This is a genomic window from Chitinophagales bacterium, from assembly GCA_016787225.1.
GTDB lineage: Bacteria > Bacteroidota > Bacteroidia > Chitinophagales > JADJOU01 > CHPMRC01.
The window spans coordinates 115,343-173,013 of sequence record JAEUUY010000021.1 but is presented as its reverse complement, the minus strand read 5'-3'; the positions used below and the strand labels follow the sequence as shown (position 1 = coordinate 173,013).

59 protein-coding genes and 1 tRNA gene (2 of these 60 running past the window's edge) are annotated in these 57,671 nt (G+C 35.9%); 30 read left to right on the top strand and 30 right to left on the bottom strand.

Annotated features, from left to right (window positions below):
• From JNL75_07880 to JNL75_07865, 4 genes are all read right to left on the bottom strand, one after another.
• Positions 1–320, bottom strand: the 5' portion of a protein-coding gene (locus JNL75_07880) for an RDD family protein (GenBank protein ID MBL7789726.1). It extends 181 nt beyond the left edge of the window; only the first 320 of its 501 coding nucleotides appear in the window; the start codon lies at positions 318–320; its stop codon lies beyond the left edge, outside the window.
• 71 nt (positions 321–391) lie between these two features.
• Positions 392–1,645, bottom strand: coding sequence for an isocitrate dehydrogenase (NADP(+)) (locus JNL75_07875; GenBank protein MBL7789725.1), 1,254 nt, complete (start codon positions 1,643–1,645; stop codon positions 392–394).
• Positions 1,646–1,720: 75 nt separating this feature from the next.
• A complete protein-coding gene (locus JNL75_07870) occupies positions 1,721–2,176 on the bottom strand; it encodes a GNAT family N-acetyltransferase (GenBank protein ID MBL7789724.1) in 456 nt (151 codons plus the stop codon).
• Positions 2,177–2,188: 12 nt separating this feature from the next.
• Positions 2,189–2,842, bottom strand: coding sequence for a YggS family pyridoxal phosphate-dependent enzyme (locus JNL75_07865; GenBank protein MBL7789723.1), 654 nt, complete (start codon positions 2,840–2,842; stop codon positions 2,189–2,191).
• A 71-nt stretch (positions 2,843–2,913) separates the two neighbouring features.
• Here JNL75_07865 and JNL75_07860 point away from each other — a divergent pair, with 71 nt between their 5' ends.
• From JNL75_07860 to JNL75_07850, 3 genes are read left to right on the top strand one after another with little or no spacing between them, the layout of a single operon-like run.
• Entirely contained in the window at positions 2,914–3,204 is a 291-nt protein-coding gene (locus JNL75_07860) for a DUF4296 domain-containing protein (protein ID MBL7789722.1), read from the top strand.
• A gap of 42 nt (positions 3,205–3,246) precedes the next feature.
• Positions 3,247–4,065, top strand: a complete 819-nt coding sequence (locus tag JNL75_07855; protein ID MBL7789721.1) for a hydroxymethylglutaryl-CoA lyase — start codon at positions 3,247–3,249, stop codon at positions 4,063–4,065.
• Positions 4,066–4,106: 41 nt separating this feature from the next.
• Entirely contained in the window at positions 4,107–4,466 is a 360-nt protein-coding gene (locus tag JNL75_07850; GenBank protein ID MBL7789720.1) for a CoA-binding protein, read from the top strand.
• Positions 4,467–4,513: 47 nt separating this feature from the next.
• Here JNL75_07850 and JNL75_07845 read toward each other — a convergent pair whose 3' ends face one another.
• From JNL75_07845 to JNL75_07805, 9 genes are all read right to left on the bottom strand, one after another.
• Positions 4,514–5,701, bottom strand: coding sequence for an HD domain-containing protein (locus JNL75_07845; GenBank protein ID MBL7789719.1), 1,188 nt, complete (start codon positions 5,699–5,701; stop codon positions 4,514–4,516).
• Positions 5,702–5,793: 92 nt separating this feature from the next.
• Positions 5,794–6,450, bottom strand: a complete 657-nt coding sequence (locus tag JNL75_07840; GenBank protein MBL7789718.1) for a hypothetical protein — start codon at positions 6,448–6,450, stop codon at positions 5,794–5,796.
• 52 nt (positions 6,451–6,502) lie between these two features.
• Positions 6,503–8,050, bottom strand: a complete 1,548-nt coding sequence (locus tag JNL75_07835) for a peptide MFS transporter (protein ID MBL7789717.1) — start codon at positions 8,048–8,050, stop codon at positions 6,503–6,505.
• Positions 8,051–8,150: 100 nt separating this feature from the next.
• Positions 8,151–8,663, bottom strand: coding sequence for a hypothetical protein (locus JNL75_07830; GenBank protein ID MBL7789716.1), 513 nt, complete (start codon positions 8,661–8,663; stop codon positions 8,151–8,153).
• Positions 8,664–8,888: 225 nt separating this feature from the next.
• On the bottom strand, positions 8,889–10,103 hold the full coding sequence (locus JNL75_07825) for an HAD-IIIA family hydrolase (protein MBL7789715.1): 1,215 nt from the start codon (positions 10,101–10,103) through the stop codon (positions 8,889–8,891).
• The gene (locus JNL75_07820) at positions 10,100–10,678 is read right to left on the bottom strand and encodes a D-sedoheptulose 7-phosphate isomerase (protein MBL7789714.1); all 579 of its coding nucleotides are present in this window, start codon (positions 10,676–10,678) and stop codon (positions 10,100–10,102) included. The genes JNL75_07825 and JNL75_07820 overlap by 4 nt, the downstream gene beginning before the upstream one ends.
• 79 nt (positions 10,679–10,757) lie before the next feature.
• Positions 10,758–11,207, bottom strand: coding sequence for a hypothetical protein (locus JNL75_07815; protein ID MBL7789713.1), 450 nt, complete (start codon positions 11,205–11,207; stop codon positions 10,758–10,760).
• A gap of 5 nt (positions 11,208–11,212) precedes the next feature.
• The gene (locus JNL75_07810) at positions 11,213–11,659 is read right to left on the bottom strand and encodes a low molecular weight phosphotyrosine protein phosphatase (GenBank protein ID MBL7789712.1); all 447 of its coding nucleotides are present in this window, start codon (positions 11,657–11,659) and stop codon (positions 11,213–11,215) included.
• Between the two features lie 13 nt (positions 11,660–11,672).
• Positions 11,673–12,458 (bottom strand): rRNA pseudouridine synthase, encoded by a 786-nt coding sequence (locus JNL75_07805; GenBank protein MBL7789711.1) that lies wholly within the window; start codon positions 12,456–12,458, stop codon positions 11,673–11,675.
• 128 nt (positions 12,459–12,586) lie between these two features.
• Between JNL75_07805 and JNL75_07800 the strand changes: the two genes are divergently transcribed.
• Positions 12,587–13,171, top strand: a complete 585-nt coding sequence (locus JNL75_07800) for a riboflavin synthase (GenBank protein MBL7789710.1) — start codon at positions 12,587–12,589, stop codon at positions 13,169–13,171.
• 426 nt (positions 13,172–13,597) lie between these two features.
• On the opposite strand, the gene JNL75_07795 is transcribed toward JNL75_07800, so the two are convergent.
• Both JNL75_07795 and JNL75_07790 read right to left on the bottom strand, forming a co-directional pair.
• Positions 13,598–16,753 carry a hypothetical protein gene (locus JNL75_07795; GenBank protein ID MBL7789709.1) on the bottom strand — a complete coding sequence of 1,052 codons (3,156 nt, stop codon included), beginning with the start codon at positions 16,751–16,753 and terminating at the stop codon, positions 13,598–13,600.
• 19 nt (positions 16,754–16,772) lie between these two features.
• A complete protein-coding gene (locus tag JNL75_07790; GenBank protein MBL7789708.1) occupies positions 16,773–18,152 on the bottom strand; it encodes a hypothetical protein in 1,380 nt (459 codons plus the stop codon).
• A gap of 175 nt (positions 18,153–18,327) precedes the next feature.
• Between JNL75_07790 and JNL75_07785 the strand changes: the two genes are divergently transcribed.
• The 4 genes from JNL75_07785 to JNL75_07770 all read left to right on the top strand — a co-directional run bounded on the left by JNL75_07785 (position 18,328) and on the right by JNL75_07770 (position 21,214).
• Positions 18,328–18,891, top strand: a complete 564-nt coding sequence (locus JNL75_07785) for an SRPBCC family protein (GenBank protein ID MBL7789707.1) — start codon at positions 18,328–18,330, stop codon at positions 18,889–18,891.
• 31 nt (positions 18,892–18,922) lie between these two features.
• Entirely contained in the window at positions 18,923–19,702 is a 780-nt protein-coding gene (tatC, locus tag JNL75_07780) for a twin-arginine translocase subunit TatC (protein ID MBL7789706.1), read from the top strand.
• A gap of 29 nt (positions 19,703–19,731) precedes the next feature.
• The gene (locus JNL75_07775) at positions 19,732–20,871 is read left to right on the top strand and encodes an acyl-CoA dehydrogenase family protein (protein MBL7789705.1); all 1,140 of its coding nucleotides are present in this window, start codon (positions 19,732–19,734) and stop codon (positions 20,869–20,871) included.
• A 148-nt stretch (positions 20,872–21,019) separates the two neighbouring features.
• A complete protein-coding gene (locus JNL75_07770; protein MBL7789704.1) occupies positions 21,020–21,214 on the top strand; it encodes a 30S ribosomal protein S21 in 195 nt (64 codons plus the stop codon).
• Between the two features lie 61 nt (positions 21,215–21,275).
• On the opposite strand, the gene JNL75_07765 is transcribed toward JNL75_07770, so the two are convergent.
• On the bottom strand, positions 21,276–21,653 hold the full coding sequence (locus JNL75_07765; protein ID MBL7789703.1) for a hypothetical protein: 378 nt from the start codon (positions 21,651–21,653) through the stop codon (positions 21,276–21,278).
• A gap of 66 nt (positions 21,654–21,719) precedes the next feature.
• Between JNL75_07765 and JNL75_07760 the strand changes: the two genes are divergently transcribed.
• Both JNL75_07760 and JNL75_07755 read left to right on the top strand, forming a co-directional pair.
• The gene (locus tag JNL75_07760) at positions 21,720–24,662 is read left to right on the top strand and encodes a DNA polymerase III subunit alpha (protein ID MBL7789702.1); all 2,943 of its coding nucleotides are present in this window, start codon (positions 21,720–21,722) and stop codon (positions 24,660–24,662) included.
• 54 nt (positions 24,663–24,716) lie between these two features.
• Positions 24,717–25,349: a hypothetical protein gene (locus tag JNL75_07755; GenBank protein ID MBL7789701.1), complete on the top strand. Its 633-nt coding sequence runs from the start codon at positions 24,717–24,719 to the stop codon at positions 25,347–25,349.
• Between the two features lie 44 nt (positions 25,350–25,393).
• On the opposite strand, the gene JNL75_07750 is transcribed toward JNL75_07755, so the two are convergent.
• Positions 25,394–26,044 carry a hypothetical protein gene (locus JNL75_07750; protein ID MBL7789700.1) on the bottom strand — a complete coding sequence of 217 codons (651 nt, stop codon included), beginning with the start codon at positions 26,042–26,044 and terminating at the stop codon, positions 25,394–25,396.
• 5 nt (positions 26,045–26,049) lie between these two features.
• Entirely contained in the window at positions 26,050–26,658 is a 609-nt protein-coding gene (locus tag JNL75_07745; protein MBL7789699.1) for an SOS response-associated peptidase, read from the bottom strand.
• A gap of 153 nt (positions 26,659–26,811) precedes the next feature.
• Here JNL75_07745 and JNL75_07740 point away from each other — a divergent pair, with 153 nt between their 5' ends.
• The 4 genes from JNL75_07740 (at position 26,812) to JNL75_07725 (ending at position 29,962) form a co-directional block, all read left to right on the top strand.
• A complete protein-coding gene (locus JNL75_07740) occupies positions 26,812–27,285 on the top strand; it encodes a L,D-transpeptidase family protein (protein ID MBL7789698.1) in 474 nt (157 codons plus the stop codon).
• A 14-nt stretch (positions 27,286–27,299) separates the two neighbouring features.
• Entirely contained in the window at positions 27,300–28,544 is a 1,245-nt protein-coding gene (locus JNL75_07735; protein ID MBL7789697.1) for a hypothetical protein, read from the top strand.
• A gap of 44 nt (positions 28,545–28,588) precedes the next feature.
• Positions 28,589–29,227, top strand: coding sequence for an MOSC domain-containing protein (locus JNL75_07730; GenBank protein ID MBL7789696.1), 639 nt, complete (start codon positions 28,589–28,591; stop codon positions 29,225–29,227).
• 75 nt (positions 29,228–29,302) lie between these two features.
• A complete protein-coding gene (locus JNL75_07725) occupies positions 29,303–29,962 on the top strand; it encodes a hypothetical protein (protein MBL7789695.1) in 660 nt (219 codons plus the stop codon).
• Positions 29,963–30,063: 101 nt separating this feature from the next.
• Here JNL75_07725 and dinB read toward each other — a convergent pair whose 3' ends face one another.
• Positions 30,064–31,242: a DNA polymerase IV gene (dinB, locus tag JNL75_07720; GenBank protein MBL7789694.1), complete on the bottom strand. Its 1,179-nt coding sequence runs from the start codon at positions 31,240–31,242 to the stop codon at positions 30,064–30,066.
• 322 nt (positions 31,243–31,564) lie between these two features.
• Between dinB and JNL75_07715 the strand changes: the two genes are divergently transcribed.
• The 6 genes from JNL75_07715 to JNL75_07690 all read left to right on the top strand — a co-directional run bounded on the left by JNL75_07715 (position 31,565) and on the right by JNL75_07690 (position 35,394).
• On the top strand, positions 31,565–32,743 hold the full coding sequence (locus tag JNL75_07715; protein MBL7789693.1) for an acetyl-CoA C-acyltransferase: 1,179 nt from the start codon (positions 31,565–31,567) through the stop codon (positions 32,741–32,743).
• A 70-nt stretch (positions 32,744–32,813) separates the two neighbouring features.
• Positions 32,814–33,899, top strand: coding sequence for a glutamine-hydrolyzing carbamoyl-phosphate synthase small subunit (carA, locus tag JNL75_07710; protein ID MBL7789692.1), 1,086 nt, complete (start codon positions 32,814–32,816; stop codon positions 33,897–33,899).
• Positions 33,900–33,909: 10 nt separating this feature from the next.
• Positions 33,910–34,506 (top strand): hypothetical protein, encoded by a 597-nt coding sequence (locus tag JNL75_07705; protein ID MBL7789691.1) that lies wholly within the window; start codon positions 33,910–33,912, stop codon positions 34,504–34,506.
• Complete coding sequence (locus tag JNL75_07700) at positions 34,478–34,807, top strand: hypothetical protein (GenBank protein ID MBL7789690.1); 330 nt, start codon at positions 34,478–34,480, stop codon at positions 34,805–34,807. Before JNL75_07705 ends, JNL75_07700 begins: the two co-directional genes overlap by 29 nt.
• Before the next feature lie 218 nt (positions 34,808–35,025).
• Positions 35,026–35,100: transfer RNA gene (locus tag JNL75_07695), tRNA-Val, on the top strand.
• Positions 35,101–35,139: 39 nt separating this feature from the next.
• Positions 35,140–35,394 carry a GIY-YIG nuclease family protein gene (locus JNL75_07690; GenBank protein ID MBL7789689.1) on the top strand — a complete coding sequence of 85 codons (255 nt, stop codon included), beginning with the start codon at positions 35,140–35,142 and terminating at the stop codon, positions 35,392–35,394.
• A gap of 112 nt (positions 35,395–35,506) precedes the next feature.
• Here JNL75_07690 and JNL75_07685 read toward each other — a convergent pair whose 3' ends face one another.
• Both JNL75_07685 and JNL75_07680 read right to left on the bottom strand, forming a co-directional pair.
• Positions 35,507–35,692 carry a DUF3820 family protein gene (locus tag JNL75_07685; GenBank protein ID MBL7789688.1) on the bottom strand — a complete coding sequence of 62 codons (186 nt, stop codon included), beginning with the start codon at positions 35,690–35,692 and terminating at the stop codon, positions 35,507–35,509.
• A 41-nt stretch (positions 35,693–35,733) separates the two neighbouring features.
• Positions 35,734–36,705 carry a hypothetical protein gene (locus tag JNL75_07680; GenBank protein ID MBL7789687.1) on the bottom strand — a complete coding sequence of 324 codons (972 nt, stop codon included), beginning with the start codon at positions 36,703–36,705 and terminating at the stop codon, positions 35,734–35,736.
• A 182-nt stretch (positions 36,706–36,887) separates the two neighbouring features.
• Here JNL75_07680 and mutS point away from each other — a divergent pair, with 182 nt between their 5' ends.
• From mutS to JNL75_07640, 8 genes are all read left to right on the top strand, one after another.
• On the top strand, positions 36,888–39,458 hold the full coding sequence (gene mutS, locus JNL75_07675; GenBank protein ID MBL7789686.1) for a DNA mismatch repair protein MutS: 2,571 nt from the start codon (positions 36,888–36,890) through the stop codon (positions 39,456–39,458).
• An 80-nt stretch (positions 39,459–39,538) separates the two neighbouring features.
• Positions 39,539–39,745 carry a hypothetical protein gene (locus JNL75_07670; GenBank protein ID MBL7789685.1) on the top strand — a complete coding sequence of 69 codons (207 nt, stop codon included), beginning with the start codon at positions 39,539–39,541 and terminating at the stop codon, positions 39,743–39,745.
• A gap of 61 nt (positions 39,746–39,806) precedes the next feature.
• On the top strand, positions 39,807–39,998 hold the full coding sequence (locus tag JNL75_07665; protein ID MBL7789684.1) for a virulence RhuM family protein: 192 nt from the start codon (positions 39,807–39,809) through the stop codon (positions 39,996–39,998).
• A 3-nt stretch (positions 39,999–40,001) separates the two neighbouring features.
• The gene (locus tag JNL75_07660) at positions 40,002–40,409 is read left to right on the top strand and encodes a GNAT family N-acetyltransferase (protein ID MBL7789683.1); all 408 of its coding nucleotides are present in this window, start codon (positions 40,002–40,004) and stop codon (positions 40,407–40,409) included.
• Positions 40,406–40,966, top strand: coding sequence for an AAA family ATPase (locus JNL75_07655; GenBank protein MBL7789682.1), 561 nt, complete (start codon positions 40,406–40,408; stop codon positions 40,964–40,966). The genes JNL75_07660 and JNL75_07655 overlap by 4 nt, the downstream gene beginning before the upstream one ends.
• A 69-nt stretch (positions 40,967–41,035) precedes the next feature.
• Positions 41,036–41,803 carry a T9SS type A sorting domain-containing protein gene (locus JNL75_07650; GenBank protein ID MBL7789681.1) on the top strand — a complete coding sequence of 256 codons (768 nt, stop codon included), beginning with the start codon at positions 41,036–41,038 and terminating at the stop codon, positions 41,801–41,803.
• A gap of 88 nt (positions 41,804–41,891) precedes the next feature.
• On the top strand, positions 41,892–43,010 hold the full coding sequence (locus JNL75_07645; protein ID MBL7789680.1) for a hypothetical protein: 1,119 nt from the start codon (positions 41,892–41,894) through the stop codon (positions 43,008–43,010).
• Between the two features lie 75 nt (positions 43,011–43,085).
• Positions 43,086–44,666, top strand: a complete 1,581-nt coding sequence (locus JNL75_07640) for a peptide chain release factor 3 (protein MBL7789679.1) — start codon at positions 43,086–43,088, stop codon at positions 44,664–44,666.
• Between the two features lie 3 nt (positions 44,667–44,669).
• On the opposite strand, the gene JNL75_07635 is transcribed toward JNL75_07640, so the two are convergent.
• The 5 genes from JNL75_07635 to JNL75_07615 are packed head-to-tail and all read right to left on the bottom strand — an operon-like array spanning position 44,670 to position 49,899.
• Positions 44,670–44,996: an iron-sulfur cluster assembly accessory protein gene (locus JNL75_07635; GenBank protein MBL7789678.1), complete on the bottom strand. Its 327-nt coding sequence runs from the start codon at positions 44,994–44,996 to the stop codon at positions 44,670–44,672.
• Between the two features lie 2 nt (positions 44,997–44,998).
• A complete protein-coding gene (locus tag JNL75_07630) occupies positions 44,999–45,655 on the bottom strand; it encodes a chromophore lyase CpcT/CpeT (GenBank protein ID MBL7789677.1) in 657 nt (218 codons plus the stop codon).
• Between the two features lie 2 nt (positions 45,656–45,657).
• The gene (locus JNL75_07625; GenBank protein ID MBL7789676.1) at positions 45,658–46,611 is read right to left on the bottom strand and encodes a MoxR family ATPase; all 954 of its coding nucleotides are present in this window, start codon (positions 46,609–46,611) and stop codon (positions 45,658–45,660) included.
• Between the two features lie 7 nt (positions 46,612–46,618).
• Positions 46,619–47,935, bottom strand: a complete 1,317-nt coding sequence (locus JNL75_07620; protein MBL7789675.1) for a peptidylprolyl isomerase — start codon at positions 47,933–47,935, stop codon at positions 46,619–46,621.
• Between the two features lie 35 nt (positions 47,936–47,970).
• Complete coding sequence (locus JNL75_07615; GenBank protein ID MBL7789674.1) at positions 47,971–49,899, bottom strand: peptidylprolyl isomerase; 1,929 nt, start codon at positions 49,897–49,899, stop codon at positions 47,971–47,973.
• A 237-nt stretch (positions 49,900–50,136) separates the two neighbouring features.
• Between JNL75_07615 and JNL75_07610 the strand changes: the two genes are divergently transcribed.
• The gene (locus JNL75_07610; GenBank protein ID MBL7789673.1) at positions 50,137–50,892 is read left to right on the top strand and encodes a nicotinamide mononucleotide transporter; all 756 of its coding nucleotides are present in this window, start codon (positions 50,137–50,139) and stop codon (positions 50,890–50,892) included.
• Between the two features lie 130 nt (positions 50,893–51,022).
• On the opposite strand, the gene JNL75_07605 is transcribed toward JNL75_07610, so the two are convergent.
• From JNL75_07605 to JNL75_07590, 4 genes are all read right to left on the bottom strand, one after another.
• On the bottom strand, positions 51,023–52,591 hold the full coding sequence (locus JNL75_07605; protein ID MBL7789672.1) for a fused MFS/spermidine synthase: 1,569 nt from the start codon (positions 52,589–52,591) through the stop codon (positions 51,023–51,025).
• 6 nt (positions 52,592–52,597) lie between these two features.
• The gene (locus JNL75_07600; protein ID MBL7789671.1) at positions 52,598–54,169 is read right to left on the bottom strand and encodes a fused MFS/spermidine synthase; all 1,572 of its coding nucleotides are present in this window, start codon (positions 54,167–54,169) and stop codon (positions 52,598–52,600) included.
• 29 nt (positions 54,170–54,198) lie between these two features.
• A complete protein-coding gene (locus tag JNL75_07595; protein ID MBL7789670.1) occupies positions 54,199–55,149 on the bottom strand; it encodes a magnesium transporter CorA family protein in 951 nt (316 codons plus the stop codon).
• 106 nt (positions 55,150–55,255) lie between these two features.
• A complete protein-coding gene (locus tag JNL75_07590) occupies positions 55,256–56,035 on the bottom strand; it encodes a diaminopimelate epimerase (GenBank protein MBL7789669.1) in 780 nt (259 codons plus the stop codon).
• A gap of 204 nt (positions 56,036–56,239) precedes the next feature.
• On the opposite strand from JNL75_07590, the gene JNL75_07585 reads away from it, so the two are divergent.
• On the top strand, positions 56,240–57,671 hold the 5' portion of the coding sequence (locus tag JNL75_07585; GenBank protein MBL7789668.1) for a transglycosylase SLT domain-containing protein. The gene runs 464 nt beyond the window's last position; 1,432 of the gene's 1,896 nt are visible here — the first part of the coding sequence; it begins with the start codon at positions 56,240–56,242; its stop codon lies beyond the right edge, outside the window.

Below are 57,671 nucleotides of genomic sequence, written 5' to 3'. Positions count from 1 at the left end.
AAATTAGGTTTTGAAGCATCATATTCATTGACTACTTTCATTTTAAATATAAATTTTCCTATGGTCTTCTGAAAATAGAATTCAAAAATGAGGTAATAAAGCAATAAAATGGTGATAGTAGTGATATTATCTAACAAGGGATATTGAACTAAAATATCCATGGAGCCTGGGCTAACTATTTCTCCCAAAAATCCAATGGAAAAGGTAATACCATAACCCAAAACTCTGTCTATTATTGCACCTATAAATCTAAACCATTTACTAGCAATACTTCGCTGAACGAGTTCGGCTTTTTTACTATCTATTTTATCCCAATTCATGAATGGCAAGAATCCCTATTTCTTAAAAGGATTCTCAAGTCTAACAATAATATTTAAATGACTTAATTAAACTAAGCAGAAGCCTTACCTGCTAACTTAGCCTTCAAACCTGCATCGATAGCATCTAAAAACTCTTCTGTATATAAATAGTCAGTTCCATGATCTACTTTATTAGAACCTTTTACTATAATAGCTAGGTCTTTAGTCATTTTACCTGATTCTACTGTCTCTATACAAACTTGTTCTAAGGATGTAGCAAATTTATCTAATTCTGCATTGTTATCTAATTTAGCTCTAAATGCTAAACCTCTCGTCCATGCATAAATAGAAGCGATGGGATTGGTGGATGTTCTATTACCTTTCTGATGCTCTCTATAATGACGAGTCACGGTGCCATGGGCAGCCTCTGCTTCCATAGTTTTACCATCGGGTGTTATTAATACAGAGGTCATCAAGCCCAAAGAACCGAAACCTTGCGCTACACTATCTGACTGTACGTCGCCATCATAGTTTTTACAAGCCCATACAAAGCTACCATTCCATTTCATAGCACTAGCTACCATATCATCTATCAATCTATGCTCATAGACTATGCCAGCTGCTTCAAACTTTGACTTATAATCTGCCTGATAGATTTCTTCAAAAATGTCTTTAAATCTACCATCATATTTTTTCAATATCGTGTTCTTGGTAGAAAGATAAAGAGGCCATTTCTTAGTCAATGCAATATTGAAGCATGAATGAGCAAATCCTTTGATACTTTCGTCCGTATTATACATACAAAGTGCTACTCCGTCTCCTTTAAAATTAAATACTTCAAAAGATTGAGGCTCTCCCCCACCTTCAGGTGTAAAAGTCATGGTCAATTTACCTTTACCTTTGATTACAGAATCTGTAGCTCTGTATTGATCCCCATATGCATGACGACCAACAATAATAGGTGAAGTCCAGTTGGTCACTAATCGAGGAACATTATTCATAACAATAGGCTCCCTAAAAACCGTACCATCTAGTATATTTCGGATAGTTCCATTCGGAGACTTCCACATTTGCTTTAATTTGAATTCTTCAACACGTGCCTCATCTGGAGTAATTGTCGCACATTTGATTCCGACACCATATTGCTTGATAGCATTGGCAGCATCAATCGTTACCTGATCATTGGTTTCATCGCGATATTCCATGCCAAGGTCATAGTATTTGATGTCTACGTCTAGATAAGGTAAAATTAATTTCTCCTTTATAAACTTCCAAATGACTCTTGTCATTTCATCGCCATCTAATTCTACTACAGGGTTGGCTACTTTAATCTTTGTGAAACTCATGATTTTAAATGTATTTAATGCTTAAAAGAAGGCAAAATTAAATAATATCCTCTTTAGTTTTTGATTTAATACTAACTAATCTGTTAAAAAACTATATACCATAGCCCGATGCGGGATATCATCTTCTAAATATTCCTCACCTATAGCACTAAAACCAAGCTCTATATAGAATTTTAATAGATAACTCTGAGCGGAAATTTTAATATTCTCAGTTGGGAAGAGTTCTTGACAATTCAAGATGGCTTGTTTCATAAGTTTTTTACCTAATCCATGCTGTCTATGAGTTTGTTTAGTACATACGCGGCCTATTGAACTATAATCTGAATAGGATACGCCTACAGGTAAAATTCTAGCACAAGCGACCAATTGACTATCTAAGAACCCTAAAAGATGATATCCAAGTCTATCCTTATCATCTATATCTTGATAGACGCAGTTCTGCTCCACTATGAAAACCTCTGAACGCAGCTGGAGAAGCTGATAGAGCTCAGAAATAGATAATTTTTCGAAATGTTTTAACTTTAAGATCATTTATTGATTACCTTATTCATACAGCAAACTCCCAACTCTTATCCAGGTAGCGCCGCATTCCAATGCTATTTTATAATCTCCACTCATACCCATAGAAATTTCTTTGAGATTTAAGTCATACTTTTGATTCAAACGATCAATCGTTTGCTTAACTACGGTAAATTCACTTCTTATTTGTTCTGTATTATTTGTCATAGAAGCCATAGCCATCAGCCCTTTTATTTGAATATTAGGATAATTTGATACATCTATATCTGTAAAAAGGTCTATCAATTCCTCAACAGAAAAACCATATTTCGTCTCTTCTTGCGCTACATGAAGCTGCAAAAATACACCGATGGCTTTACCTACTTTGCCTGCTTCTTTTTGTATTTCATTCAATAATTTCAAGCTATCTACTGAATGTATAGTCGATACTTTATCGATAATCTGTTTGACCTTATTCGTCTGTAAATGACCTATAAAATGCCAATCGATATCATCGGGCAATAACGGGTACTTATCACAAAGTTCCTGAGCTTTATTCTCTCCAAATACTTTTTTCCCGCACAGATAAAGTTCTCTTAAAACCTCCACTGAACGCATCTTTGTCACAGCAATCCACTGAGCATGATAGGGTTGACACTGCTGATCGAGTATTGATAAGATTTCTTTATTGATAGACATGGAGCGAAAGAAATTAATTAAAAATTTTCCTGTACATTTGCTAGATAAAAACAAACTCAAAAATAACGGCTTTGCGGTTTATTCTGTTATTAATTATTGCGCTATCGTATAGTTGTGCTAACAAGAGTATTATCAATGCTGATAAATACAAAGAAGCTTTATTGAAAATCCATCAATGCGAGGCCTACCATGAATTGAAAATGTCTAGTAATCATCCTGTATTTCTAGAAAATTGTAAGGCGCAGGCTTTATTAGATTTAAATATAAGTAAAAAAGACTTTGATAAGACTACTGAATATTACAAATCGAGACCAAAGGAATTCGAGGCACTTTATGATAGTATACTACTAAAATATCCATAAAAGAAACCAGTGATTAAGTTTATAGAATGTCCGAGAGATGCTATGCAGGGAATCCCAATTTTGATTCCTACGGAAAAGAAAATTCGATATATTCAGTCGTTATTAGAAGTAGGTTTTGACGTTATAGATTTTGGAAGCTTTGTGTCTCCAAAGGTAATACCTCAAATGGCAGACACTGCTGAGGTATTAAAAGGCCTAGATTTATCAAAAACCAAATCCAAACTTCTAGCCATCGTAGCGAATACGAAAGGCGCAATAGAAGCTTGTCGCTACTCTGAGATTGATTTTCTAGGTTATCCATTTAGTATTTCTGAGACCTTTCAGCAGCGCAATACCAATTCTGGAATAGCAGAGTCTTTTGAGCGCGTCAAGGAGATAGCATATTTGACGCATGAAAGTGGTAAAGAAATGGTCGTTTATATTTCTATGGGCTTTGGGAATCCTTATGGAGACGAATATAACGTAGGTATTATCAACCAATGGGTAGAAAGAATAGCTGCTCTCGGTGTGAAAATATTTTCACTCTCCGACACGATTGGTATAGCACAACCTGAGCTCATAGCAGAAGTTTTCAAAGGAACTATCGGAGTTTATAACGATTTAGAGTTTGGAGCTCATTTGCACTCCGCTCCGCATAACTGGCTCCCCAAAGTAAAGGCAGCCTATAAAGGCGGTTGTCGCCGATTTGATGTAGCCATAGGAGGACTCGGTGGCTGTCCTTTGGCTAAAGATGAGCTCGTAGGAAACCTTGCGACTGAATACTTTGTCAATTTTTTCCGTAAACAATTCAAACCAGAATTTGATGAAGAAGCGTTTTCAAGATCATTGAGAATGGCTAGAGAGGTATTTCATTTGCCGTAATACTAAAACACATTTTATTTTTTTCAACTTAAATAATATCCATGAAACCCACATTAGTTATCGGAGCCTCCGAAAATCCAGAGCGCTATTCCTTTAAAGCTATCAACATGCTTCTCGATCATCATCATACCGTCTATGGTTATGGTATGAAATCTGGAAATTTGAGAGGTGTGGAGTTTATGACCGATTATGCTCCTGTTGATGTGCATACGGTAACGATGTACGTCGGAGTCAAAAATCAAACTCCAGAGTTGAAAAGCTATATAGAGAGTCTCCAACCAAAACGTGTCATCTTCAATCCTGGAACAGAAAATCAGGAATGGGAAAATGAGTTGAGAAATAAAGGCATAGAGCCTGAAGAGGCATGTACCTTAGTTTTACTTCAGACTGGGCAATACTAATGTGATAATTTGAAAATGAAAATTATCTAATCATTTTTTTTTCAAAGCTATAAGCTATAATAAAACGTCTTACTGGTTTTATTTTCTATTGAATAAATCATTCCGCTTTTAGCAATGTAATCTTCATAAGACTGGACGCCATCATTCTTAGTAAGTATCTGAATAGGTTGTGCACTAGAGTAGGCAATCATAGTGACTGTGTCAGAGAAATGATAATAAGAACATAACGATTCATCCTGCTTAGAATATGGAGCTATTCGCTCTTTAAATTGCTTCCCTGAAAAACAAACCTTATAGAACTGACGAGATAAAATACGATGAGATAACAGATTTAGAATTTCATCCTTAGCACTGAGCATATCCTTAATTACGGTCCACACATCACTATCATCCAACTTGACGAATTCTGCTATAATTTCTGGAGATAATTGACTTCGCTTCTCCTCTGCCAATTGGAAAAAATAATTTAAGCGCGGATTAGAACTCGTTATACGTTCACCATTTCGAATGAGTTCGTAGATACGTTCAAAAAACTTAATCAACATAAACTCGGCACTCATGACCGTTTTATGAAGATAAACCTGCCAATACATTAGATTTCGAGAAAGTAAAAAATGCTGCACACTCATAATTCCTTTTTCATGCACCACTATTTCATTATCTACAACATCTATCATAGCTAAGATTCTATCCACCGCTATATTCCCTTCTACCACACCGCTATAAAAGCTATCTCGTTTGAGATAATCAAGCCGATCGACATCCAATTGACTAGAGATGAGTTGATGGAAAAATTTACGTGGATATTGATTAGTGAAAATTTCGATGGCTAGATTCAAATCTCCGTTAAATTCCTCGTTCATAGATTTCATAAGTGCGATAGAAATCTGTTCATGGGATATTCTTTTAAAAAAGCTTTTTTCTAGTGCATGTGAAAACGGACCATGTCCTATATCATGCAATAAAATAGCTAAGCAAGCAGCCTCCTCTTCTCTGTCGGAAATTTCAACTCCTTTGACCCGCAATTGTTCTATTGCTACTTGCATAAGATGGAAGGCACCCAAGGCATGATGAAATCTTGTATGAACAGCCCCTGGATACACAAAATGTGTGAGACCTAGCTGGGTGATATTCCGTAGTCTTTGAAAATAAATATGGTTAATACACCGCAATACCAAATCAAATTTGACTCTGATAAAACCATGTACTGGGTCGTTGATAATCTTGTTACTCACTTTTTATAGTAATTAGTCGCAGTATCGAGTCACAGTAAGCAGTTGTAGTTATTTATACTTTGTAACTTCCACGTTACTTATCACCGTGATTACTATCCAGGAAGACGATTGATATATTTATCCATCTCTTTGATTTGATTGACTATTTCAGCCTGTTTAGGCTTAGCGTCTTTCGCTTTTTTGAAATGTGCCTTCGCTGTTTTATTATCTTTTCTATGTATAAAAATAGAGCATAGCATCAACTGAGCACTGGCTACACTATCGGCATCTGGCATACCCTTGGAGACCGCCTCTCTCAGTTTAGGCAGAGCAGTTTTATAATCTCCTTTTTGAAAAGCTATAGCGCCATGCTGAAAAATAGCCATAGCATCCATATCTTTCATTGGCATACCTAATTCTGTGGATTTTTTAATGAGTTCTTCTGCCTTTGTGAAATCTTTTTGAGACATGGCCATATTGCTCTGAATCATATAGTACATAGAGCGAACAGGCTTTATCAGTAGTTTAGGATATTTCACAGAGTCTATAACCTTCATAGCTAGCTGGAAATCACCGCTTTCTACCGACTTCTGCAATAAACGAATAGGTCCTAGTAAAAAATGAGCTAAGAATAAAATAACTCCTATGGTTATCAATATCCAAGCAAAGGTAAAATTATCTGCAAATCCCCAAGCCAATCCAATAGCTATAAGAGCTAAAGATATCCATACTCGGTTAAAAACATAAAATTGTAAGAATCTGAAATTCATCTCAATAAAAATAAGGGTGCGAAGTTAAAAACTATAATGCAAAGAAGAAAAACTATTTCACTCCGTGCATCCACTTGTTTATTAATTTTGAAATTACCAATAATGAAATTCCAATAGCAAAAGAGGCTATTGCAATTTTCTTACAACCATTCATATAAATTGGTAAAGATTCAACTGCTGTAAAGGCTTGACCTTGATCATTTACTTTAGGAATGGCCATTTTAGAACCTATCCAGCCTGCTAATTTATGACCTAATGCCGAAGCTAGAAACCAAATACCCATCATAAAACCTACCATATTCATTGGACTTAATTTGGTAATCATTGAAAGTCCAATTGGCGAAATAAACAACTCCCCAAGGGTAATAAAGAAATAAGCCATCAGGAAATAATAAAGTGGCATCAATCCCGTATTGTTATTCATCCCTGACATTCCTCCCATAAAGAAAACATAATAACCGAGTGAAACTAAAATAAATGATAAACCGAATTTTACAGGAATATTCATCAACTTTAAATTCTTATCCGCATAGGTCCAAAACATGCCTAAAAGAGGTGTCAAGAAGATAATATAAAACGGATTTACCGAATTATTCATCATCGCTGATGAGAGCGTAGTTTCGCCTACTTTAAAATCGACATTTCTTTCTGCCATGAGGTTGAGAGAACCGCCAGCTTGCTCGTAAAATCCCCAGAAGAAAAACGAAGACGTAATCAAAATGACTGCAGACCACATTTTTTGTTTAGATTCGGTATCAAAATTTTGACTTAAATATAGTAAATAGAAGAATGAAACTAAACCGAGAGGACCTAAAATCCAAGTAGTTATTGATGGAACTTTCACAAGAAACATACAGATAGGGACTAATAAGAAAGCACCCACATAATACCATTTTTCAATGGACAATCCATTTTTAACTGTAGAGATTAACTCTGGTTCCGGAGAATCCCCTTTATTATCTAGAGTATGCTTAAAATAGGTGAATACCGCCAATCCTAATATCATAAAAATACCTGCTAACCCAAATCCATAATGCCAATTAACTTTTTGACCCAAATAGCCGCATATCATGCTACCTAAGAAGGCACCAATATTTACACCCATGTAAAAAATAGAATATCCTGTATCTTTTCTAGGGTCATTTTCACCGTAGAATCTCCCTAGCAAAGAGGATATATTTGGTTTAAAAAATCCATTTCCCGAGATAAGAAAGCCTAATCCAAGAAAAAATGTGTAGTCTTGAGGTAGTGCCAATACCAAATGACCAATGGCCATCAGAATACCTCCTAATAGTATACTTTTTCTATAACCCAAATATTTGTCCGCCAGCCAGCCACCCAATAAAGGTGTGGTGTAAACAAGTGCATTATACGCTGCATATTGAAAATTCGCTGTTTCATCGGACATTTTCAATATATTGGTCATATAGAGAATCAGTAAGGCTCGCATTCCATAAAATGAAAAACGCTCCCACATTTCAGTAAAGAATAGCATCCATAATTGTTTGGGTTGTGCTTTACCATTGATAATAAAAGCAATACCTATCATGATAGCACTGAAAATCGCTCCAAAAACTATTATTATTAAATCTTCTGACATATTTTAAATTTTAAGCTGGGCTAATATACAGACTTCACTCAAACTAGAGCAAAAAAAAGGCTATCCGAGTGGATAGCCTGAAAATATTAATAAAATTGTACTATCTTGTAGGAATAGATTTAGAATTGTCCACCTTGTCGAAACCAAAAGTTGAAGCATCTTTGTAAGTTCGTCTGATCTTCACTGGTACTTTTGCGTATTTCCCCTTACCTATTTGAGAATATTTAAGATAAATCTCCCATTTAAAAAGTCCCAATTGGTTTGCAGAGGTACTAGGGTCAATCGTAATTTGCTGATATACTATTTCTACTTCAGGACCATTGGCTGTTTGTATCACATTAACTTCCAGAGGCTCGTTCCCAAACCATGCTCGTTGGTCGTCGAGAAAATTATGCACGATAACAATTTGACTATTAGCCGCATCAACATAAGCATCAAACTTTTCATTTGAAATTGAACTTTCATTAGTTCTTGCTAAAAAAATTGAACGAAAATATGACAACTTCCATTCAACATCTGGATTTTCGACTCTAGGTGTAAATTCACCGATATCACCACAACCAGCTAACGTCATTGACAATAATAAAACAACTAAATAAGAGAAATTTTTCATTCGTTTGATTAAATTTATTCGCAAATATATTAATTTTTAAAAAAAACAGAAATTTATTTTAATTGCTGATTATGGAATCGACCTTGAAACTAGACAAACCATCAATTACATAGCTAATATAAACTCAAAACCTATGAAACTTCTGGTTATGGCATAGTTTCCTGCATTTCAAAAAAAGTCAAGGCGGTTGATTCTAGTTTACAGTAAAAATATTTTAAAACTACCTTAAATTAGTCTCATAAAATCCCCTAAAGACCTCACTTTCAATATTTCTCCATTATACTTGTCATCCATTCCTACTTTTATTGTTATCATACCTAGTCGATTACCAAATTCAATATCCGTACCTGAGTCGCCTATCATTATAGATTTATCGAAATCTATTTCAGGAAAATCAGCTTTAGCCTGCTCTCCCATTCCCGTTTCAGGTTTACGGCATTTTGGTTTTACCTGAGCTAAGTGAGGACAATGATAAACACGATCTATTTTTCCGCCTATTTCCTCAACTTCATGTTGCATTTTCCAGTGAATTTTTTCCAAGTCATATTCACTCATCAATCCTTTGCCTATTCCTTGTTGATTTGTGACCACCAGCACTCGTCCAAATATTTTAGATAAATCCCGAATTGCTTCTCTACTGCCATCTATCCATACAAACTCGGACTCATTTTTCACATAATCTTCTGGTCTATGCTCATTGAGGACACCATCTCGGTCAAGAAATAGTGTCCAGGATTTATCGATTCTTGGAATAAATTGACGGGGTATCGAAGTCTGAGCTAGCGTATAATCTTCTGGAATACCTATGTCTATGAAATATCCATCACTATAAAATGGCTTTAGATGAAGAAGATCCTTATTAGCTTCAAAAAAATCTTTCTCTAAGGAAAATGAAAAAGGTAAATCAATTAAATCGAAACAACCTTGAGGTAAAAAATATATGCCTCCATTGATATAACCAGTGTCAATCCAAGATTTTTCCTGAAAATCAACAATTTTATCATCTACTATGGTTAATGCACCATATCTATCCGAGTTCGAAATTTTCTTAACAGCCAGAACGACTTCTCCTTCTTTTGATGATTTTACCAATGCTTGTATATCAACATCAAAATAAGTGTCTCCATTAATCAAAAGAATAGATTCTTTCCATTTCTTAGCTAATTCATAAATCAGACCACCCGTACCTCGAGGCTCTAACTCTATCTCATAATGAATACTTACTCCGTAATAAGAATCTTTGAAATGATTTATTATGACTTCTCTTAAATGACCTACTAGCAAAACTACTTCATTAATGCCTTTTTTCTTCAAATCTAAAATCATATAATGAAGAAAAGGCAAGCCTGAGATATCCGCCATAGGCTTTGGCTTATCCTGCACGACGGATGCTAGTCTGGTGCCCTTGCCTCCTGCAAGAATGACAGCTTTTGTAATCATAAAGGTCTTTCGATGAAATGCTTTTCTATGATTTCACAAATAATATGTCCAATCAGCATTTGAGTTTCTTGGATACGCGGGGTATCTGAACTCGGTACTTTTAGCAACATATCGCAATCATCCATTAAGCATGGCTTTGACCCAGTCCAACCTATAGATGTCACGCCCAAGTCTTTAGCTACTTTAAAAGCTTCTATGATATTCTTAGAATTGCCAGAGGTAGACATGCCTATCAAAACATCTCCTTTTTTTCCTTTGGCCTTTAATAATCGTGAAAACACAAACTCATAACCATAATCATTGGCTACGGCGGTCAGAAAAGCATTATCTGCACTCAAAGATTCGGCATTTAGTGGAGGTCTATCTACATAATATCTACCTGAGAGTTCGGCAGCCAAATGCATACTATCGACAGCGCTGCCGCCATTACCACAGAAAATTATCTTTCCACCATTTCTCAATGCTGTAATACAGCAATTAGCAATCTCTTCAATTTTTACAAGTAAGGATTCATCATTTAATACTGCTTGCTTTGTGGCTATACTTTCTTCAAATCGTTTTTTTATAATATTCATTTTAATTAGTTTAAAGTGAAAAGTTTTAGGATATAAAACTAATATGGAGTTATTATAATCCTTTTAAACTTTATATGCTCTAATTTTTATCTTCTGTCAAACTTACCCTTTTTTCGCTATTGCCTTGCAGTCTAGTTAGAAATAAAGTGTCGGTTGTTATTCTGTTCACCTTATAAATCACTTTTCCCAATACATAAACTTGTTTAGAATTTCCGCCGACATTATCCGAAAAAGTCCCTCCGGTATAATTCATAATCAACTGCTTACTCGATAAAAAATATCGACCTTTCTTATTGTAGATAATGTCATTACCACAACTAGCCGACCTAGTATCTGTAAACGTATAATTTGCATTGAATTTCACATAAGGCTGAAACCTATTATCTGAATTAGTATTTCTTATGAGCATTAATTCATCTTCCGTCATAGTATATTGCCAAGAAAAATTGCCAGAAAGCTTACGTCCCAGTTTTTTCGAGGCACTGACATTAAGGATAAATATAAGAATTACACAGACTAGTTTATTCATTATGTTTATTTTTTGAAGTAATTATTAACGATATTTTCACATGCTAAGTCTAGCATTTGAAATACATTTTCGAAACCATCTTGACCACCATAATATGGATCAGGAACACTCATATTTTTCCTTTGGTTAGACTCATTGAGAATCATTTTAATTTTTCCTAGTTCAGCCTCTTTAGCCATAGCTCGCAAATCTTGATAGTTATAGGTATCCATAGCAAAAATAAGATCAAATTCTTCAAAATCTACACTTCTGATTTTTCTGGCTCGCTGATCAGAAATATTTATACCATATTTTTCTGCAATATCTATCGAACGTTGATCTGGAAGACTACCTATATGATATCCACCTGTACCCGCACTATCTACGAAGGCTTCGATATTTCGCTGATCTAATTTATGCTTCAAAATTCCCTCTGCTAATGGAGATCTACATATATTTCCTAAACAGACCATCAGTACTTTCATTCTATCTTCTCTTTTTATTTTTTGATTCCCTCTGGTTTTCCTTAAAGGCAGTATATGGTGTTTTTTTTCCTTTGTTTTGCAACATAGAAACCTCATGTGGTTTTAACATGCGCCACTTCCCTCTAGCTAAATCCTTTTTAGTAAGACCTGCATAAACTATTCGATCTAATTGCTTTACTTCATACTCTAGCTTTTCAAAAATGCGACGAACGATTCTATTTTTACCGCTATGAATTGTTATACCCACCTTGAAGCGATTCATAGGTTCTGGAAAAGCTAATTCATCTACTTTCATAATCCCATCTTCAAGTTCTATTCCTTTGATAATCTGCTCTTCATCTTTGGTGCTAAGCTTTCGATCTAGTGTAGCAATATATATTTTTTCTACATTATACTTAGGATGGGTTAATTGTTGGGTCAGTTCTCCATCATTCGTTAAAAGTAATAAGCCCGAAGTATTTCTATCTAAGCGTCCTACAGGATATATCCTCAAATCCTTATAGGCTGGATTTTTAAGCGCTGATTTTACAAGATCTAACACTGTTTTTCGTTCTTTCTCATCATCAGTTGTAGTGATAAAATCTTTTGGCTTATTTAGTAAAATATAAATCTTTTTCTCTGGTCGAATTAACTTGCCATTAACCTTGACTTTATCGCCTTCCTCAAGAGGTCGGGCTATGTTCTCTACTGGTTTATCATTCACAGTTACTTGCCCAGCTTTGATTAATTTATCTGCTTCTCTACGGCTGCAGATACCAGAATGGGCTATGTATTGGTTTAATCGCATTCTGCAAAGTTACGTATCAATAGATTAAAAATAGAAAAGAAATTTAATTAGATTCCCGCTCCTAAATATGAATTATTAAGAACCTGTGGCTAAATAAAACTAAATTTGCTCCAAGATTAAATGAATCCATGTTTACAGGAATTGTCAAAGACTTAGGAAAAATTGAAAACGTAGAAATAGATGCTGGCAACCTTCATATATGGTTGACTTCTCATTTACACGATGAAATTAACATAGATCAAAGTATAGCCCACAATGGAATTTGTTTGACCGTCGATACCAAAAAAGATAATCAATATCGGGTAACAGCTATTCAGGAAACGATTCAAAAAACAACTATTGGACAATGGAAACCAAATGATTTAGTGAATTTAGAATTATGTTTACGATTAGGAGATCGGTTGGATGGTCATATGGTACAAGGCCACGTGGATACCACAGGAATTTGCGAGTCCATCACAGAAAAAAAAGGTAGCTATGATATATGTTTTTCATATCCCATAGAATTTATGCCACTGGTTATAGAAAAAGGATCTATCACTATTGATGGCATTAGTCTCACCTGTCATAGTCTTACAGAAAATAGACTTATGGTTTCCATAATACCATATACCTGGGAACATACGAATGCCCATACATGGCTTATTGGAAACAAAGTCAATATTGAGTTTGATCTTATAGGAAAATATCTTCAACCCAGATTTTGCACTTGAAATGCAAAATCTGCCCGGAGGGCTGACGATCCTGACAGATACTCGTCAGGATGTCAGGGTTAACCCCAACAAGAAAATCTTCCATATCATACTACTTAGATGTTTAGATTTTCTTCGTCGGTCTGCAGTTCAATAACTTTGAACTGCAAGATTCGGGTTCAACGGAAATTAGGGCTTGCTGAATAACTCAGAAATGTGCCAAATACGAGCCATCAAGCTGACGCTGTATAATAATACTGCGAGGTGCAGATGGCGAAGTAGTTGGTGCGTTTCTGAGTAGTCAAATATTTTTTGGTTAAAATGCATACTTATTCTGGTCAAACCCTAGTAAAATCGTTAATAGTCCTTGCACTTAAATTCAGAGTTTTACTTTATAAATCTATATCATTCAACTATTTTTACGTTATTCAGCAAGACCTAAATTAGCTATTTCCTAAACGGATTGATAAGATACTCCCAATAATTTTTATCATTTTTCATTCTAGGAGTATAGCTTATAATGGGATTTTCAATATAAGTAAGCAGTTCTCTAAATAGCCTTAATCCATGATTTGAAGTATTACTTAAGGTTATATCTGAACTCATCAGCGATGTGACGAACACTATTTTTTCACGAGCTCTAGACATAAGTACATTTAGTCTATTCTCTCCTTTATGCATTAAAATAGGTCCAAAGAAATGATAAATTTTGCCATTTTCGTTTTTTCCATAGCCTGAACTTATAAGAATGATATCTCGCTCGTCTCCCTGAACCTGTTCTATACTTTTCACAAAGAATGGTTCTAAGGTTCTATCTAAATCTAGAATGAGTTTATTAAATTGAGGACTTGAAACTATTTTCTCTTCTATTTTTGAAAGAATAGCTTCTTTCTGCTGTATTGAAAAGGTAATGACACCAATGGATTTAGAATTCCCGAAGGATATCATTTGTTCCATTATACTCTCAACGATTTTCTCAGCCTCCTGATCGTTTTTGCGATTTTTGTAGATTCCATCTGAAAGATAAATTCGCTGTACAGCTTGATTTGAAGAAGAATTTGTTGTATTTAATAAATTAGAATAAAAATGATAATTTGAAAAATAAATCAACTCTCGATACTTAGCTCTATATTGATAATTTAGTTGGATGGAAGGCAACTTTTCTTCAGCTAATTCCAATAAACTCTCATGTGGAGATTCTAAACTGTAATTGTGGTACTTAAAAAATCTTGTCGGGGTCAGTTGCTGACCGTCACCAACAACTATCACCTTTTTGGCTCGAATTAAAGCAGGAATACTATCTAATAATTCAATTTGACTAGCCTCGTCCATGATAACAACATCAAACAACTCTGGTCTTAAAGGAAAAAACTTAGACATTTTATCTAAACTTGATATGGTTATTGGTTTTAACCACAGTAAAAAATCGATATCTAATTTAGATATAGCTTGAAACAGAGTTGGCTTCATTCGCTTGCTAGACCATTTCTTTTGTATAAATTGAATGGATTTTTTCCAGGTATCACGTTTTATCTTTGTCTCTTTTTTTCTTGTATTCAATACAGAGTGAAAGTACTCTTCATTTTCTCGTTGATAGCCTTCCAAAGCAGATACTAGCTGATAATTCATAAAATTAGTGTAATTGCTTCGAACAAAGTTTCGCATTCGAATAAGTTCTCTGACATTATAATTCTTAAGCACTGGATATTGCTGTGGAGATTCCTTCGTATTATACCTGAATTGTTCCCATTCTCTCAAATTTTTAAAATCCAGGCTACATAATTTCTCCCATAAATAATTCTCCATAGGTCTTTCAGAACTCCAATCCAGTTCTAAAAACTGTTGTACACTCCAAGAGGTAAGATTAGGATTTTTTTGAAGTATCCATTTTACATTCTGAATCAGCTCTCTCCATTTTTTCTCTTGAAAATCATTTTTGCTTAACCAGTTTGCTGATACAAATGACCAAGACGGTAAATTTGCATTAAGTTTATTTAAAACATATTTCAAGTTTTCACTTTCGCTGCCTGCCAAAGTTTCTTGTCTTTGATTTCGATCTTCTAAATTGAGTCTTTGGTATTCTTCTTCCCATGCTATGTACTCTAATGCCGACGTTACGTATTCTATTTTATTCCATATTTTGAGCGCATGCCAATCTTTGTTGATTTTTAAAATTTCACCTTCAATTTCTTTTGCTTTTGGCTTAAACCAATTTTTCCAAAACCTATCTTCCTTTAGATGTTCAAGATAGTAGCTTAATTTATCTTTCTGAATTTTTACCAAGAAATTTTCTCTTGGTTTAGACGCCAAATGCCTTTTGATTTTAAGCTCCATCTGCGCCACTTTCTTGGGTAGTTTTTTATGCTTAACCAGTTTTCTTAATATGTCGAAATTGAACTGCGTAACTATATTTAAAGGTTGTTCTAATGTGGCTAGTAAACCGAGAGTATGGTCTAGCAAGAGATTTAGACCTTTTAATAATTCCTGAGTTTGAATCACTTTCTGAATAATATCCTTTGGAGAAATTTGAATGAAGTCTTGTCTAGGAAAAAATACATTTAACAACGCATAAGAATGAATATCGTTTTCAAGCTCATAATCATTTATCTTTTTATTCTCTTTTTTTCTCAATTGTTGAACTGCGGTGAAGTAATCCTCTATAGTTCGAACACAATGTTTGAAATAAGTATAATTAAAATTTTCGTTAGAACTATGATCACCCTTTGTCAATAGCTTTTCTAATCTTGTTTCTATACTCCGATAAAAACTATGAATATTTGTATCATCCAATAAATTTAACACCAAACTATTCAAATCTAATCTATCAAATCTTTGTAGAAGAACATCAAGAGCTGCCTTCTTTTGAGATAAAATGGCAACACGTTTACCAGCCAACACTTCTTGAATGGCAAGATTGAGTATAGTTTGGCTTTTACCTGTGCCAGGCGGTCCTGAAATATGACAAGAATTATTGTGTGCCAATGTCATAGCCTTAGCCTGACTATTATCAATTGGTAAACCATGAATAATAGATAAAAAGTCCGGTGATGGGGCCGAATTAAATTTGTAAATCTCATCATTGAACAAGTCTTGCAAGGCTCTACTTGTCAATCGATTTGACTGTACTAATTCCAAATCTTTTTGTAGGTAAGCCTTATGATTTAAATCAAAGTATAAAGCTGATACTCCGCTAATAATTTTCGATGGATCTATATGTGTTTGACTATTTATCCAGCTATCTAACTCATGGATTGTTAATTCTATATAACCAGAATATAAACTAGGATTTATAAAATAAGTACCTATTTGTTCCCAATGCAGTTCTTGCTCCTTTTTTCTCCATTCCAAATGGACCGGAGATAAGAAAAGCGGTATATATTGGTCTAATTCATTGCTAAAATATTGATGACTCGATAGCAATATTAATATTCTTCCTGATTCACTATAGACTTCTTGAGCACTTCTTACTATGCGCTTTACCTGACTTATTTCACTATGAGTTGAGTCCTTAAATGAAAAATGACCCGATGTAATATCGAGCCATTTTTTAAATTGCAATTTTGAACTGGTAGTATTTCGAGCTAGAAAATCCCAAATATCCACCTCAAAAATAATATCTTCCCTAGAATGTTACTGCAGCTGGGGTAATATTTATAGGTATGATTTTTTTAGTAAAATCATAATTATCTAATATATTTTTAACTGGTTTAAACTTCAACATAGCTTCTCTGACCAGTCCTAGTAGTTTGGCATTCCCTTTCAATTTAGCGTAATTTGCACTCACACCATAGACTACGTCCGCTATAGATTTTTGAGTGGAAGGATTACCATAATGTTGAGACCTTAATTTTAAGTCATTTTTATCAAACTCTAACTCACCACTATGCGGATTAATTTTAGAGGCCACTTTGGGAACATTTTTTTCCAATTCTCTTAACACAAATAAGCTTTGCTGCATATCAGTCAACGCTTTTATATTTTTGTCTATATCTTCTGCAATATCTTCATTGCCATTCGCTTTGAAAATCTCTTTAGCTGGGATTACTTCTAATCCCATCATGTGATTATAAGCAGCATATTGCTTCTCTAGCTTAGTATTTCCTAATTTACCATATAAACTAGAAGCTAAGACATAATTGTTATCCCTTTCTGCTTGTACTGCGTATTCACTAACTGCGTCATTGTCATTGCGCTTTTTGAGGGTATCGGTAATAATTTCCACTACCTGATTGTACTCTTTAATTTTATCTGCTTTTTTTAACTCAACTGCAAATTTTTGATACCCTTCGATAACTCCACCTGTAGCGTAATACTCCATAGCTTTTACCAAATCACCTTTATTGTAATACAAATCACCTGCTTTTTTATAGCCGTCTCTTTGCTTAGTTATTATATAGGTAGCTGCGGCTTGCTCAATATTTTCTGGTTTAGCAGCGTACAAATCTCCAATAAGAAAGATACCTTCATTGTAGCCTGCTTTTTGATAGTAATCTAAAGCTTGTGGATAATAATCCATCCCTAAATCAAAAAATTCATTCCCTATTAGTCTATTGGCTTCTGCAGGATTATATGCTTTAGAAAGTGCTTTAAAAGCATTATCAAATGCTTTCTTCTGCAGTTTAGGATCCGTTTCTTTAAATGCTTCTTCTAGATATGCTTTCCCCACTTTATCCTTGGTTTCCGTTTTATTCTCCTTGCCGCCCTTTGCATAATATCTGTCAGCAGCTTTCAAATCTCCCTTATTATAAAAGGCATCTCCTATAGCCAGATTGCCCTCTTTCTGCATTTTCATCTCACGATAGAGTTCTAGAGCACTATTGAGCATTTCTCCTTGCTTTCCTTTATCTTTTTCTTTCATCGCCTGACCGATAAGTGCATTAGCTTTGGCTAATTTTTTCTGGTCGAGTTGAGGGGCATTGGCAGGGCTTGTTTTTCCTTTTTGAGAATACGAAGGCATTGCTAAACCAGTGAAAAACAATACACACAAAATAATTCTTAACATATTGTAGTTATTTAAGTGATATCTTTTGGACAAATATAAGATTTTTATATAAAACTGAAATTTAAAACTCAATTTTAAGACATTTATTTTAGTAAATTGGTTTAAATATCTCGCATAGTGGTCTTTACTAATTTTAAGTTTTGGCTTGGTTTTATTTAATAAAACAATTGTACATTTGCCCAAACTCTTATTACAAATGGGAAGTGTATTTAAATCCTTTGTTTCCTTATTAGGAATTTTTTTGCTTGGAATGATTACTGTTGGGTTCTTTTTACCGAGAGAAAGTGAATTTTCTGTTACCAAAACAATTTCAGCGAATCCAGAAAAGGTATTTTCAATGGTGATTGATTTAAAAAATTGGGAACAATGGAGTCCTTGGAGAGCATATGACCCAAATATAAAAATGATTTATAGCGAGAATACACAAGGTAAGAATGCCTGGTATAGCTGGGAAGGTAACAAAAGGGTGGGATATGGCAAATTAACGATTACAGATTATGAAGCTAATAGCGAAATTGAAACCCTACTAAATTATGAAAATCAGTTACCAGCTAAAGGCTCTTTTCGCTTTATACCTGTAGAAAATGGAACTGCTGTAACGTGGACAATAGAGGTTACTGGAGTTAACAATCCTATTGCAGCGAAGTTTCTTGATGGTTATAGATATACCATGATGAAATTCTTTCTAGGTAAGGATTTTGGAAAAGGTCTAGAAAATCTTAATCAAGTCTGTCAATAAACCTATAAAATCATCGCGAGGGGTGAAGGAAATGAATTTTTTCGAACACATTGAAGAATTGCGATTTCATATTCTTCGTTCCGTTATTTTCTTACTTATCGTCACCATACTTATCTTTGTCTTTAGTAAGTTTGTATTTGAGGATATAATTTTTGGTCCTTTAGATGTTAACTTTTGGTCTTACAAAGTCTTATGTAAATTAGCTAAAGATTTTTGTGTAACTGAAATCCCTGTAAAACTTATCAATACTGAAATAGCAGGACAGTTTTTCCTACATATCAAAACGGCTTTTATGCTAGGTGTCATGGCTTCCGTTCCTTATTTCCTTTGGGAAATATGGTTGTTTATCTTACCTGCTCTACATAAATCTGAACGCAACTATGCACAGGTGTTGTTAGGGTTTGGGTTTTTATTATTTTTGCTAGGTTCAGCCTTCGGTTATTTTATCATTTTTCCTATTACGCTTATCTTTTTAACAGGGTATACGGTGAGTAATGATATTGTCAATATGCCTAATATTTCCAACTATTTTGAAAATTTATCCGATACGGTCTTATGGACAGGAATTATGTTTGAACTGCCTATTATAGCTTATTTTTTATCTAAAATGGGAATATTAACAACCGATTTCATGCATACCTATCGCAAGCATTTATATATAGCAATATTGGTGGCTGCAGCAGCCATTACGCCTTCACCCGATATTTTTAGTCAAATCATGGTAGCTATTCCACTTTTTATTTTATTTGAAATTAGTGTATTGGTAGTGGCCAGAGCTCAGAGAGGCAGCCTTGAAAGAACTGAATCTTAGTAAATTATTAATAGTAAATAAATATAGTTATGAATTTTAGTCATTCAGAAAATCAAAATTTAGTACGATCGACCATTGCTGAGTTTGCCAAAAAGGAAGTTTTACCATTCTACAAAGAGTGGGATGAAACTCAGGAATTCCCTACACATGTATTTAAAAAATTGGGAGAACTAGGCTTTATGGGCATACTGATCCCAGAAGAATATGGTGGAGCTGGTATGGGATATGAAGAATATATTGTAGCTATTGAGGAACTTTCTAAGGTTTGTGGTTCTGTGGGTCTATCCTATGCCGCGCACAACTCTCTGTGTTCTATGCACTTATTTCAATTTGGAAATGAAGAGCAACGAAGAAAATACAGCCCCAAACTAGCCAGTGGTGAGTTCATAGGTGCATGGGGCTTGACTGAACCAAATACGGGCTCTGATGCTATGCGTATGCTATGTACAGCTAAACAAGACGGTGACAATTGGATTATCAATGGCACTAAAACCTTTATCACTCATGGCTTGACAGGTGATGTGATGGTAGTCATCGTCAGAACTGGAGAGCTTTTAGATAGTCATGGCATGACTGCATTTATCGTAGAACGTGGCAATCCTGGCTTAAAATGTGGCAAAAAAGAGGATAAGCTGGGGATGCGTGCTTCAGAGACTGGAGAGGTTATATTTGATAACTGTATTGTATCAAAAGATGCCGTATTAGGAAAAGTAGGAGAAGGATTTATCCAAGCCATGAAAATCTTAGATGGAGGGCGTATTTCTATTGCTTCTCTTGCTTTAGGTATTGCTAAAGGAGCATTTGAAGCCTCTGTGAAATACAGTAAAGAAAGACAGCAATTCGGCAAGCCTATCGCACAGAACCAAGCAATAGCCTTTAAATTAGCTGATATGGCTACACAGATAGAAGCGGCGGAACTCTTAATTTATCAATGTGCAGACATGAAAGCCCGTGGACTGAAAATTACCAAAGAATCTGCTATAGCGAAATACTACGCGAGTGAGATTGGATGCAAGGTTTGTAATGAAGCAGTGCAAATATTTGGTGGATATGGTTATATCAAAGAATTTCCTGTTGAGAAACATTACAGAGATATTAAGCTCTGTACGATAGGAGAAGGAACTTCTGAAATTCAAAAATTGGTTATCGCTAGAGAATTACTTAAATAAATTGAGTGCGCAGAATGCAGTAATAAGTCGCAGTATAAATTTCGAGATTATTACTGTGCCTGACTACTGTGACTTTTTAAAAAACTTTTAACTGAAAACTAAAAACTTCTTATATTTGCAGGCTTATAAAAAAAGGAGGTAATTATATATGTTAATCATAGATTCAAGAGAAGCAGACTCAATAGATAAGTTGCTTAAAAAGTACAAGAAAAAGTTCGACCAAACCGGAACTGTAAAAAAATTGCGTGCTAGACAACATTTTACAAAAAAGTCTGTTGCTTCTAGAAATCAGCGACTCAAAGCTGCGTATACTCAATCATATTTAAAGAGCTTAGAAGGATAATTCTCCAAGTATTTTATTGATTTTTAGAATCCCCTTACGAAAGTAAGGGGATTTTTTTGTATCATTCGCTAATTCTGCCAATTGGAGTTTTGCTCATTAATATATAAATTGTATTCTTAACAATCTGTCCCTTGACTAAAACATTTATTTCTATATAACTTTGTGGGGGATTTGAAAACATACAAGAAATACATGGATTTTCTATAAGCCTCACACAAGGCTTGCATTTGAGCCAGTTTTCGAGTAAATTTATTTTAGCTTCATCTGATAGATTAGCGTCTAAAGTCACTAAAAAATTGTTCATATAAGTTGAAGCGGTTGCATAATCAGCATATTCTATAGAATTACAGAATTCAGATGAATAAGAACAATTGTCTTCTTCTTTACCGCAAGCTATTAGACTAATAAGAAACAAGTATAATGTCAGTCGTTTTATCATAATCTTTGTTTATATTTACAAAGATAATTCATCCGCTTTTCATATCCAAAATTCATTGTTTACTTCATGCTTCTCTGCACTCATACCTATTTTAGTCTTGGTTATGGCACACTATCGCCAAGTCAGTTGTTAGAGGCTGCAAAACAAAACGGATATGAGTCGATTGCCTTAACGGATATCAATAATACATCTGCGTCCATAGATTCTATTCGATTAGCTGAGGAATTAGGTATTCAACTTAGCCTTGGTATCGATTTTCGAAATGGTATAGAGCAGTGTTATATAGGAATAGCTAAAAATAATATGGGGTATCTCGAACTCAATCGACATTTGTCAGAATTTTTACACAAAGACCAAGAGTTTCCAAAAATAGCTCCAAATTTTAAGCATGTCAATGTAATTTATCCTTTAAGTAAGTATTTAGGTCATAAGCTGAAAGACTATGAATATATTGGCATTTCGGCAAAAGAAGTATCAAAACTTCCTTTTTTATACAAAAGTTTAAATATAGAGAAATGCATCATTTTGCAGCCGCTGAGTTTTTTACAAAAAAGAGACTTTAATGCCCATCGTTTATTGCGTGCTATCGATAAAAACATGCTTTTAAGTCGCTTGGAACCTCATGATCAAGCCAGCATAGAAGAATTAATCTTAAAAGTATCCGTACTCAAAGAAATTTTTAAAGACTATCCCATTATTATAGAAAATACGTTGAATCTGCTGAACGAATCAAAGGTTGAAATCGAAATGGGCAAGATGAGTTTTAAAAACAAACGATTCTACACAACCAGCTATGATGAAGATAATCAAATGCTTCGACAATTATGTATAGAAGGTCTTCCCTACCGCTATTCAGAGGTCACGGATGAAATCACGCAACGAATGGAAAAGGAATTGTCTGTCATTCAAACCATGAAGTTTGCATCCTATTTCCTTATCAACTGGGATATTGTAAGCTATGCGAGGTCCAAGGATTATTTCTACGTGGGTAGAGGCAGTGGAGCCAATAGTCTGGTGGCTTATCTTTTGCGGATAACGGATGTAGATCCTATCGAACTCGATTTATACTTCGAGCGATTTATCAATCCCTTTCGGAATAACCCACCAGACTTTGACATCGACTTTTCATGGACAGATCGAGATGATATGACAGAATATATCTTCCATCGATTTGGATACGAACATACCGCTTTACTCGGCAGCTATAATACCTTTCAGAAAGATGCCGTCATACGTGAATTGGGAAAGGTTTTTGGTTTACCAGCACATGAAATTGATAAACTTCAACGTGAGAAAGACATACAGCAACTGGATTCTATGAGTCAATTGGTGCTTCAATATAGTCAGCTGATAGCAGGATTCCCAAGCCATCTTAGTATTCATGCTAGTGGTATCATCATATCTGAAGAACCTATCCATAGCTTTACGGCTACATTTATGCCCCCTAAGGGTTATCCTACCACACACTTCAGCATGTTAGAAGCTGAGGATATTGGTTTGGCAAAATTTGACATTCTCAGTCAGCGAGGACTCGCAAAAATCAAAGAAACTGTCGATATATTGGCTATGACTAGGGGTATAGACATCGACATACATCAGGTAGCGAAATATAAAGAAGATGAACTCGTCAAGGATTTACTCCGACAAGGAAAATGCATAGGTTGCTTTTATATCGAATCTCCTGCTATGCGCATGCTCCTTACCAAGCTCCAAGCGGATGATTATTTGAGGTTAGTAGCTGCGAGTTCTATCATACGTCCAGGAGTAAGTAAGAGCGGAATGATGGCAGAATATATTCAGCGCTTTAGAGACCCCGTAAAAAGGGAGAAGGCAAAGAAAGCGATTCCACATCTCTATGAAATCTTAGAAGAAACCTATGGAGTTATGGTTTACCAAGAGGATGTTATCAAAGTCGCACATTATTTTGCAGGATTGACTCTAGCTGAAGCTGATTATCTCCGCAGAGGCATGAGTTGGAAGTTTAAACAGCGAAATGAATTTCATAAAGTTAAAGAAAATTTCTTCCATAATTGTATACAAAAAGGCTATCAACAGAAAACGATACAAGACATTTGGTTTCAGATAGAAAGTTTTGCGAATTATGCTTTTTCTAAAGCACACTCCGCCAGCTATGCCGTGGAGAGTTTTCAAGCCCTCTACCTCAAAGCTTATTATCCTCTAGAATATATGGTAGCTACCCTCAATAATGGCGGAGGCTACTATCGGACAGAGATTTATGTGCATGAGGCTCGCATGCATGGTGGTCATATTGAAGCACCCTGTATCAATCAAAGCCATGTGATGACCACTATTCATGGCAAGAATATCTTTCTTGGATTCCAAATGATTCAAAACCTCGAAGCCAATACGGTGCGTTCAATTTTAGAAGAAAGAAAAAAAGCGGACTTTGAAAATTTGACAGACTTTATCGCTCGAGTAAAAATTTCGCTAGAACAGATTATACTTCTCATTCGAATAGGTGCCTTCCGATTTTCTGGAAAAAATAAAAAAGAACTGCTCTGGCAGGCGCATTTAGAAATTAATCCCAAACAAGAGATACACTCCAATGAGTTATTTAAAAAAGAAGTTATAGACTATCAATTCCCCAAGCTAGAGCATCATTGGCTGGACGATGCCTTGGATGAAATAGAGCTATTAGGGTTTCCTCTTTGTTCACCTTTTCAGTTGCTAAAAAATCCACTGCAGGATAATTTCTTGGCGCGAGATTTAAAGAACTATTTACATAAAGAAGTTGTCATTATAGGTTATCTGGCTGCTGTGAAACGCAGTAGCACACACCAAGGCAATAAAATGTATTTCGGAACCTTTATCGACCAAGATGGCGACTGGATAGACACCGTTCACTTCCCACCATCCGCTGCTGCATTTCCATTTCGGGGCAATGGCTGTTATCGACTACGCGGAAAGGTTGTCATAGAATTTGATTTTATTTATATTGATGTAAAGGAAATGCAACGATTGGAAACGGTGAATAGGGATAATGTATAATAAGGAAATTAATTTTTAGCTATATTTGGTTTAAGATTAAGACTATAAATCACTGTGGAAAAATACCAAGACAAATATAGAATCCCTTCTGCTCGATGGCAAAATTGGGATTATGCATGGGATGGGGCGTATTTCATAACAATTTGTACCCGCAATCGTGCCCATTATTTTGGCGAAATAATAGACGATCAAATGGTTTTATCCAATATTGGAATTATTGCCAATATTCTATGGTACGAAATAAAAAATCATGCACAGAATATAGAAATAGACGAATTTGTGGTCATGCCAAATCACATTCATGGGATATTGATATTGCACGGCAATGATACCAATACGGTAGAGACAAGGCACGCCTTGTCTAATGAACAAAATGCACAGACGGGGCATACCCTGTCTGATCAACAAAACAATGAGACAAGGCATGCCTTGTCTCTACCGCATGGGGATGATTTATCCCCTGGCAAAAAACGATTTCAAAATCAGGGTAAAAACACAATATCATCTGTTATAGGTTCCTACAAATCTGCTGTAACCAAACACTGCAAAAGACTGGGTATTGAATTTGGATGGCAATCGCGATTTCACGACCACGTAATTCGAGATTATACATCTTTTATAAATATTCAAAATTACATTCGCACCAATCCTCTCAATTGGAACAAGGATAAATTTTATGGGGAATGATAGCCATAATTTTATTTCAATCGAGAATCAAAATAATAAATTAACTATTTCTTTATATAACTCTCTCCTTTGGCAAATTCATTTTTCTTAATGAATTCTCTAAACTGTTTTTTACTTGGGTTGGCTTTAAAGGGTCGAATGAAATCTTGTTTAGTCTCGGTGATAGTCTGCAATAAGTTAATCTCCTCTTCGCTGCTTATTTGACTTATGTTTAATAAACCTTTCTTTAAGGACAATTTTCTCACACCCCAAGAACTATCGCCATATTTTTGATTCAAAAAAAAATAACCTTTCATCTTTCTAAGTTTGTCTCCTTTATTTAAATCAAAAATTGTGTCAATATAAATATAGTGAAAATCTGATATAAAGCTATCTCCCAGCCGCCTAAATTTAAATTTCATAGATGACTCTTTATCATACAACGTGTCACCAATTATCTCTGCCAATTCAAATATACTATCTCGTAAATCAATAGTATCTTTTCCTATATGGTGTTTGATAACATGATAACTCGTAATCTCAAGATCAATATAATCAGTCAAATTTGAATAATAACCTTGAAGCCTTTTCGGAATAGTGGCCAAATCTTTTTTACCTTGCGGCTGAGGTGAAGTAAATTCAACATATTCAATAGGTCTGCTTTCGTGACAAGAAAAACATAATAAAACGTATCCTAATAAATATCCTCTCAACATATCAGTTAAAGTTCTGTTGTGATTAAATTCCCATTAAATAAGGTATCATCTAACTTCCCCTCCAGCCAATCCATTTCATTCTCTTTTGTCAATATCAACGGCATTCGTTTCTTGGTATTGTGTATGACTGCCATCTGCTCATTCGCTTCCATAGTCAGAATGGTAAAGCTAGGAATAAGCTCTCCTGTAGTGGTATCAGTCCAGACGCTATACAAACCGCCTAGGGCAAATGGTTCTCCATCAGGCATGGTCATGAGAAAAAGTTTTTTGACCTTCCCTTTCGGGTCTTGCCATTGATATTCGTAGAAGCCGTCAATTAACACCAGACAACGATTTGTTGTATAGGAACGAAAACTAGGTTTTTCTTCGATAGTTTCTATTCGAGCATTCAAGGTGTTTTTACGTATCTCCTTATCCTTAGCCCAGTGAGGTATCAATCCCCAATGAAATAATTGAATACTCTCTGTTTCTTTGTTTGTGATAATAGGCACTAAAGGAAAAGCAAAGCCAGAAGACTTTTCTATCTGCTCCAGCTGAGGTGGATACTTAACCCGTGCGCGAAATCTCCCTTCTAAGAGGCGTTCGTTGGCAGTTTGCTTAATGGTATAACACATAATTCAGAAGTCAGTAGTTAGCCGTCGGTAGTCAGTGTTTAATCAGTTTTTTTTTATATTTCAGTTCAAATTTAGTTAGTTTTGAATGAAAAAATTCATATAAGACTTTTGAAACATTTTATACGAGTATTATTGATTGCCTTTACAATGATTATGACACTGATTATCTACAGATCAGTAACTCATTTTCCGATTCCTCCAGATTCAAAAATAGATAGAATAATAGTGGATAAATCAGATAGAACAATGCACGTATTCTCAAAAGAATATCTTTTAAAAACCTATTCTATAGCCATAGGTAAAAATACCCTTGGCAAAAAAGAAACAGAGGGAGATCAGAAAACCCCAGAAGGACACTATATGATATTCAATAAAAACCCGCACAGTCGGTATCATAAAAACCTAGGTATATCCTATCCAAATGCTGATGATAGAGCAAATGCTAAAAAACTAGGTAAAAGCACTGGTGGTGATATTAAGATTCACGGAACAGGAACAGAACTAGGTCCTTTCGATATATTTCACACTTGGTTCTATACGGATGGCTGCATTCGAGTTACGAATGATGAAATGGATGAATTATACAAAGCTGTAAAAATTGGCGCTAACATAGAGATTAAACCCTAATAAAACAACCTCAAATGAGATTGAGATATTCTTTGACAATAACAACCATCATTCTTTGTGTATCCGCTCACAGTCAAGAAACGGAAGGTAATTTTATACAAGACCCTCGCTCTAAATGTACCGTATGGTTTAAACACACATTTTCCGAAGATAGTGTTTCCTGGTCTGGAGGATGTACGAATGGCTTGGCTTCGGGATTAGGCACTATGATTGGTTTCACCGCAGGTAAAGAAACAAGTAAATATATCGGTGAAATGAAAGATGGTAAGCCACATGGACAGGGCAGTTTCACTTTCTGGAAAGATAGAAAACTATCAGGAAATTTTAGGTACGGAGAGCCCCTATTTCTCAATAACCAATTATTAAAACTATGGAAACGAACGATAGTATCAACTGGAGACTCTACAAACATCTATGTCGGTGATAACAATCAACAAAATCTTTTCTATGATGCCATAATTCCAGCAGACAGTATTCAAGGAGTTATCGTATTATTGCCTGGCACTTGGACAACTACAGAATACATTTTCAGCAGCATGAGTCTATTCTGCGAGTTAGCCCACCAGAATCATCTAGCGGTGATAGCACTTTCCATCAACCAAAGACTGACTTTAACCGATGAGGCATTGAGTATAATGAATACCATGATAACCAAAGCTATTCAAGAATACGATTTACCACGAGAAAAATTTGTTCTAGGAGGTTGGTCCATGGGTGGTATTTTCAGTATGCGATATGCCGAATTTTCCAATCAAGATTCAAGTAAAACGGTAATAAAACCAGTAGCCATTTTTAACTGCGATGGCCCGTGTGATTTGAAAAATGTCTATGCCAATTTTAAGCGTAAACTCAATAAAAACCCGAGCCAAAATGAACCCGCATACGGAATGAGAGAATTGGAAAAGTATTGTCAAGGCACACCTGAAACCGCTAAAAATAGATATGAATATTATTCGCCTTTTACAAGTTTCTCATCCGATGGCGGCAATGCAAAATATCTTTTAAAAACACCATTGAGAATTTATGGAGATGTAGACCCTAACTGGTGGATGGAAAATCGAAACGTCGATATGTATGACCTCAATGCTCTAGATCAAACAGCTATGATACAATGGCTCAGGGACAACGGAAATAAGCGAGCAGAATTTATTAATGCCTATCAAAAGGGTTATCGCCTCGAAGGGAATCGACATCCGCATTCGTGGAGTATAGTAGAACCGAATGATTGTATTCAATGGATTCTCAAAATCATTCAATAAAAACTAATAAAAAAAAATCGTTGTCCTATTAATAACAACCCTAAATGAAAATAGTCTCCACCAACTTAGCCAAACCCACCACCTTTTTATGGAATGAGAAAGAAGTAGTCACCGGTATTTATAAATTACCCAGTGATGAGCCCATATTTCTGTCCAAAACCGATGTCTTAAATGATGAAATTTCGGACCGAGTGCATCATGGAGGACATTTTAAAGCTTGTTATATTTTTTCAAAAGAACAATATCCATATTGGAAGGGTTTGTATCCAAACCTAAATTGGAACTGGGGGATGTTTGGGGAAAATCTAACGCTATCAGATTTTGATGAAAGAAAAGTATATCTCGGAGACATTTATAGAATCGGGAATGCCTTGGGTCAAATATCTCATTCACGAGAGCCTTGTTATAAACTCGGACATAAATTCGGAACCCAAGCTATCATCAAACAATTTATCGAGCGCGGTTTCGCAGGGAGTTACTTGAGTATTTTAGAAGAAGGTTCCGTAGAAGTCGGTGACGAATTCTCCTTAATGGATAGACCACAGCAAGGTCTCTCTGTCTACGATTTATTTCAACTTCACTATGCGAATGAAAAAGACCAAGAGCATTTAAAAATAGCAGTAGTAAGTGAGGCCATCTCAGTAAAGAAGAGAACGTTTTTTAAATCGTATATTGAAAACTAAGTAGTTTCAAAAATTCTAGATTGTTTTGTATATTTGTAGTGAACCTTTATAAGGTATACTACATAAAATAAAAAAGTGGATTTTATCAAAAAACTATTTAATAAGACCCAGCAATTTGAATTTGTTCAAGACAATAAAGGATTGCACCAGATTGGCGGAGAAATACCATCAGGATTCAAAATTCCTAATAACCAATTTTTAGGTGGATTTCAGTATTTAGGGATAATTAACAATGCAGACAGACAATTTGAATGGTTACCATTTCCATTACATTTAATTTGTCCAATATTTACAGACTTTGACTACATTTTCTTAGACTACGAAAAATCAAATGAACCCGAACTGATTTATCCAACAAACTCAGCAGCAGTTACAAGTGCTTACGATGAACTAACTAAAGAGTCGTATGTGGTTTACAATAGAGCAAACTTCTCATTAAAACCATTTAACGGAATAAATGATGAGAACGAATTTGAGGTTATAGCTATTACAGGGAAACCTCATTGGACACAATCTTCAGACGTTCCTACTTGTCCAAAATCTAAAAAGAAGATGAGATTCATTTGCCAACTAATGAGTAATGCACCTATAACTGCAAAGGAAAAAAACTTTAAAAGTGACGATGATTACTATGAAAATATATTTAAAAACTTAAACTTCTGGTGTGACGGAAATCTAAAAGTATTTTTTGAACCAACCTCAAAAGTTGCCTGTTACTTTATACAAAACACTTAATAAACACATACTTTGATTAAATAAAATCTAGCGGTTAAAACCATTCAAAACTCTCTACCCACAACTACCGACCACTTTCTACTTTCAACTTCCCACTATTTCTACCCCTTAAACGGATTTAAAAACTCTCGTTTTTTCATTCCTACTATCGAAGCGCGTTGGATGATATTTTCTCCGAAGCGGTCGCGGAGCTTGTCCATAGCACTATAGAGCATCACTTTTTCGGTCATATCATCGAAGAGGTCAAACTGATACGAACCCTGCACCAAGTGGCTAAATCGAATCCCAATCAATCGTATCAAGAGTCGCTTTTGAAATAATTTATGAAACAAGGTCTTGACCTTGTCTATGAGCACGTGATCCATCGCCGTATAGGGAACCTTGCACTGCATGGTATAGGTATTGAAGTCCGAATAGCGAATTTTGATGGTGACGCAGGCGGTTAGTTTTTTCTTGCTTCGCAGCTGGTAAGCGAGACTCTCTGTCATATTGGTTAGGACCTGCTGGAGGTAGTGCACATCTATGGTATCTTTATCAAAGGTCGTCTCCGTCGATATAGATTTATTTTCACTGTAGGGTACTAGCGGCGAATGGTCTATACCATTGGCTTTTCGCCATATCGCCGCACCATTTTCTCCCAAGACACGCTGCATGATTTCCAGCGGCATTTCCTGAATTGTCTTGATTTTCTCTATACCCATATTGCGAAGCAGACTATAGGTCTTCTCACCCACCATAGGTATTTTACGAATAGACAGAGGGGCTAAAAATTCTTTTTCATTGCCCACGGCTATCTCTAGCTGACCATTGGGTTTGGCCTGTCCCGTGCCTATCTTAGCCACCGTCTTATTGCACGACATAGCTAGGGATATGGGGAGAGCCGTTTCTTTCATAATGGTAGAGCGGAGTTCGGTCGCATATTTGAAACAACCAAAAAAGCGGTCCATCCCCGTGAGGTCTATATAAAATTCATCGATCGAAGTCTTTTCGTAGAGCGGTACGCGCTCGCGGATGATATCCGTAATGATATTGGAGTAATAACTGTACTGCTCGTGATCTCCACGCACGATCATAGCTTCTGGACAGAGCTGGCGAGCGAGCTTCATAGACATGCCCGAATGTATGCCATAACTGCGCGCTTCGTAGCTACAGGATGCCACCACACCGCGGTCACTCGTGCCACCTACCAGCACAGGCTTCCCTATCAGCTGCGGCTGATTTTTCCGCTCTACCGAGACGAAAAAGGTGTCTAAATCCATGTGTGCAATCGTGCGCTGCATATCTATAAGTCGCGAAAAATAAGTGGTGTAAAAAATCTAATACTAAAGTAGTTCATTATTTTGACTTGGGACAAATATAAAAATCCACATTGCCAAAAAATGGCGCTTATTTGATTGAAAAATAAGGAACTAAAACTTATCCACAATCTTAATAATTGCCCCAAGGACTTGAACCTATCTAGCTATCTTTAACCATTTAATTATGAATTACTTAAGCAGCATGGTTGCATTCCCATTAAAATTTTAATCCTCTCTATGAAAATATTCGGATAAAAATTTTAATGTACATTTGTGCCACAAAAAAATTAATAAACCATTTTATATGAACGAAGTATATGTAGTAGCCTATGGTCGCACGCCAATAGGTGCTTTTAGTGGTTCTTTGGCTGCTAAGACAGGTGTTGAATTAGGAATTGATGCTATAAAGGGAGTTTTGGAAAAGTCTTGCATTCAAGCCAAAGAAATCCAAGAGGTTATTTTAGGGAATGTACTTCAAGCCAATAATGGACAAGCGCCAGCGCGTCAGGCTGCTTTAGGTGCGGGATTGACTCACCAAACGGCCTGCACGACCATCAATAAAGTATGTGCTTCCGGTTTGAAATCTATTGCTTTAGGAGCACAATCTATCCAACTAGGAAACTACGATGTCGTTTTAGTAGGTGGTTTTGAGTCTATGACCAATGCGCCTTATTATATCCCGAACGGAAGAGGTGGTTATCGCTATGGTAATGGTGAAATCGTCGATGCTATTGTTCGAGACGGCTTACAAGATCCTTTTAAAAAAGGGATGATGGGTAATATCGCTGAACTTTGTGCAGCGAAATATGAAATCACAAGAGAGCATCAGGATGCTTATGCAATAGAATCATACAAGCGCGCCCAAGCAGCTTATGCCGAAAATGCTTTTGCAGATGAGTTGATACCTGTTGCTATCCCACAAAGAGGTGGCGAACCTAAACTAGTCACCGAAGATGATGAATACAAAAATGTAAAATGGGATAAAGTAACAACTGTCAAGCCTGCTTTTGATAAAAATGGAACGGTCACTGCCGTCAACGCTTCTAAAATCAACGACGGAGCAGCAGTGATGATCCTGATGAGCAAAGCAAAAATGGAAAGTTTAGGATTAAAGCCAATAGCAAAAGTAGTAGGATATGCCGATAGCGAACAAGACCCAGATTGGTTTACTACCTCTCCATCTGTAGCTATACCAGCTGCGATTAAGAAAGCAGGATTGACAGTAGAGCAGATAGATTATTATGAGATTAATGAGGCATTCTCTGTAGTTGCTCTAGCTAATTTACAGGAATTAAAACTCGATGCTAGCAAAGTCAATGTGTATGGAGGAGCAGTAGCACTTGGTCACCCAATTGGTGGCTCAGGAGCTAGAATCGCCTGTACCTTACTTTCTGTATTGAAAAATAAAAATGGGAAATATGGAGTAGCCGGTATCTGTAATGGTGGCGGTGGCGCTACAGCAGTGGTGTTTGAGAAGATGTAATTAATGTGATGATTTGACGATATGAAGATTGGTTGATGAGCGAATTAAACTGTATTAACTAAACAAACTAATTAAATTGAATAAGGGAATTTTAGTTTTAGAAAACGGCGATGTATTCGAAGGCGTATCGGTAGGTGCGAACACGACTCGTGTAGGCGAACTCTGCTTCAATACAGGTATGACAGGCTATCAGGAGTTATTTACTGATCCTAGTTATTATGGTCAAATGCTCGTGATGACTTCCAACCATATAGGAAATTATGGAACTCTTGAAGCTGATGAAGAAAATAAAAAGACATCTATCTTCGGAATGATTTGTCGTGAGTTTGCGGATAAACCATCGAGATACAAATCCACTATGTCGCTGCATGATTATTTCACAGCGCATAATGTTCCTGCAATAAAAGGAGTAGATACAAGAAAGCTGGTTCAGATTATCCGCAAACAAGGCGCGATGAATGCGATTATTTCCTCTGAAACCGATAATATAGAAGAACTCAAAAAACAATTAGCTGCAGCACCTAAAATGAAGGGGCAAGAGCTCTCTAGTAAAGTTTGCACCTCGGAAACTTATGAACTTGGCAACCCACAAGGAAAATATAGAATAGCCGTTTATGATTATGGGATTAAGACCAATATCCTAAACAATTTCGTTCAGCGCGATTGTTTCCTCAAAGTCTTCCCTGCCAAGACTCCTCTCAGTGAAGTATTAGCATGGAATCCGCAAGGAATATTTCTATCCAATGGTCCTGGGGATCCTGCATCTATGGATTATGCGGTGGTTACGACCAAAGAGATTCTCGAAAAAAATATACCTGTATTCGGCATTTGTCTAGGTCAGCAGATATTGGCTCTCGCAGCAGGGGCCAAGACGTATAAACTGCATTATGGACATAGAGGATTGAATCATCCAGTGAAAAACATAATCAACAATACCAGTGAAATCACTTCCCAAAACCATGGTTTCGGAGTGGATGGAGATTCTTTAAAATCACTATCCAATGTGGAAGTGACTCATATTAATCTCAATGATGAAACCATCGAAGGCATTCGCATCAAAGACAAAAAAGCATTCTCTGTGCAATATCACCCCGAGAGTTCCCCAGGACCGCACGATAGTGGGTATTTGTTTGATGAGTTTTTAGCTCTGCTTTAAAAAAAAGAATATGAAAATTGAAAAAAAGGGGAATTTAACTATTCTACATCTCAAAGAGAATACTTATAAGAAAAGGAAATTACTTTTTTTAGGCTTATTTCTTCTATACTTCGTAATGACAGCCTTTTTCTTTTGGACATTTGTATTGCCAAATTTGAGCTTTCAAAACATCATAGGCTCACTCATTCTTCTCGTTATATCAGGTGCTTATTTTTTTATTTCATACACTTTTTTAAAGCAAATAGTATCCTACGAGACAATAGCTATTGGAGAAGGAAAAATTGTAATTGAAAAAAAAGACCTTCAAAATACCTCACATCAAAGTTTTGACATTCATAGAATTCAAAATCTTCGCTATAAATACCAAGCTGAACCTACAGTAGATCATCCACTTAAGGGAAAATCTATCGATTACTTTGGTTTCGGCGCCAATGATAAAATCATACAACACTCTCACCGGGATGATAGTATAGTGTTTGAATATGAAGGAGACCGTTTTAGTTTTGGCAAACACTTATACAGCTGGGATTTTGAGAAAATTTACGAACTGATTTACCATAAACCCTATTTAGACGAAAATGAAGAAATACATCCTCATCATTCGTGAAGATATTCGCACCTCACGACCAGACAACGAATTAAAAGAAATCATTCAATTACATATCCAATGGGCACAAGAGCTCGCTTCAAAAGGTATATTTATCAATGGTTACGGGTTAAATGGCGAAGGTTGCCTATTAGAAATGATCGATGGAGAAATAGTAACGAAAGAAATACCCTATCCAGAAATTGCTTTTGGAGGCTTATATGTCATTCAGGCAGAGAGTTTTGAAGCGGCACTGGAGATAGGCAAACAATGCCCTACATTCTCGATTGGCGATAAAATCGAGGTGAGAGAATTAATTTAAAAAAGTCTTGTGCATTTATAAAATATCTTTATATTTGCACTCGCTTTTGAAAAAGGCTACGGACTTTGTCCGAAGGTCGAACGAATTCAAAGGGTGCTTAGCTTCAAAGCTGGTTGCCGACGTCCCGATAATTATCGGGAGTGCGGCATGCTGAAAAGCAAAGTTTCGTCAGCATCAGAGCAACTCGTTTACACGAAGAACTTTGATGCACAAAAAAAGGGTGCTTAGCTCAGCTGGTTCAGAGCATCTCGTTTACACCGAGGGGGTCGGGGGTTCGAATCCCTCAGCGCCCACCGAGAATGCCGACTTTTTAAGGTCGGCATTTTTTATTTATGTATTACGTTTATATTCTTTATTCAGAAAAGCACGACAAATATTATATTGGTCAGACCAATGATGTCAAAGCAAGAATTGAAAGGCACAATAATGGCTTAGAAAACTATACATCCAAATATATTCCTTGGATTCTTGTTGGATTTATTACTAAACCAACAAGAGCAGAAGCAGTTGTTTTAGAGAAAAAATTAAAGAATTTATCTAGAGAACGACTCCAAATTTTTATTGCGAAATATTGTGATAGGTCTTGAGTTCGAATGCTGACGTCCCGATAATTATCGGGAGTGCAGCATGCTGACAAGCAAAGCTTCGTCAGCATCCCTCAGCGCCCACCCAGAATGCCGACTTTTCAAGGTCGGCATTTTAGCTTTTAGATTCTTTTTTCAATTGCTCAATCATTTCCTCCAGCCCATTCAGTTTGATTTGATAAATCAGCGCCATCATATCTCCAAGCTTTCCCTTGGGGAAACCATCTTTATTTAGAAACCATTCGAGGTAGAAAACTGGCAAATCGCATACCTTCACATTTTTATACTTACCAAAGGGCATAGGATAAACTAGCGATTCTACTAAAATTTCTTTATTAAAAATCAATCAATGACTAAATTTTCTAGCACAGCTAAGCTAGCTAATTCTTGAGATATTTCGGAGGCTTTTTTAAGCAAAACTTCCTCTTTAGGATAGTTCTTAGCTAAAAGTGTGTAGGTTTTTTCTATGGCTTTCTCCTTCGTTAGGCCTTCAACTTTCATTAAGGCATAGGTCAAAACTTCGATACGTTGTCCTTTATCTTTGAGGTCTCCTAATTCAGCAATAATCCAACTCAAGGCTAAGAATTGAGGTTTGGCTAATTTGAGGTGAGTTGCTAGGTTTCTCGATGGCTTGAACTGATTAAAATGAGAGTTAATTATTTCATCTGTGTGATATTTGTCTAAAGTCAATTTATCCTTCGCATTAGCTACCAGCTTTACTGCTCCTTGCAAGGCTTGAGGATATATACTCAGCCATCTTAGTTTTCTTCTCAATTCATGGACATCATGCTCCATATCAACAAATTGAAATTCGTGGTCGCGCAAAAATTGTAGGATTTCTTTTGCCTCTATTTTATATATCTCAGTGAATAATTCGGCTTCCACATTTTCATCTTTCCAATCTGCCTCTTTCAGTTGTTTTCTGATTTTTTTTATCCTATCGCCATTATACCAGCCTTCTTTCTTAAGAATTTTATGACATGCTTCTGTTCTTTGCTCCAATTTCTCCTTAAAAAAAGATTTAACTTCTACAGAAATGGATTTACTTCGCACAAAGCTATACGTATAATGATTATAAAAATCTAACCACCCAAACGCATCTTCTACCTCCTTGGCCTTATCCCTTATTTTGGTAAATAACTTTTTATTATGAGCTTTTGCATATAATCTCGCTAAACCTTGCAACATAAAAAAATAGGTTCTAAAATTATTGTGATATAACCAAAAGACTCTATTTTCTTGTCCCTTGGATTCCGATAACAAGACTTCAATTTCTTCTAACTGCATTTCAAATCGCTGACGGCCATATATCATATACTTTCCATTTTAAATTCAAAGCAATATTATATGAAAAATATTCATTCCAATGTTAAGGATTCGTGGAATTTGATTTTTCCACAAATGAGAGGCTTTGTTTAAACCAAGATAGGCACAGTCAATAAAAGAAACTTATCTTAGCATGTTAATTAGAAACTGTGGCTCAGGAAACTCCATTAATGAAGCAATTTAATCAAATCAAGGCAAAGTACCCTGATGCGATTTTACTTTTTCGTGTAGGAGACTTTTACGAAACCTTCGGAGAAGATGCCGTCAAAGCCTCTTCCTGCCTCGGTATTACGCTCACCAAACGCGGAAATGGTGCTGCGGGAGAAATACCACTTGCTGGAATCCCATTTCATGCCTTAGACAATTATCTGCCTAAATTGGTCAAAGCAGGCTATCGCGTAGCTATATGCGAACAATTGGAAGACCCTAAAATGACTAAAACAATTGTCAAAAGGGGGGTAACGGAGATTATTACCCCTGGAATCGCTAGTCAAGATAATATTTTAGATTCTAAAAAAAATAATTACCTCGCTTCTATTTTTCTTGGTGCGAAAAAAATAGGCATCGCCTTTATTGATATTAGCACTGGTGAGTTTTATATCACAAATGGAGACGAATCCTATATTGATAAACTATTGCATTCCTATCGACCATCTGAGGTTCTCATCCCAAAACAGAACAAATCTCTATATCTCAAACGGATTAGTCAACATTTCTATACCTATGCTATGGAAGACTGGGTCTATGGTGAAGACTTCTCGAAAGAGACCTTATTAAAAAAGTTTCAAACAAATTCACTTAAAGGATTTGGTATTGAAGACTATGATGAAGGAACTATTGCAGCTTCCACCATACTACATTATTTGCATAGCAATGAGCAACACAAACTTGACCATATTCAAAAAATAACCATTCTAAAACCCGCGGAGGTGGTATGGTTAGATAATTTTTCTATACGAAATTTAGAATTGGTACAAGGTCAGCATGCACAAGCTGTTTCGCTTTTCGATATTCTCAATCAAACGCAGAGCAGCATGGGTTCGAGGATGCTACAGCGATGGATTTTACACCCATTAGTATCAATTGAAAAAATTGAACGAAGACTTTCACTCGTTGAATACCTAACGAAAAAAGATGTCTTTAAAGACGATTTAAAAAATATCATCTATCAGATAGGAGATCTCGAACGTTTGATTTCTAAAGTATCTATGCTCAAAGCCCAGCCGAGAGATATGGTACAGATTAAGCGCTCGCTTTTAAAAATCAAAGAATTGATTGCGCTGATCCAAACAACAGATTCTACAGATTATAAAAAATATATCGACTTTCTTCAACCATGTCATAGTTTAGTGGACATCATTGAGCGAAAACTTTTGGATGAGCCACCCGCACTATTGACCAAAGGCATCGCATTCAAACGTGGCTTTCACAGCGAACTCGATGAATATTTGTCTCTCGTCACGGATGGTAAACAATATCTCATCGACATTCAAACCAGAGAGCAACAAGCCACTCAAATTTCAAGTTTAAAAATTGGTTTTAACAACGTATTTGGCTACTATCTCGAAGTGACCAATACGCATAAAGATAAAGTACCCGAAAACTGGATTCGTAAACAAACTCTAACTAATGCGGAGCGATATATCACACCTGAACTGAAAGAATATGAATCTAAAATTCTAGGAGCTGAAGAAAAATTGAATCAAATTCAAGAAGTCTTGTGGACAGAATTGATGCAAGAAGCGCTAGAATACATAGAACCCATTCAACGCAATGCGCACACCATAGCGGAGATAGACTGCTTGCTTTCATTTGCTATCATAGCTATACAAAATGATTATACCAAACCGTCGGTTAACGATTCATTGATTATAGATATCAAAGGTGGGCGCCATCCAGTTATTGAAAAGCAACTTCCTGTTGGAGAGGCCTATGTTCCCAATGATATTTACCTCAACAATTCAGAACAACAACTCATCATGCTCACCGGGCCTAACATGAGTGGAAAATCGGCTCTACTGCGTCAAACTGCCCTTATCGTTTTGATGGCACAAATGGGCTCTTTCGTTCCAGCAAAATCTGCGCATATAGGATACATCGATAAGTTATTTACACGCGTAGGTGCCAATGATAACCTGAGTATGGGTGAATCTACCTTTATGGTAGAGATGAATGAGACAGCAAGCATTGTCAATAATTTTTCAGAAAGAAGTTTGATACTGTTAGATGAAATTGGTCGTGGGACAAGTACTTACGATGGCATATCTATTGCATGGAGTCTAGCGGAATACCTTTACTTTTCAAAAGAAAAACCCAAGACACTTTTTGCAACTCACTACCATGAATTGAATGAATTAGCAACAAAACATGAGCGAATCAAAAATTTTCACATCAAGACGAAAGAAGTCGATGGGCATATTATTTTCCTTCGAAAATTAGTCGAAGGCGGAAGCGAACACAGCTTCGGGATACATGTAGCCAAGCTAGCAGGGATGCCACATGATATAGTCAAGCGTGCAGAGAATATCATGCATGAACTCGAACAAAAATCACTTGCCGAAGAAAGCATAAAGAAGAAAATGAAACAAATTGCTGATAAATCTACTTATCAGTTGAGTATATTTGATCAAACTGACCCGCGATTGATTGTGCTGCGCGATGAGCTAGAAAAAATGGACATCAATGCCCTTACTCCGATGGAAGCGTTGATGAAATTGAATGAGTGGAAGAGTAGAATATAGTTGAAAGTTTAAAGTGACAAGTTGAAAGTTGAAAGTTTTGAGATTGATAATTAGCTAAACAAAAACCTAAATAATAGGAAATGAAAGAACTCATCTTATATACCTCAGTTGATGGAAATGTCAAAGTAGAAGTGACATACTCAGAGGGTAGTTTTTGGTTAAGTCAAAGGGCTATGAGCACACTTTTTGGTGTAGAAATACCTGCCATCAATAAACATTTAACTCATATTTATGAAACGAAAGAATTAAATCAGGACGCAACTATTTCCAAAATGGAAATAGTTTAGATGGAAGGTAGTCGAAAAGTAAATAGAAAAATTAATTGCAAAGCGAGGTATAGCTTATACAATGGAAAACTGGGTTAAATTCTTAGATAGCTTTTTAGAATTATCGAACTATCCAATATTGACCAACAAGGGTAAAGTATCTATGTTGAAAGCAAAACTCAAAGCAGAGAGTGAGTATGAAAACTATAGAGTTATACAGGATAGAAATTACGAAAGCGATTTTGATAGAGAAATAAAAAAACTCAAAAAGTAATAAATGCCATTTCAATATAACACAAACAAAGACCTACACCCTGCAAATGTTTTAGCTTTGTACTCAGATGCTGGATGGACGAACTATACCAAGTATATGCCCAAGCTCATGCGCGGTATAGCTAATTCGTTGGATGTCTTATCTGCATGGGATGATGAAAAATTGGTAGGTTTAATTCGAACTATCGGTGATCAAGAAACAATTATTTATATTCAAGATATACTCGTTCTTAAAGATTATAAACGCCAAGGGGTAGGTCGTCAACTTATGAAACACATTTTTGATAAGAATCAAGATGTAAGACAAATTATTCAGTTAACGGATAGTGAACCAGAACAGAAAAACTTTTATGAAAGTATGGGAATGGAAGATTGTCATACTTCGAATTTAAAAGCGTATCGGAGAGTATGAAGTATGAAATTCAGAAACTCCAGCGCATCAATGTCATCGGCACTTCAGGTAGCGGCAAATCAACATTTAGCAAGACCTTAGCTAGTAAGTTGAATTTACCTTATATCGAAATGGACTCTCTTTTTTGGAAGGATGATTGGAGGTTTGCGAGTGATGAAGAACTTATGGAAAATGTTCGACTAGCCACCAAAGGTGATCGATGGCTGCTTGATGGCAACTATAATCGCACCCAACCAATAAAATGGAAAAATGTACAAACCATCATCTGGCTAGATTATCCATTTCATTTAGTTTTTTATCGCGTTCTTAAAAGGAGTATCGCTAGATTATTTGATGGAAAACCACTATGGGGAACTAATAATCGAGAGTCGTTTAAAAAATCATTTTTATCCAAAGAATCAATTATATATTGGATGTGGACCAGCTACCCCAATATGAAGAAAAGATATACTAAAGTGTTTGAAAAGAATACGAAAAATTGGCAGTTGATTCGATTGACATCAACTTCTGCAGCAAATGATTTTTTAAATAATTTAGATTCCCAAGTTAATTTTTAACATATAATCATCTTGCATTTGTCAAAAAATGAGTTTACCTTTGTGGAGATAAATTAAACAATTAACATTATGAAGTTATCTATACTTACCACAGTTGCATTAAGTTTTTTTGCTTTCAACCTTTTTGCTATTGATATATCTGGTGAATGGAACGGCACCCGCTATCAATACAATGATACCAAGACCGGTTATATAGCAGAATTTACATACAAGTATAATTTGAAACAGGAAGGCAGTCAGGTAACTGGAACCGCTTTTATACAATCTCAAGGTGGCAAATATGCAGAAATAGCTGTTAGAGGATTTGTTGAGGGCAATCAATTTTATTTTGAAGAATATGAAGTTTTGAAGGCAACAAGAGATGAGAATTTCTTGTGGTGTTTAAAGAAAGGAGTATTGACTATCGAAGAGCAAGATGGCAAAATTGAGATTAAAGGTGCTACCGCTTCATTTATGGAACTTTATGGCTTTGAATGCAGTGGAGGAGTGACTAGCCTTTCGAAGGAAAACCCAGCCTTAACAGAAAAAGAAGTCAAAGAAATTACTGACAAGGAAAATTCTTCACCTATTTCTGTTTATCCGAATCCATTTATAGAGTCTACTCAGATTAGTTTTTACAACGATAAAACTCAACCCGTGTATGTAGATGTGGTAGATATTCAAGGAAGAATCATCAAAGTCATAGAGAACAGCACTTTGACAGAAGGAAATAAAAACTACACCTTCGTTCCCAAATCAGATGAAACAGCTACTTATTATTACCTTCGAATCAAATTAGGTGATAATATGACTACCAAATCTATTCAGAAGATTACTGGACTGGGCAACAACAGATAGTTTCCAAGCTTTTCAGGGATATACCGCCTCTTTTTCTCCAATACTCTAAATTGGAAAAGCTAAATTTGCGCTCAATTTTCCACAGAGCGTGAAGTATATAGTCAAGACATTTCAAGGTTTAGAAGAAGTTCTCGAATCCGAGTTACATTCTTTGGGTATCACTGAAACAGAAAAACTCAATCGAAGTGTGCTTTTCGAGGCTAGCTTTGAAGACATGATGCATGCTAATCTCTGCTTAAGAACAGGATTGCGAATTTATCAACCATTGTTCAATTTCGAGTTTGAAAGCGAAGTACAAATGTATAATACGCTAAAAGCTTTTCCATGGGATCAATATATAGGCATAGAGCAAACATTTGCTATAGAGAATGTGGTAGTAACCAAAGCTGTTAAAAATTCACACTTTATCAGCCTCAAGGCTAAAGATGCTATCGTGGATTATTTCTTTGCCAAGTTTAAAAAACGTCCTAATGTGGACGTCCGCTGGCCTGATATTCGTATTCAGGTATATATTTCTAAAACACATAATTGTGTAGTATCGATAGACACTACTGGCGAGCCACTTTACAAGCGAGGATACAAGAAACGCCAAACCGAAGCCTCTATCAATGAGTGCCTGGCAGCAGGTTTGGTATTGATGACAGGATGGAAAGGTGAAAGAGATTTCTACGATATGATGGCTGGTTCAGGGACATTGACGGCCGAGGCTCTTATGATAGCGTCCAACTATCCCGTCAATATTCATAGAGAAAAATGGCCTTTTTTCAATTTGGAAGGATTCTCTATGATGGAGTTCAAAAAACTTCAAAAGGAATTGAAAGAAAAGATAACGAATCCCGATATAGATTTCTATGTCAATGAAAAGTCAAATGAAGCCTTTGATATAGCGAAAATGAATCTCTTTGATTTAAAATGTAGCACATCTCGATTACAATTTTCGAGAGACAATTTTTTTGAAATCACTCCGCAGACCAAAGGCATACTCATTTTGAATCCACCCTACGATGAGCGTTTGGAGATCAAAGATGTGGAATTATTCTATAAAGATATAGGCGATATGCTCAAAAGGCAATATACAGGCTTTGATGTATGGATAATTTCCTCAAATAAAGCTGCTCTTAAGAAAATAGGATTGAAGTCATCGACCCGCTACCACCTAGTCAATGCCAATCTGGATTGTGAGTTTTGTAAATACGAAATGTATTGATAATTAATAGTTAATAATGAATAACTAATACCTTAAATACACTGCGACTGACTACTAACGACTGACTACTAAAATATGTTCGAACAAGAAATAGAAAAAAGAAAAACATTTGCTGTCATAGCACACCCCGATGCAGGTAAGACCACCTTGACCGAGAAGCTACTCCTCTTTGGAGGGGCTATCCAGACCGCAGGTGCTGTCAAATCCAATAAAATTAAGAAGTCCACTACTTCGGACTTTATGGAAATAGAAAAGCAAAGAGGGATATCAGTCGCTACTTCGGTCATGTCATTTGAATACAAAAACTTATTGATTAATATTCTCGATACGCCTGGTCACAAGGATTTTGCCGAAGATACCTACCGAACCCTGACTGCCGTAGATAGCGTCATTCTGGTCGTGGACTGCGTCAAAGGAGTCGAAGAACAAACAGAGAAATTGATGGAAGTCTGCCGAATGCGTGATACACCTGTAATTGTTTTTGTCAATAAAATGGATAGAGATGGAAAAGATCCTTTTGACTTATTGGATGAACTTGAAAAAAAACTCAATATCAATGTGCAACCCTTGAGCTGGCCTATCGGAAAAGGAACCTTCTTTAAAGGGGTGTATAACATTCCTGAGAAAAAAATAAACCTCTTCTCACCTAGCCAGCAAAAATTGACCGATGACTATATCGCTATCGAGGATCTCCAATCAGCGGAACTCGATAAGCATGTAGGCGCTCAAGAAGCCAACCAACTTCGGGAAGACCTCGAACTGATTCATGGTGTCTATCCTGATTTGGATCGAAAAGCCTATCTACATGGCCAGATAGCACCCGTATATTTTGGTTCAGCGGTTAATAATTTCGGTGTGCAGGAACTGCTCGACACCTTTGTACAGTTAGCACCCAATCCTCGTCCACGTCTTACGAGCGAGCGAGAGGTAGCTCCTACAGAATCTAAGTTTTCTGGATTTATATTTAAAATTCATGCCAACCTTGACCCTAAGCACCGAGATAGAATCGCCTTTATGCGTATATGCAGTGGAGAGTTTAAGCGAAATAAATTTTACTATCACGTTCGTCAGAATAAAGAATTGCGATTCAATAATCCTACCACGTTTATGGCATCGCAGAAAAGCATTATTGAAGAAGCCTATCCCGGTGATGTAGTGGGGCTCTATGATTCTGGAAATTTCAAAATAGGCGATACTATGACCGAAGGAGAAAAATTCTACTTCAAAGGCATCCCTAATTTTTCTCCCGAGATATTCAAAGAAATCATCAACCTAGATCCTATGAAGACCAAGCAGCTTCAAAAAGGACTGGAACAACTAACCGATGAAGGCGTAGCACAGCTCTTCCGCTCCTATCATGGCAGCCGACAGGTAGTAGGTACAGTAGGCGAACTCCAGTTTGAAGTCATACAATACCGTCTCGAGCATGAGTACGGCGCTAAATGCCGTATGTCGCCCGTCAATTATTTCAAAGCCTGCTGGATGACAGGTGATGAAAAAAAGATTGAAGAATTTATAAAATTCAAATCGAATAATGTCTTTTATGACAAAGACGAAAACAAAGTATTCATGGCAGAAAGTAGCTGGTTACTAGACGTCGCTATCAAGGACTATCCAGATATTACTTTTCATACGACGAGTGAGTTTAAGCTGTAAAAATTATACAGCAAAACTCTCTCCGCATGCACAAGTTCTAGCGGCATTAGGATTTGAGAAATGAAAACCTTTGCCATTGAGTCCTTCAGAGAATTCGAGTGTAGAATTGCAGACGTAGAGAAAACTCATAAGATCTGTGCAGAGTTTGATTCCTTTATCTTCAAAAAATTGATCATCGGGCTGAGATTGGTTGTCAAACTGAATATCGTAGCTCAAACCACTACAACCTCCACCTTTGACAGAAACGCGCACAAAATAGTCCGCACCTTTTCCTTCCGATAGAAGAATTTCTTGAACTCTTTGGCTTGCTAATTCGGAAATATATATCATAATTATTTTACCTTATCAAATACGTATCCTCCAGCGGTAGCACCCCAGGCTTGCAATCCTATATCAGTAAAACCCCTATCCCAGCTAATCAGTTTACCATCAAAAACCTGTACTTCAGTGGTAGTATACTTTGCACCTCGTAAATTGCTAGCGCATTTTTTTCCATCAGTACCACCTTTGAATACATTACCATCAAACTCCAGAAAAACATCGCATCCCTCTTTGTATTCAATATCCTCTTTGGTCAAAGCCTTCTGTTTTTTAGTGTTTTCTTGAAGTTTGACGAAGTCTTCTTGCTTCTTTATGGTATAAATAGCACTCACTATCGTATTAGGACCAGTTTGATAAACCTTGTATACCCTTTGTCGATAAGGCTTATCTTCTTTTCCCACCATGGCTTGCTCCACATAAAAATATTTAGCATCACTCTCTTTTTCCCATATAGGAAACATTATGAGCGATATATTGAAATAATTGGTATCCTGTGCGTTTTGAGCAGATGAATTATATTCTCCTTTGAGCCATGTAGAAAACAAGTCCAATAAATTCTCTTTTTCTGATACGGCTACTGCAGGTTTATCATCAACAACCTCTACCTGAGCTTGGATGTTTGATACTGCGAGAAGGATGGAAAAATTAGCTAGAAATTTAATGAGCATATTTATAATATATTTTGAATAATCATTTCTGTGTTAAACTCATCCGCCTCTGCCTGATAATTTTTAAAAATTCTATGATTTAATACAGGAAAGGCTGCCTGCTGAACATCTTCGATATCAGGCGAATACTTCCCTTTACTGATAGCTATGCATTTCGCTGCTAAAATCAAATATTGAGAAGCTCTAGGACCAGCACCCCAGGCGATGTACTTTTTAGCGAGTTCGGATGCTTGAGGACTATTGGGTCTAGTTCGAGCTACAAGCCCTACCGCATATTGATATACATTATCCGTTACAGGAATTTTTCTGACCAAATGATGAATTTCCAAGATTTCATTCGCAGTTAAAATTGGTTCAATAGTAGCTTGAGTATCTACAGTGGTAGATTTTACAATTTCAATTTCTTCTTCAAAATTTGGATAATCTAGCATTATGCTATACATAAATCGATCTAACTGCGCCTCTGGGAGTGGATAAGTACCTTCTTGTTCTATAGGATTTTGAGTAGCCATGACAAAGAACGGATTGGGAAGTCTGTAGGGTTTTCCCGAAACCGTTACTATTTTTTCTTGCATAGCTTCTAATAGTGCAGATTGAGTCTTGGGAGGCGTACGATTGATTTCATCTGCTAAAATTAAATTAGCAAATATTGGTCCTTCATTAAAAATAAACTGCTTATTGGAATCCAATATTTCAGTACCGACTATATCCGACGGCATCAAATCTGGAGTAAACTGAATACGCTTAAATGATAAATCCAATGCTTGCGATATGCTTTGAATCAACTTAGTTTTCGCCAAGCCAGGTACGCCTATCAGTAAACAATTACCCCCACAGAAGAGTGAGATGAGAGCCTGATCTACCACTTCATTTTGACCTATTATTACTTTGCCTATTTCATTTTTTAATTTTGAAAACTGCAGGGCAAACAAGTCTACTGCTTTTACATCGCTCATATGTTCGTTATTTCAATTCGTTTTTAAAGATATTCAAATTATCACAATTTGTGTATTCTGGACTTAGCTTGACAAAAACATAACCCGTATAGAATTTGACCCAATTATCCATAGCTTTGTCTCGCATTCTATCATGCACTACTTCTTTTATTTTATTATAATCGGTCTCCAAGCTAGCTTTGCGAGGAGGAGTTTCGGACAATAGTGTTACGATACGATAGCCTACTTTATTATCAAGGGTTTTATAAGGCTGAGCAGTAGTTATATCTCCCGGATTCATATTGCTAATTTGATTGACTATATCTGCATCTACAGCACCTATTTCAAATATGGGTGACCTCGTTTTAGATTTCATATTGACCAGCACTCCACCATTAGACTTGAAAAATTTATCGTCTGAGTATAACTCAACCGCTTTTTGAAAACTAATTTTTTTAGCTAGAATTTGATTTCGAATAGAATCTGCGAGCTTACCTGCCTTGGTTATACCATCGGCGTCAGGTTTAGCTGCTATTAATATATGTCTTACTCTCACCTTATCATTTTTCTTTTCTAAAACTTCAATGATATGAATACCATATTGCGTTTCTACTAATTCCGATACTTCACCTACAGGTAAGGAGAAAGACGCTTGTTCAAACTCAGGGACCATCATACCTGGTTCTACCCAGCCTAGCTCACCACCATTAGAAGCAGAACCTGGATCATCTGAATATAAAATCGCCTGAGTAGCAAAACCTGATTCTTTATTTATTAATTCCGTTCTAATTTTCTCGGCCTTTTTCTTCATCGCACGCTTGGCATCGCGTGTAATTTTAGGTAGGAAAACAATCTGAGCCAACTGTACTTCAGAATTGTAATAAGGAATACTATCTTTATGAAGCGATTCAAAATAATCTTTAACGTCTCTAGGTGTAGGGTTCATACCTGAAAGCAATTTTCCCTTGGCCCTATCTGCTAACATCTGCTGTTTGAGATCTTCTCTGAAGTCCACTTTTAATTCAGAAAGCGTTTTATTATAATATTTTTCAAACTTCTCCTGATTGCCAAACATATTGATGAAATACTGAAGTCTGTTTTCTAGCTCACCATCAATCTCTTCATCATTGATAATAATACTATCCTTCAAAGCCTTGCTGTATAGCAACTTATCGAGGATTATTTTATACAAAATATTACAATTCACTTGATTACTGCTATCCGATACCTTTAATTTGTAAAAATTAATATCGGACTCTAATACCATTTGGTCATTGACCAAAGCTACTATTTTATCAATCGACTTTGATTGTGAAAAAGCAGAACCAGATATTAAAAGAAACAAAAAGAAAATTTTATGCATAGCTTCGAATACTTAATTTATTTTTTTATAAGCTTATTGAGCTCAGATTGATTTAACTTAACAGGATATTTTGCACGTAAATTACTACCCCATTCTTTTTCTAATTTATTTTGATACAGATTTTGAATTCTACCCTTAATGTCTGCATATGGCTTAACTGAAGGAGGTATATTCTTTACAATCTTTGCAAGTACAGTAGATTTATCGTCTTCGATATACTGAAAAACCATCGTTTTTGAATCTATGGCATTATCTACCTCGGTATATTCTCCCTTTTCAATGGTCTTTTCATAGTAGACAATATCATTAGAATCTTTTGATTTTTTAATAGATTCAAAAAGTATTTTAGCAGAAGTCGTGGAGAGTCTATTGGTATAATTTTGTAATAAGTCCGGTTTCGTCATTTTGATTCCTTCAATAAAGACCCTATCTTTAAACCAATAGTTATTTTTCACCTCTTCATATAATTTCTTAGACCCAATAGTGTCAGCAACCGCTTTTTTCCATACCTCTTTATCCATGATTTCAAATATGAGCAAGCCATTCATGTATTCAGCTTCCAGATGACCAAACTGTTTATCCTCTTCTGACAATTTAGTTTTAGTAGTTTCCCAGATCATTTTCTCTTTATATGCGTTATACATGACGTCTAGTGCCTCCTTCTTGGTTCTGGAACTTGCAGTCTTATAATTTTGATTAGCAAAATCTGTAAACTCCTTTAATGTAAATATTTTACCTCCAAAAGTAAATAATGGAGTAGTCTCCATAGTTTTGGAAGGCTTCAACACCCAATTTTTAACCATGAAAAAAGTATCTATCAAAGGATTTGAAAAATTTGCTAAGGTTTGCGGCGTTTCTGATAACTTATACTTCTCTATCATTCTACGATAAGCCACGTCTTTCAAATAATTGACACGGGGGTCTCTCGCCATTCTTTGAATAATAGTTTCTTTGGAGCCTTCATAGTCTTTCAATGGTTTTTTCTCGATGAGTTTCACCATATGCCACCCATAATCGGTCATAAAAGGTTTTGAAATATCTCCCGGATTTTTAAGAGCGAAACACTGCTCTTCAAAATCGATGACCATCTCACTAACTCCGAATTCTTGCAGTTCTCCTTTGGTCTCTTTGGTGGATGCATCTTCTGAATACTTAGATACAGCATCTTCAAAACTTATTTTTTTTGTACTCACTAGCTTATAGGCCTCTTGTATCTTCTTTTCAGCCTCTTCATTTTTATCAGATTTCTTAAGAAAAATATGTGCCACCTTTATTCTTCCTCTTGCAGTCCTTTTATCCAATACATGAAGAATGTGATATCCATATTGGGTTCTAAAGATGGGGCTGATTCCTCCCACTGGGGTAGCAAAACACGGCACTTCAAATTCTGGAAAGGTCATAAAGGCAGTAATATAACCCAGAAGTCCTCCTTTAGGAGCACTTGAAGGATCTTCACTATTTTCAGTGGCTAGCTTAGAAAAATTATCTTTATTCGCCTGTTGTCTGAGGTAGTTCAATTTATTATAGGCAATCAAAGTATCGGCAGGTAAAGCATTAGGAGCACATTTGACCATGATATGAGCTACTTTGACGTCGTATTTCATATGCTCATACTGGGCTTTCCATATGTTTTCCATATAGTTCTTATCTACAAAATGATTTTGTACGAGCTGCTCAGTGTATTTTTGATAGTCTTCTTTTAAAGCAGGCAAGGTATCAAGTCTTAAACGCCTAGCCTCTTGAAGCTTCATTTTAAAGAGGGTAAATAAGTCCAGGTATTCATTGATGTCTTTTTCAGAAAAACTAGAGGCCGATTGATTATTCTTTTGATAAATACGGAGAAACTCTTCTACAGATACCTTTTCTTTGCCTATAGTCATGAGCTCTTGGGCAGTCATTAGGCGTGTAAATCCAAAAAAATAAATTAATAAAATGATTCTAAACATAGTCTTAATTCGAGATATTGTATGAGATTAGCAAATATAAATAATCTAAACGTTCTGGGCAGTTTTTATAAGTATTTTACTCAAAAATTGTAAAAGGGTAAGAATATACTATTCGTCTATGTTTATTTGATTTCTGATAATAGAATTCTTACTTTACGGCATTTCTATACACCAACTATGGAATCCAAAAGAGCGATTTCTCAAGAATCCTTAACTTTGCCTTCTATTTGTAAATGAATGATACATAAAAATACCGCTATTCTCGAACGAATCAAATCGTTTACAGAAAGTATTTATCTAGATCTTATTGGTGTTGTTATCGTTTTAGGCGGTTCACTATATCTAAAGTTTCACGAAACTATCAAGCCTTTAAATATCTTTGGATATGTTATAGAAAATTACCCTTTAGGTATTCAATCTGTATTGGGGGTCACCATGTCCATGATGGCTACCAGATTGGTCACACGCCGAAATAATACGGGTAATTTCATCAGCTTGTTCACAACCATCAGTGCCTGTATGGTGGATTATATGTTTGGAAATAAGGCTGCGATATTGACCTATCCTGTTTCTTTTTTCGGAAATTTTTATGCCTATCATTTATGGCGTCAGCATCAAGAAATCATTCCAAAAGGAGTCGATAAAGGGTTCTTTATTTATTTTTTATATGGATTTTCCATCTCACTCGTCCTTAATTACATCGGTTTTACTCAATTTTTATCACAGCCTCTCTTGAATCTACCTTTATTTATAACAAGTGTTATCATTGCAGGGTTAACCTTTAGTGGACAATTTAATACCGCAAAGCGCTATAAGGAAAACTGGTTTACTTGGCAGATTTACAATATTATCAAATTTATACAGAATATTCAAATGGGAAACATCGCCCAGCTTCTAAAATATACGTTCTACTTTTTCAATGCCCTGCTGGGTTGGATTACCTGGACTTATATTAAGGCATTAAAAGCGAAAGAAAGAATAGCTTCGAAATAGGTATTATACCAATAGCGGTTTTAAAATGGTCTAACCCATTTTAAAACCTTGCTATGGTAAATGCCGTAGCTGTATTTGTTAAGTGCAATGAGCCATGCGACATTGGACTATTACTGATACGCTTACGGTATTACTTCATCATATTAATATCTGTCTGCATTAAATTCTTTAACCACATTTCGATTTGTGTGCGGCGCCATATCGTAGCAGCATTGGCATACATTTTTTCGAGTACGGGTTTTTCATCGGTGAGAATCTCTGCATCATGCATATCCAACTGCGATTTGTCGAGAATAAATTGCTGGATATTTTCTGGGGTGATTTGAAATCTTGTAGGTTCAGAATAGTTTATTTTAGACCAATCTGGTTTATGGAGGCTAGCACAGATAAATAAATTTCTACCTTCTTCAGGTTCTGGAGTAGGAAATATCGTCGTTTGAAAACCTGCTGCTTCAAAAGTCTTGATAACGGAGCGTGCCGCACGACCATTCTCTCCATTGGTGAATCCATAAAAATTCATCATGACCATCCCATTTTGATTCAGCATGGTTTTGAGTTTATGAAATGACTCTATCGTAGGTACTTGACTAGGTGGAGTTTCATTAAAAAATAAATCCAGAACTATCACATCGTATTTCTTCTGGGATGTATTAATGACATGCCTAGCATCATCTACAATGATAGGTGTAGATGCTGGTATTGAGAAATGCTGAATAGCGGCATCTTTTATTCTCTGATCGAGTTCGACCACCTCTATATTAAAACCTAATCGCTGAAATTGGTGAAACAACATACCTCCACCTAAGCCCATCAATAGCATAGAACTTCCCTTAGGGTATATACTCACTGCACTAGGCATCAATACAGACCAATCCCAAAGATTATAATCTAAACTATCGCGGTCGAGAATAGATTGTAGTGTATTATTTACAACTAAACCCCTCGCCATCTTATCTCCTTTTTGCTCCGTATAAAATGGAAAATCAAAAACCCTCACTTGTCCATAAATCCCCTCTGATTCAGAGAGTAAAGTCACATTGACACTATCATGAATATCCTTAGATAAATTTGACTTCAGCACAAAAAAAAAGGGTAATATTAAAGCCAAGGCTTTAAAAGTCTTTCCCTTGACCAAAGCTATCAATGGAAATAGAGCTAATAAGGAGCCGAAAATAAAACAAGGCCATGTGAGACCAAACTCCTGCATCATGTAAAAACCTACTAGGAAGGTAGCTACAATACCCCCCAGAGTAGAAATGGCATAAACAGAACCAGCACTTTTTCCAGTTTCATCGACCTTAGAATTAATCATGTTTATGATAATAGGTGAGGTCATACCCATGAATAACAGCGGTGGATACATAAAAATCAAAAGAGACAAAGTAGAGCCCCAACGGATATCCATGTCAATATTTTTCGTCATAATCCATTGACTTGAATAAGGCATAATAGCAAGAAATACTCCAGCTAAGATGAGAATCCAATAAACCAAATCGGGTGTTTTATATTTTTCTGATACATAACCTCCGATATAATAACCACTCATCAAACCGAATAGCGTAACCCCTAATACGGCTGCCCATACATAAAGAGAACTACCGAAAAAGGGATAAATCATTCTAGCACCTAATAATTCACAAGCCATTACACTAGCGCCTTCTATAAAGGCAAGTAAAAAGAGAAATTTCAACTTCGTCATAGGTAATTATTTTATCAAGTTAATTTGAGATTCTAAAATAGACTTTATTTGGTATTCAATAGTTCTTTTTCTCCAATCGAGCGAAGGTTCGATATACATATGGTCAAAACGCGGCCTAGCGTCTGTCAATATTTCGGCATCGTTCATATCTAAATCTTCTAGATTCAAAAAATACTTTCTAATATCCGAAATTTTAGGCAATCCCTGTTCTTCATAATTCGTTTTTGAAAAATCTAACTTCTTATGTGAAGCTAAAAAAATAACATTTCGACTCGATTCATCTTCGCTAGGGGTTAGTAATATTTCTACCTGCATACCTGCTGCTTTTAATGTCTTGAGTATCGATCGAGCAGATTTGCCTTTAGTACCAGTGGTATATCCAAAATAATTTATAATCCATAATCCTTCTGGTCTCAACATGTTCTTTACTTTTAAGAACGTTTCCAAAGTTAATACCTGGGCAGGAGGAGTTTCATTCAGAAACATGTCAAAGGTAATCAAATCATAAGTTTTTTTGCTTGTATTGATAAAATGGCGAGCATCATCTATTTTTATATCTGCTAGAGGAGATACCCCAAAATACTGAATCGCTGTTTCTTTAATTCTTTCATCGAGCTCCACCACTTCTATCTTCATACCTAATCTATCGAACTGATGTAAAATAGTACCACCACCTAATCCCATTATGAGCGCATCGCTGCCTTTGGGAATGACACTAGCTACGGTGGGAAAAAAATAAGACCAATCCCAAATATCGAATTTTAAGTTATCACGAAAGGCAGTTGATTGACCTACATTATTGACCAGAAGAGTTCTACCCATATGGGTGCCTCTTAGATAGGTCTCAAAAGGGGCGTCTATTACCCTAATTTGACCAAAGATACCTTCTGATTCATAAACCAATTCGGTATCGCCACCAACATTATTTTTTGCAGAATAGTTTAAGTATAAATAAACAAATGGCAATAATAACAAGATAAATCGGATTTTTTTTAACTGAATAACACCAAGCAAAGCGACCAAGGTAAGAAACAAACCTAGGTAAAAGCAAGGCCAGGTAATTCCATATTTAGGCATGATATAAAAACCAAATAAATAGGTCGATAAAATGCCTCCAAATGTAGAAATAGCATAGATTGAACCTGCAGTTTTACCAGCTTTTTTCGTTTCATCATTGATTAATCGAATAAACATAGGTGTGGTCATTCCCAATAGACATAGCACTGGCATAAGAAATGCGAATAACGATATTATAGCACCTAGAATAATCCCACCGTCTAACAGTCCAATCATTAGTTTCAAACTTAACCATGGCATAGCAGCTAAGAACAGTCCGCCACTCAATAAGCAGGTCAAAGCAGTAAGTAAAACTTTTGATTGGAATTTATAAGATAGAAGACCTCCTAAAAAATATCCCAAAGTCAGGGCAAACAAGGTAATGCATAAAACAGATGCCCAAACATAAAGGGAACTACCATAGATAGTACCTACCAATTTAGCCCCCATTAGCTCTGCAGCCATGACAACCGCTCCCTCCAAAAAAACTAATCCCAGTAAGTAAAAACGACTGCTTTGCATTCTAAAATTTTATACAAGAATTATATGGGTTAAATCCATTTTTTCTTGAAAAATAAATAAACTGTACCTATGATCAATAAGGCTGTAAAGGCAGTAATGAAAGTAAAACCGAAAGGATGAGAGCCAAAAGGTACAGGTACATTCATCCCCCAAAGTCCGGAGATGATACTCGGTAACATCAAAATTATGGTGGCTCCCGTAAGGCGTTTCACTATGGTATTCACATTATTGGAAATGATAGTAGATATGGTGTGCATAGAACTATCTAGAATACGAGAATATACTTCTGTCATTTCAATGGCTTGTTGATTTTCTATGATAACTTCATCGAAAAAATCATCATATTCTTCATGGTCTCTGGTTTCTAGAAAATTCGTGCGCTTCATTTTGACCATCATCAAGTTATTCGAGCGGAGATTGGTCTCAAAATAAATGAGCGATTTCTGTAATTGCAAAATGGATACGAAATCCTTATTGGTAGCTTGTGTATCTAAAATTTTCTCAATATCATTGAAGCGAATATTGATCTGCTTTAGATAATAGTGAAAGAAGTCGGTATTTCTATCGAAGATATTTAAAACTAAATCGGGAATATCATGAAATAAATTTTTACGTATCGACTTCGTAATAATACTATCAATGATGGGATTTTTATGTAGCGATGTTGTGATAACTATATTATCTTTTATCACTATTGAAATCGGAATCGTGATAAAACTGGCTCGCTTATCCCTAACAAGTTGTTCATTTCTGACAGGAATGTTCAGCAATATAAATTTAGTATCATCATCCTCTTCATATCTCGACTGCTCATCGATATCTAAGGCGTCCGTAAAATATTCGATATAAACTCCTAACTTTTCAGATATCTCATTGATAGCTGTGTAGTCAAATGGTGGATAAATATTTACCCAGCATCCACTGCTCATCTCCTCTACCTCGGTGAGCTTGTTGTCTATGGTTTGATATATCGTAATCACTGTCTGAGACCATTTACTGTGTGAAAAATTTGGATAAGCAAAAGTATATTAAAAACAATAATAATGAATAGGAAAATGGATAAAAGGTTGTTTGAAGCATTCTATTTTATACTTCTATGCTACCTTCAAAAACCTTCATTGCTGGGCCAATAAGATGAATATTGGTATAAAGACCATTTTGTTCTACGAATTCGACACTAAAACTGCCCCCTTTGGTGAGAACAGATATTATATTGGCTGAGCATAGTTTTTTAAAATGAAGGGCAATAGCAGCTGCCGTGACTCCTGTACCACAGCTATAGGTTTCATCCTCTACTCCCCGTTCGTAGGTTCTCATCTTGATAGTCGTATCATTTATTTTTTCTACAATATTGACATTGATACCGTTGGGAAATTTTTCTGAATACCGAATTTTTCTGGCATATGGTATTAAATCAATTGTCTCTACATCTTGCGAGAAATGTACATAATGAGGACTCCCCGTGCAAAAATAAAGGTCTTCACCCATTTCGGCAATGCCCTTTACGTCCTGCATCTTTAAAGAAATCAAACCGTTCTCTAAATAATCTGCTGTATAGACTTTCTCTTTAAAGATAAACTTTGTACTATTTTTCTGAATGATTCCCAAATCCCTTGCAAACTGAGCGATACATCGTCCTCCATTCCCACAAAAACTACTTTCTTTACCGTTACTATTATAATACCGCATTTCAAAATCTCCTCGGTCGCTTTCTATAAGTTCCATGAGGCCATCGCCTCCGATACCGAATCGTCTATCGCACAAGTACTTTATTTTATCTATGGTCAGTAGCGCTATGGCTTTACGCTGATCTATGAGCACAAAATCATTGCCACATCCCTGATATTTATAAAACCGTAATTGCATAATTAGATGCATAAAATAGGCGCCAAATCTAATCCAGATTTTATGAATACTTGAAATTCAGAAGATAATTTTGATTTTTTTATTGCAAACTGTCTAGTAATGTATATATTTGTTAATTAACAATTAAGTAAAAAGGAAATATAAAGACTTCTTACACTAAGTTTGTAGGTCAAGAATTTAAAGTAATTTTAAAATCAACCCATAATGAATCTAAAAGTCATAGTCCTATTTTCAAGCATATTGTATGCTCTACAAGCTAATTCTCAATATGATAGCAGAAATTTCACCTATGATGAAAACACGAAAAACTATATTAATTATGAACAATTAGAAGAATTAACGACCAAGTTTCTTTTAAAAGATAAGTCTGTGGTAGATGAAGAAGCCCTAAGACAGCAAATATTTATTGATAAAGGTCAATTGCCTTATTATACAGACGAAGAGATGCATAAGAAAATTTTGGCAATCCCTGCTACGATACCTATGAAATTTCACCCAGAAGTAGGTAGAATCATACGATATTTCCTATACGAAAAGCGTGATTACATGACTAGGATGTTGACAGCTTCTAAAACATATTTCCCAATATTTGAAGAGGTTTTAGATCAACACAATCTACCAATAGAGTTAAAATATTTGGCCATTGTAGAAAGTGCCTTGAATCCACAAGCTCGTTCGAGAGTAGGTGCTACAGGTTTATGGCAGTTTATGCATGGTACGGCTAAGCATGAAGGTATGGAAATCAATTCCTTAGTGGACGAAAGAAGTGATATTTATAAATCAACAGAACATGCTGCCATTTACTTAAAAAAATTGTATAATATATACGGAGACTGGCTATTAGCACTAGCTGCATATAATTCTGGTCCTGGCAATGTCAATAAAGCAATTCGAAATTCTGGTGGTTATGATTTCTGGTCGATAAAACACAGGTTACCTAGAGAAACTCAAAACTATGTCCCTTCATTTATAGCTATTGCCTATGCTATGCATTATGCCAAAGAATATAAACTGAGTCCGGGTAAGCCTTTATTGAATTTCCAAGCTTGTAAGATTGAAAAAGTTTATGACAAACAATCCCTTAAATACATTTCAGAGTTAATCGGCTGTACCGAAGAACATTTATGCAAGTACAATCCAGCATTGAAAAAAGGAATTATTCCTAAGGTTGATGTTGGCTACGGTCTGGTTATGCCTAAAGAACTTGCATTAAAATTCAATGAGAAAAGAAACTTACTTGCACTAGATCCATATATTTATAATCCTTCATTCACTCCTCCTGTTACTTCTGAAGAATTATTGGCGAATAATTCAATACCAGAACCTAACTCAATAGCAACTGCTGCAAACATAGTTAGTTATAATAAACCTTCTGACGATAAAAAGTTATCGTTATCAGAAATCGCGACGACTCTGTCAAGAAGAGACCCTAAGGCATTTGCTAGCAATCCTGTAACTGAATCTGAAACAAATGATGAAGAGGAAGAACCTAAAAAACTATCAACCGCTTCGTCTCCAAACTATAAAATTGTAAAAGTAACGGATGTACAGAAAAAAACAATCTATCATAAGGTTAGAAAAGGAGAAAACTTGACTGCCATAGCTAATAAATATGGTGTAAGCTTAATGGATTTAA

Coding starts and splice junctions, on each gene's coding strand:
- JNL75_07830 (MBL7789716.1), bottom strand. CDS start 8,663: ATGAAAAATTTCTCTTATTTAGTTGTTTTATTATTGTCAATGACGTTA.
- JNL75_07635 (MBL7789678.1), bottom strand. CDS start 44,996: ATGATATATATTTCCGAATTAGCAAGCCAAAGAGTTCAAGAAATTCTT.
- JNL75_07600 (MBL7789671.1), bottom strand. CDS start 54,169: ATGCAAAGCAGTCGTTTTTACTTACTGGGATTAGTTTTTTTGGAGGGA.
- JNL75_07655 (MBL7789682.1), top strand. CDS start 40,406: ATGAAGTATGAAATTCAGAAACTCCAGCGCATCAATGTCATCGGCACT.
- JNL75_07800 (MBL7789710.1), top strand. CDS start 12,587: ATGTTTACAGGAATTGTCAAAGACTTAGGAAAAATTGAAAACGTAGAA.
- JNL75_07810 (MBL7789712.1), bottom strand. CDS start 11,659: ATGGTCTGTTTAGGAAATATATGTAGATCTCCATTAGCAGAGGGAATT.
- JNL75_07590 (MBL7789669.1), bottom strand. CDS start 56,035: ATGCAATTACGGTTTTATAAATATCAGGGATGTGGCAATGATTTTGTG.
- JNL75_07805 (MBL7789711.1), bottom strand. CDS start 12,458: ATGCGATTAAACCAATACATAGCCCATTCTGGTATCTGCAGCCGTAGA.
- JNL75_07870 (MBL7789724.1), bottom strand. CDS start 2,176: ATGATCTTAAAGTTAAAACATTTCGAAAAATTATCTATTTCTGAGCTC.
- JNL75_07630 (MBL7789677.1), bottom strand. CDS start 45,655: ATGCTCATTAAATTTCTAGCTAATTTTTCCATCCTTCTCGCAGTATCA.
- JNL75_07685 (MBL7789688.1), bottom strand. CDS start 35,692: ATGCCCTTTGGTAAGTATAAAAATGTGAAGGTATGCGATTTGCCAGTT.
- mutS (MBL7789686.1), top strand. CDS start 36,888: ATGAAGCAATTTAATCAAATCAAGGCAAAGTACCCTGATGCGATTTTA.
- dinB (MBL7789694.1), bottom strand. CDS start 31,242: ATGCAGCGCACGATTGCACACATGGATTTAGACACCTTTTTCGTCTCG.
- JNL75_07605 (MBL7789672.1), bottom strand. CDS start 52,591: ATGACGAAGTTGAAATTTCTCTTTTTACTTGCCTTTATAGAAGGCGCT.
- JNL75_07835 (MBL7789717.1), bottom strand. CDS start 8,050: ATGTCAGAAGATTTAATAATAATAGTTTTTGGAGCGATTTTCAGTGCT.
- JNL75_07745 (MBL7789699.1), bottom strand. CDS start 26,658: ATGTGTTATACCATTAAGCAAACTGCCAACGAACGCCTCTTAGAAGGG.
- JNL75_07670 (MBL7789685.1), top strand. CDS start 39,539: ATGAAAGAACTCATCTTATATACCTCAGTTGATGGAAATGTCAAAGTA.
- JNL75_07700 (MBL7789690.1), top strand. CDS start 34,478: ATGAAGAAATACATCCTCATCATTCGTGAAGATATTCGCACCTCACGA.
- JNL75_07650 (MBL7789681.1), top strand. CDS start 41,036: ATGAAGTTATCTATACTTACCACAGTTGCATTAAGTTTTTTTGCTTTC.
- JNL75_07615 (MBL7789674.1), bottom strand. CDS start 49,899: ATGTTTAGAATCATTTTATTAATTTATTTTTTTGGATTTACACGCCTA.
- JNL75_07760 (MBL7789702.1), top strand. CDS start 21,720: ATGCTTCTCTGCACTCATACCTATTTTAGTCTTGGTTATGGCACACTA.
- JNL75_07730 (MBL7789696.1), top strand. CDS start 28,589: ATGAAAATAGTCTCCACCAACTTAGCCAAACCCACCACCTTTTTATGG.
- JNL75_07815 (MBL7789713.1), bottom strand. CDS start 11,207: ATGAATAAACTAGTCTGTGTAATTCTTATATTTATCCTTAATGTCAGT.
- JNL75_07625 (MBL7789676.1), bottom strand. CDS start 46,611: ATGAGCGATGTAAAAGCAGTAGACTTGTTTGCCCTGCAGTTTTCAAAA.
- JNL75_07665 (MBL7789684.1), top strand. CDS start 39,807: ATGGAAAACTGGGTTAAATTCTTAGATAGCTTTTTAGAATTATCGAAC.
- JNL75_07735 (MBL7789697.1), top strand. CDS start 27,300: ATGAGATTGAGATATTCTTTGACAATAACAACCATCATTCTTTGTGTA.
- JNL75_07770 (MBL7789704.1), top strand. CDS start 21,020: ATGTTAATCATAGATTCAAGAGAAGCAGACTCAATAGATAAGTTGCTT.
- JNL75_07640 (MBL7789679.1), top strand. CDS start 43,086: ATGTTCGAACAAGAAATAGAAAAAAGAAAAACATTTGCTGTCATAGCA.
- tatC (MBL7789706.1), top strand. CDS start 18,923: ATGAATTTTTTCGAACACATTGAAGAATTGCGATTTCATATTCTTCGT.
- JNL75_07865 (MBL7789723.1), bottom strand. CDS start 2,842: ATGTCTATCAATAAAGAAATCTTATCAATACTCGATCAGCAGTGTCAA.
- JNL75_07715 (MBL7789693.1), top strand. CDS start 31,565: ATGAACGAAGTATATGTAGTAGCCTATGGTCGCACGCCAATAGGTGCT.
- JNL75_07750 (MBL7789700.1), bottom strand. CDS start 26,044: ATGTTGAGAGGATATTTATTAGGATACGTTTTATTATGTTTTTCTTGT.
- JNL75_07840 (MBL7789718.1), bottom strand. CDS start 6,450: ATGAATTTCAGATTCTTACAATTTTATGTTTTTAACCGAGTATGGATA.
- JNL75_07850 (MBL7789720.1), top strand. CDS start 4,107: ATGAAACCCACATTAGTTATCGGAGCCTCCGAAAATCCAGAGCGCTAT.
- JNL75_07875 (MBL7789725.1), bottom strand. CDS start 1,645: ATGAGTTTCACAAAGATTAAAGTAGCCAACCCTGTAGTAGAATTAGAT.
- JNL75_07705 (MBL7789691.1), top strand. CDS start 33,910: ATGAAAATTGAAAAAAAGGGGAATTTAACTATTCTACATCTCAAAGAG.
- JNL75_07825 (MBL7789715.1), bottom strand. CDS start 10,103: ATGATTACAAAAGCTGTCATTCTTGCAGGAGGCAAGGGCACCAGACTA.
- JNL75_07790 (MBL7789708.1), bottom strand. CDS start 18,152: ATGTTAAGAATTATTTTGTGTGTATTGTTTTTCACTGGTTTAGCAATG.
- JNL75_07660 (MBL7789683.1), top strand. CDS start 40,002: ATGCCATTTCAATATAACACAAACAAAGACCTACACCCTGCAAATGTT.
- JNL75_07765 (MBL7789703.1), bottom strand. CDS start 21,653: ATGATAAAACGACTGACATTATACTTGTTTCTTATTAGTCTAATAGCT.
- JNL75_07740 (MBL7789698.1), top strand. CDS start 26,812: ATGACACTGATTATCTACAGATCAGTAACTCATTTTCCGATTCCTCCA.
- JNL75_07820 (MBL7789714.1), bottom strand. CDS start 10,678: ATGAATATTATAAAAAAACGATTTGAAGAAAGTATAGCCACAAAGCAA.
- JNL75_07775 (MBL7789705.1), top strand. CDS start 19,732: ATGAATTTTAGTCATTCAGAAAATCAAAATTTAGTACGATCGACCATT.
- JNL75_07610 (MBL7789673.1), top strand. CDS start 50,137: ATGATACATAAAAATACCGCTATTCTCGAACGAATCAAATCGTTTACA.
- JNL75_07680 (MBL7789687.1), bottom strand. CDS start 36,705: ATGATATATGGCCGTCAGCGATTTGAAATGCAGTTAGAAGAAATTGAA.
- JNL75_07855 (MBL7789721.1), top strand. CDS start 3,247: ATGCAGGGAATCCCAATTTTGATTCCTACGGAAAAGAAAATTCGATAT.
- JNL75_07690 (MBL7789689.1), top strand. CDS start 35,140: ATGTATTACGTTTATATTCTTTATTCAGAAAAGCACGACAAATATTAT.